Source organism: Bradyrhizobium sp. CCGB12, from assembly GCF_024199845.1.
Lineage (GTDB): Bacteria > Pseudomonadota > Alphaproteobacteria > Rhizobiales > Xanthobacteraceae > Bradyrhizobium.
Genome location: NZ_JANADO010000001.1, coordinates 3,449,890 through 3,504,329, shown reverse-complemented (window position 1 = coordinate 3,504,329; position 54,440 = coordinate 3,449,890). Strand labels below are relative to the sequence as shown.

The window sequence follows — 54,440 nt, the reverse complement described above, 5'->3', positions numbered from 1 at the left end:
ATCGCGAAGGCGATATCAAGGAAATCGAGGCTGTCGATGCCGAGATCGTCGATGGCATGGCTATCCGGCGTGATCGTGTCGCGCGGGATGTCGCAGGTTTCAGCGATGATCGTGGCGACCTGATCGAATGTGGAAGACATCACTAAGCCTTTGATATATTGCGGATATTTGTCAGATTTCCAGAGTGGCGCGGTGGGCGGGCATCGCGCCCCTGATGACGCCCTCAAACCCCCCTCTGGCCGGGTCGAAAGCCCGTATATCGGAGCGCCGCTCCGAGTTCAATGGAGCCGGGCAGGCCTTGAGAAAGGGCTGGGGACGCCTGTTGAAGGCCCTTACGGCGCAGGACCGGCGGCGGGCCGGCCTAGGTCTGCGGCGTCACGATCTTCACGCAGTCGCGCCGGCCCATCAGCACGCAATCCTGGGTCCGGCGCAGGTCGGCAATGCTCACCGCGAGCCAGATCCCGACCGCGGTCAGCGCGATGGTGAAGGCAAGCGCGGCGATGTTGGCGAGCATGCGGTGGCGAAAATGGTCCGGTTCGGTGCGGGGTTGCTCGTAGCGCGACAGGTCGAGCGGCTCGGGCGCGACGCGCAGCGGCTGCACGGTGCCGCCGCCCCGGTGAACCATCGGGGAAGACGCGTTGCGCGGCCTGAACTGGAGCACCCGGTGCTCGTCATCAGAGCTTATGGGCCGCTGGGTTTTCATGGGGCGGGGATCACTCCGAAGCAGCGATTTTTAGATAGCACACGTGATGAACGCGTTGCAGAAAATCTTCTCAACGCGCACGTGTATTGTCTGCTCGCACTATTTTGCATGGCGCACTGTCAATCGTCACGGAGCCGGCCGCGATGCGGTCAGGAATGCGCGGGGTGCGTTGCAATAACGGCCGGGGCCTCCGTTCCCCGTTCACATCGGCTTGTGATCTCCGCGGGCCGCCCAACGCATGTTGCCGGCCCAGGGGCCATGGCATAGTCCAGGGAACCCGATCCGCCAAATTCCAATCATTCAAGGGACCGTTCGACCATGACCAATACGCGCGAGCCGAGAGTGCATCCGGTCCCGATCCTGTCGCTTCGGCCGACGCAGATGACGGTCGGCATGCGCGAGGTCAAGGAGAAGCGCAAGCGCTGGCGCGAGCACGACAGGAAGAAGCAGGCCGACCTGCTCGGCAAGCACATGATCCCCGTCGTCTACGGGCCGGATGAGCGCTATTACGTGATCGACCATCATCATCTCGGCCGCGCATTGCACGACGAGGGCATCAAGGAGGTGCTGGTCACCATCGTCGGCGACCTCAGAATGGTCGAGCGCGAGGCCTTCTGGGGCGTCATGGACAACAAGCGCTGGGTCTATCCCTACGACGCCAAGGGCGAGAGGCGGCCGTTCCGCGACCTGCCGAAATCGGTCGTCGACCTCAAGGATGACCCTTTCCGCAGCCTTGCCGGCGAGCTCCGCCGCATCGGCGGCTTCGCCAAGGATACGACCCCGTTCTCCGAATTCCTGTGGGCCGACTATCTGCGCCGAAAGCTCTCGCGCAAGGCGGTCGATGCCGATTTCGGCAAGGCGCTCGAGAAGGCGATGGTCTCCGCTAGAAGCAAGGATGCGGTCTATCTGCCCGGCTGGTGCGGGCCGGCGGCGGACGATTAGGCGCGCAACGCTCGGATCAGTCGCGCTGGAAGATCTTGGCGCCGGGGTAGAGGCGCCGGGCATAAGTCACGACCAGGGCGCGGTCCTGGGTTTCCAGGAACGGCGTTCGGATCTGGCACGACCCGACGATGAGGTGCCACAGACCATTGAGCTTCCGGATGACGACGTTCATTTGAATAGTCCTCGATCACTCCGCATTTCAGCAGATGCTGCTTGTCGCGGTAATCTTGCGGCTGGCGATCATGGTCGCGCACAGAAAATTCCCGGCGGGACTCGCCACGGTCGCAAGACAACGACGACATTAGTTACGTGGCTATGATCCGCGGCCCCGATAAGCCGGACGTCATCACAGGGGCTTGAGCGAAATCATTTTCCGTGCCGACGAAACCGTCCTGAAACAGTGCCGTCCCACTGTTTAGAGTAGTCGAGCTCACACAGGAGGCCAGAATGCGCCGTCTGTTTTTCGTCATTGCCGCGCTCGCGGTCGCCTCGGCAGGAATTTCGGCATCGTTCGCCGCGGTTCACCATGCAAAGACGCTGACATTCTCCGAGCGCTTTGCTCCGGCGCTCGAGTTGATGGGCAAGCGCTAGCAGGATAGCGCCTCGCGGCTGCGAGCAACCAGATCACTTCGGGTGATGCGGGTCTGGTGAGGACAGCAAGCGCTCCATCTCCGCGGCGGCTTCGCCGTCACGTACCTTCTGCAACAGCGCGCGGCGCTCGGCGCCGGCTGGCAGGTTCTTGGCCGCGGCGCGGGCCTCTTGCGTGAACTTGTTCAGGCGTTGTTGGAGCGACAGGACTGGACGCGTGCGGTTGCGCTTCTTGGGCATGGTTTAGCCTTTCCACGCAAAGACAATCATGCACGAGCAGGGGCGTCCTTAACTTTTGTTGGAACCGGGCTAGCGGATCGGGGGTTTCATCTCCACGGCGCAGTCATGCGTATGAGTTGAACAAGCGGAGCCATTCAGGTGCCCAGCGATGCAATCCGCGCGGCGCTTGTGAGACGCCTGCGCATCTCCTCCGGAATCTCGGATGACGACGTCAAGGAGATCGAATCCCTTCCGATTTCGGTGCGGCAATTCCCCGCAGAAACACCCGTGGTGCGGGATGGAGAGCGGGCCACCGACTGCTGCCTGATCGTCGACGGCTTCAGCGTGCGCTCCAAGACGATCCCGAGCGGCAAGCGGCAGATCCTCTCCATCCATATCCCCGGCGAAATCCCGGACCTGATGAGCCTGTTCCTGCATGTGATGGATCACGACCTGACGACGCTGACGCCGTCGACACTCGGCTTCATCAGTCACGAGGCGCTGCGGGCACTGCACCGGCGCAGACCCAGCGTCGCCGAGATATTCTGGCGGGACACGCTGATCGACTCCGCGATGTTTCGCGAATGGATCGTCAATGTCGGCCAACGCTCCGCACCCGCGCGGCTCGCCCATGTCTTGATCGAATTGCGCGACCGCCTCAGGGTCATCGGCCGTGTCGACGGCGACAGCTTCGAGATGCCGCTGACGCAGGAGCAGATCGGCGAGGCTCTGGGCATTACCGCCGTGCACGCCAACCGTGTGATCAAGCAACTGCGTCAGGAAGGGATCGTCGAGTTCCATCGCGGCCGCGTTACGGTGCTCGACGAGCGAAAATTTCTGGAACTTGCGGATTTCGACGATCGTTATTTGCACCAATCGCCAACGCTTTGAGTCGCAGATGCCGCGATTCCATTTCGACATCCATGAGAACGGCCGCTTCATCCCGGACGAGGATGGATGCGACTTCGTGGACGAGGACGCGGCGCGCAAGGAGGCTCTGCTGACCGGCGCATCCATCGCCCGCGACGTCTTTATCATCGGTAGCGCAAATCACGTCGTGGTGGCCGTCCGCGAGGACGGCACTCCCTGCATGAGGATATCGTTCGCGCTCGAGGTCGACCGGGGTTAGGCGGCGAGCCGCATCCGCGGGTTCGGTCTCAATCCTGCGTCCGAATGGCGCGCGGTTCCTTGATGGTGGCGTCCGCCCCTTACCGCAACGGCTTCTTCAGCAGCGAGAAGCGGTCGGGATCGAGGCCCATCGAGGGTTGCAGCATCGGGGCCTCGACGCTCCCGAGCGTCTTGGCGGGCGGGGCCGAGAATACCGGATCGTTCGGCACGTCGCGCTGCGAGGTGGCGCCGCGCCATCGCTCCAGGACGGCGCCAACGAAATGCATGTCGTGACCGGAGGTGACCGAGGGCACGCTGCTGATGGTGGCTTCGCCGCGCGGCAGTTGATGCGGCGGCACCTCCTTGAAGCGCAGCCGCGTCGGCAGTGCGACGCCTTCGCCGAACGCCAGCACCTCGCGGGTGCCGAGCGACGGTACGAACGACAGGAGGTTCGCGGCCGCGTCCGACACCGCGGCGCGCAGCAGCGCCTGGTCGCGGTCGTTGGCAAGACGCATCGTGAACAGCGTGTTGCACTGGGAGATGATGGTGGCGTCGAGCTCGGCCGGACGCTGGGTGATGAGGCCGAGATAGACGCCGTATTTGCGGCCTTCCTTGGCGATGCGCGACACCGCCTTGCGGGTCGGGCCGAATCCGATGTTGCGATCGGCGGAGGCATAGCGGTGCGCTTCCTCGCAGACGAACAGCAGCGGCGATACGCCGTCGCTCCACAGGCCGAAATCGAAGGCCATGCGGCACAGCACAGAGACGACGGAATCGATGACTTCGGCCGGGAAGCCGGCGAGCTGCATCACCGTCATCGGCTTGCCGTTGGCCGGGAGGCGGAACAGATGGCTGATGACCTCGGCCATGGTGTCGCCGCCGACATTGGCGTTGTCGAACATGAAGGTGTAGCGCGGATCGTTGCGAACGGCCTCGATGCGCGAGATCAGCTTGTGATAGATGATGCGCGAGGAGCGGTTCTCGAGCTTGCCCATGCGCTCGTCGATCAGCGACATCAGGTCGACCAGGCGATAGGGCACCGGCGTGTCGACGGTGTAGCCGATCTGCTTGGGATCGATGCGCTTGAGACCGATGCGGTCGGCGTTCTGGTACTGGGTGTAGACGCCCTTGGCGAGCGGGATCACCTCGGCGAGGATGTCGAGCTCTTCGGGCACGCCGGCGCGGCCGCCGAAGAGCACGTCGACGATTTCCTCGAAGTTGAACAGCCAGAACGGCAGCTTCAGGTTCCGCGGATTGAGCACCAGCGCGCGGTCGCCGAAGCAGCGGCCATATTCGTTGTGCACGTCGAGCAGGAAGATGCGCAGGTTCGGCCGCGCCTTCAGGATCTCGTTGAGCAACAGCGAGACGCCGGTCGACTTGCCGACGCCGGTTGATCCCAGCACCGCGAAGTGCTTGGACAGCATTTCCTCGACATCGACATAGGCGACGACCGAGCGGTCCTGCTGGAGGAAGCCGACATTGATCTGGTCCGACCCGGTGGGCGCGTAGATCGTGCGCAGCTCCTGGCTCGTGATCAGGTCGACCGCATCGCCGATGGTCGGATAGTTGGTGACGCCGCGCTGGAATTTGGCCTTGTCGGCGGCGTTGAGGATTTCGCCGAGCAGGTCGACCGAGGCGATCGCGATGAAGTTGTCGCTGCCCGACAGGTTTTCGCAAGACACCTCGGTGATCATCGCGACGATGATCGAGCTTGCGCAGCGGATACTCACGAAGCGGCCGACGGTCGCCCGGACCTCCGAGACCGGCATCCGGCTTTCAGCCAGAAGCCCGACCCGGGCGAGCGAGCCGCGAACCGAAATCACGCGTCCAAAGGATGTCACGATAGCTGAACCTGAGAAGAGCAAGGATTGGTCCGAACTATGCGCGACCGTGGCTGGACAAACGGTTAAGCCGCAGGTGTAGCCGCTTCGTTAAATCCGCGGCAATTCCGCGGTAAGATTGGTTCCCAATACATACTTTTGGGCGGAGGTGGCGCGAAAAGCTGCATTTCCAAGCCCGGGCGGGCTGAGGCTATTAAGGAAGACTTTACCATTCGGGCAGTCGGGCCGGCCGGTCGGGGAACCATCGTCATCGTGAGCGGCGCATCGTGCCGATTCGGGGCAACGTTTGATTTCTTGACGAGACCTAATCATTTGTACATTGGTACAAATGATCCGGCGGCTTCGGTCCCGGGCCGGGCGTGAGCGCGTTGCAGTCCTGCGTCCGATTGCGTGGTCCCGCGGTTCGCAGCCACGCCTGGCAGCCACGTTTGGAGGAAAGCATGCAGCCGGAACCGATCCTCGATCTTGCTCATCTCGGCCACATGGAGCTCTTGACGCCCAAGCCTGACGAGAGCCTGAAATTCTTCGTCGACGTCATGGGCATGACCGTCAGCGGGCAGAAGGGCGAGTCGGTCTACCTGCGCGGCTGGGACGACTACGAGCGCTATTCGCTCAAGCTCACGGCCTCGAAGACGTCGGGCATGGAGCATATGGCGTTGCGCGCGCGCAGCCAGCAGGCACTGGAGCGCCGGGTCGCCGCGCTCAAGGGCTCCGGCTTCGACATCGGCTGGATCGACGGTGACATGGGGCAGGGGCCGACCTTCCGCTGCCGCGATCCTGATGGCCACATCGTCGAGCTTTACTACGAGACCGAATGGTATCAGGCTCCGCCGGAGTTGAAGCCCGCGCTGAAGAACCAGGCGCAGCGCTTTCCGGCGCGCGGCGTCAACGTCCGCCGCCTCGATCATCTCAACTGCCTCGCCGTCGACATCAGGGCCAATCGCGAGTTCTTCGAGAACTATCTCGGCTGCCGACTCACCGAGCAGATCGTGCTCAACGACGGCCGGGAAGCGGCGATGTGGCTGACGATGTCGAACAAGAGCTACGACTTCGCCTATTCGCTCGACCATTCCGGCACGCCCGGCCGCTTCCATCACGTGACCTATGCACTCGATAGCCGTGAGGAGATTTTGCGCGCTGCAGATATCTTCCTGGAGAACGGCGTGCACATCGAGACCGGCCCGCACAAGCACGCGATCCAGCAGACCTTCTTCCTCTACGTCTACGAGCCCGGCGGCAACCGCGTCGAGGTTGCCAATGCCGGCGCGCGCCTCATCCTCGCGCCCGACTGGAAGCCGATCGTGTGGACCGAGGAGGAGCGCAAGAAGGGCCAGGCCTGGGGATTGAAGACGATCGAGTCGTTCCACACGCATGGGACGCCGCCCGTGGAGGCGAAGAAGCACGGGTGAGTCAAAGTATGTTGGCTTGGCGGGGCTGAGCAAGCGCCTCGTCCTTCGAGACGACCGCTTCGCGGTCTCCTCAGGATGAGGCTAAGCGGCAGCTCTGCCTATAGAACTGCTGCCACGCACTCCGTCCTCATCCTGAGGGCCCGCCGCAGGCGGGCGTCTCGAAGGATGGCCGCAGGCGAGTCCCAGCCAAGCTTTCCTTGTTGCCTCAGTGCGCCGACGATCGCACACGCGCGATTGTCTCGCGGACGCCGGTCCAGGCCGGCTTGTTCGGCGCGAACTGTTTGCGAAGGAAGCTGACAAGCTCCTCGACCTGCGTGTCGCTCATGCTGTTCCTGAACGCCGGCATGTAGCCGAGGTCGCTCGATACCGGTTCTGCGATGCCGTGCAGGATCACCTGCACGAGATTGTCCGACGTGGCGCTGTGCAGATTGCTGTTGAGCGCGAGCGAGGGCCGGCTGCCGAACAGCGGCAGGCCGCCGACCTCGTGGCAGACGGCGCAGGCGCCCTGGTAGAGCCGCGCGCCGCTGGATGAGGCGACGGTAACCTGCGTTGCGCTCTCGAGGCTCATCGCAAGCGCATCCAGCTTTTGCCGGTCGCTCGCGATGTCATTGAACGAGTTGAGATAGACCGCCATCGCGCGGATGTCCTGGTCGGGGAGGGCCCTGAGGTCCCTGACGACAGGCGCCATCGGGCCGGCCGCGACGCCGTGATAGCGCGAATGACCGGTGCGCAAGTAAGCGAACAGTTCGTCCTCGTTCCACGGAATCGGCGCGCGCGAGAGCGACGTCAGCGCGGGCGCCTCCCAGCCCTCGGTAAAGCCGCCGGCGAGATAGGCCTCACGCTGCTCGGCGCCGAGCGCATTGCGTGGCGTATGGCAGCCGCTGCAATGGCCGAGGCCCTCGACGAGATAGGCACCGCGATTCCAGACCTCGGATTTGTCAGGATCGGGTTTGAACTCCTTGGTTCGATGGAACAGCGCATTCCAACCAGCGAGCAGCGGGCGGAGATTGAAAGGGAAGGCCAGCCTGTTCGCCGTTGCTGACGCGCGCACTGCAGGCTGGGCCATGAGGTAGGCGTAGAGGGCCTGAAGGTCGGCATCGCTGGTCTTTGAAAAGTGCGTGTAGGGGAAGGCGGGATAAAGCTGCCGTCCGTCGCGATGCAGCCCGTCGCGCATCGCGCGCTCGAAGGCGGGATAGGACCAGGCGCCGATGCCGGTTTCGACATCGGGCGTGATGTTGGTCGCGTAGATCGTGCCGAACGGTGTCTCCAGCGCACGCCCGCCGGCATTGATCGCACCGCCGGGGCTGGTGTGGCACTCGGCGCAATTGCCGAGCGCGGCGAGCTGCTGGCCGCGCGCTATCGTCGCGGCGGAATAGACCGACGCGTCGGGACGTGCGATCGGTGCGATGGTCCGCCCGGGCAGGAGAGCGGCGCCGATGCCGATCGCGGCGGTGCAGACGGCCGCAATCGTCGCGAAGATGCCGGCGCGTTTGGCGAAGGGATTCTCCCAGATGCGAGACGGCGGCGACGGGGCCGGCGCGGGCAGGGCCTGGGGCGTCGCCGGTGCATCGGCGTGCAGCCCTTGCAGGATCCGCTCGGGCGTGAATGGCGGCTCGCGAAAACGCACGCCGGTGGCATCGAAGATCGCGTTCGCGATCGCCGCGGCGCTCGGTACCGAAGCGGATTCGCCGACGCCGAGCGGCGGCTGGTCCTGACGCGGCAGCATCAGCACGTCGATCTTGGGCACATCGGGGAAAGGGATGATCGGGTAGGCGCCCCATTCGCGCGCCGCCACCGCGCCGCGCTCGAACGAGACCTCCTCCATCAGCGCGCGGCTGGCGGACTGGATGACGTTGCCGTGGATCTGGTGGCGCACGCCGTCCGGATTGATCATCAGGCCGGAATCCTGTCCCGCGACGACGCGCGTGACGCTGACGTCGCCGGTCGCCTTGTTCACGGCGACGTCGGTGACCCACGCCGACCACGCCGCGCCATAGCCCGGAAATTTGCTGTGGACATAAAGCGCATAGGCAAAGCCCCGCCCATGCACGACTTCGCCCTCCTTCTCCTCGCGCACCGGCCGAGGCGTCCAGCCGGCGCGTTCGGCGACCGCGTTGACGAGATCGACCGCGCGCTGGTCTTTGAGATAGCGCAGGCGATACTCGATGGGGTCGACACCAGCCTCGGTCGCGGCCTCGTCGATATAGGATTCGTGCGCAAAAGTGTTCGGCAGCGCCGAGACGCCGCGGAACCAGGAGGCGCGCACGATCGGCGGCATATCGTGGGCGACGACGCGCATGTTGTCGTAATCGTAGGGCGGGATCGCGGTGCGGTCGCCCATCTGGAGAACGGCGGGCTCGGGCGAGATCCGACCCGTCAGCAGCAGGGCCAGCGTCGGCGCGGCGTTCGAGGGATAGCGCGTGGCAAGATCGTAACCGGCGATGCTGCCGTCGGCGTCGAGGCCGCCATTGACGTCGATGAGCTGCGCGGTGCCCTTGGGCTCCCAGGCGTGCTCCTGCTCGCGCGTGAGCTGCACCCGCACGGGCCGGCCGACCGCGCGGGAGAGCAGTAGCGCGTCGGCGGTGACGTCGTCGGCGCAGTTGCGGCCGTAGCAGCCGGCCGCTTCCAGCCGGATGACCTCGATCTCGCTCTCGGGACGCTCGATCAGCAGCGCCAGATCGCTGCGCAGCAAATGCGGGTTCTGCGTGCCGGACCAGACGCGGATGTTGCCGTCCTGGAAGTCGGCGACGGCACAGGAGGGACCGATCGAGGCGTGCATCTGATAGGGCCAGACGTAAGTGCGCTGCATCGGCCTGGCTGCACCTGATATCGCAGCATCGACATCGCCCTTGTCGATCAGCGTGCGCGGTGTCGAGGGATTGGCGCGGAGTGCCGTCTCGACGTCGGCGAGGTTGGTGAGCTCAGGCGTTGGCTTCCAGCTCACCGCGAGTTGCTCCGCCGCGCGGATCGCGTTCTCCTCGCGCTCGGCGACTACGCCGACGAAATCGCCGAGGCGCACGACGGCTATGATGCCGGGGATATCGCGTACGGAGGACTCATCGACGGCGATCAGGCTGGTGCCGACGAACGGGCCGGCATCGACACCGGCATAGGGCGGACGTACCACGCGGCCGTGCAGCATGCCCGGTACGCGGATGTCGTGCACGAAGGTCAGCTCGCCCGTCGCCTTGGCCGGAAGATCGACACGCGGCATCGACTGGCCGACGATGGCGTACTCGCCGACGGGTTTCACGGCGACGTCGTCGGCGAGTTCGAGGCGAATGGTCTCGCCGCCGATCAGCTCGCCATAGCTGACGCTGCGGTTGTCGTGCCCGCGCACGAGGCCGTCCTCGATCCTGAGGTCGGTCTCCGGCAGCTCCAGCCGTTCCGCCGCTCGCGCGATCAGGAAGTGTCGCGCTTGCGCGGCGGCTTTGCGCAGGGGAACGGCGGTGATCTGGATGGTTTCGCTCGCGATGGTCGCGCCCTGGTTCGGCACCAATGCGGTATCGCCGAGCACGACGACGACGCGGGCAAAGGACACATCCAATTCTTCGGCGACGATCTGACCGAGCGCCGTGCGGATGCCGGTGCCGAGATCGACATGGCCGTTATAGGCCGTGACCGACCCATCCGCGGTGATGCGGACGAAGGTTTCGAATGTGACCTCGTCCACGCTACGGACGACGACGAGCGAGCCGGATGGCCCCGTAGTTCCGGTCGAAGCAGGGGAGGCCATCAATCAGCGGCCTCGGTGAGCTGCCCGGATGCGCGCATCACCGCGCGCAGGATCTCGACATGCGTGCCGCAGCGGCAGAGATTGTAGCGCAATGCCGCCAGTGCCTCCTGTTCGGTCGGTCGTGGATTGACTGCGAGAAGCGCCTTGGTGGTCATGATCATGCCGTTGAGGCAGTAGCCGCATTGCGCGGCCTGCTCGTCGATGAAGGCCTGTTGCACCACATCAGGCCTGTCGCGGGTGCCGAGACCTTCGAGCGTAACGATGTCGCGCCCGACGCAGCCGCTCACGGGAATCACGCAGGAGCGCGCTGCGGCCCCATCGATCAGGACAGTACAGGTGCCGCATTCACCGAGGCCGCAGCCATATTTCGGCCCGTTGAGCGCGAGGTCGTTGCGCAGCACATAGAGCAGCGGCGTCTGGCGCTCTGCAGTGACCTCGTGGATCCTGCCGTTCACGGTGAGGCGGATCGGTGTCTGCGTCATCCTCGTTCCCAAGCCCGCGGCCAAGTGCTGCAAAATCTATCTTGCGACGATACCGTTTGTACACAAACGTGCAAGCCGTGCATGCCGCACTGCAGCGCGACTGCCTCCTTTGTGGACAGAGCGGATGCGCAAATGAGGTTTTATGCGGCAGCCGCATCTTTTGCGCCGCACCGCCGCTTGACAGTCATCGGGACCGCGCGCAACATCGTTCGTATACGAATGATAACCGCGGTGTCCGCCGGCTCTGACATGGTGATGGAAACAACGAGCGCAGCCATCGACAAGATCCGTTGCGATGCCTGTCCGGTGATGTGCTACATCAAGCCGGGCGCGGCGGGCGCCTGCGACCGCTACGCCAATCACGACGGCAAGCTCGTTCGCGTCGATCCGCACGTGATCCTCGAGCGCACCGTCTCGCATGGCGGCAAGCTCGTTCCGTTCAGCCGCACGGAAGACTGGGACGGCAAGATCGTCCACGAGCCTTCGACCTTCGTCACCGCGATCGGCGCGGGCACGACCTATCCCGACTACAAGCCGGCGCCGTTCATCGTCTCCGCTGAAGTCGATGGCGTCGACATGGTGACTGTCGTCACCGAAGGCATCTTCTCCTATTGCGGCATCAAGGTGAAGATCGACACCGACCGCTATCTCGGTCCGGAGACCGCGACGGTTCGCGCGCAGGGCGAGGCGATCGGCCACGTCACCACCAGCGAGTATGGTTCGCAGATGCTATCGCTCGGCGGCGTGCATCATCTGACCGGCGGCTCCAAGAAGGAAGGCCGCGTCACCTGCGATACGCTGATGGACCTCGCCAATTGCAAGGCGGTCGAGCTCACCATCGACGGCGGCGCGAGCGTGGTGGTGCAGGCCGGCCAGCCGCCGATCGTCAACGGCGTCAGGGAAGAGCGCATGCGCGTAGGCTGCGGCTCGGCGACGATCGGCATGTTCGCCAAGCAATGGCACGGCAAGGTCGACGAGGTCGTCGTCGTCGACGATCACATCACCGGCGTGCTCAGCGAGCACCAAGCCGGCAAGCTGCTCGACATCGCCGACACCGGCATCAAGATGAAGGGCCGGCGCTCGACGCCCGGCCGCTATTTCCAGGTCGCCGATCCCGGCACCGGCTGGGGCGGCACCAACATCTCCGATCCGCTGGCGATCCTTGGGCCGTTCGATGCCAAGGAAGCAATGCCCGGTCTGACCATGCTGATGGTCTCAACCACCGGCGAGCATTCGTCCTATTACGTGCTCGATGAGGCCTTGAAGCCGGTCGAGACCGAGATGCCTGCCGACCTGAAATTCTCGGTCGAGCGCATCCAGGAGAATTGCGAACCGGCGCTGTGCACGGTGCTGTTCATGGCCGGCGCCGGCGGGTCCTTGCGCGCGGGCGTCACCGACAACCCGGTGAGGCTGACGCGTTCGGTGAAGGACGCGCTGACGCGCGTCACCAGCGGCGGCGCCCCGGTCTATGTCTGGCCCGGCGGCGGCATCACCTACATGGTGGACGTCACGCAGATGCCTTCAGGCGCGTTCGGCTATGTACCGACGCCGGCGCTGGTCGCGCCCATCGAGTTCACGATGAAGCTGTCCGACTATGCCGCGCTCGGCGGCCACATGGACTATGTGAAGCCACTCTCCGAAGTGCAGAACGGCGACGATGTTCGGCAGCTGCCTTGGCAGAACCCGATTCCGGGACGGCGGGCATGACAAGGCTCCCGCAAATCGCATTGCTGTCTGATGGCCGGCGGCTGCATTTGCAGGATGGTCCGATTGATCTGATCGTGGAGGCGAGGGGAGACGCGAGCGAGGTGCGCGCGGCCCATAAGGCTGCGGCGCGGCGGTTCACCGGGCTCCTCGACGAGCTCTGCGCGGAATTGCCGGAGCTGCGGACGGCCGCTGAGGTGCGGACTTCGCTGAAGGGCGTGGTCGCGCTGCGGATGCATACCGCGGTCGCGCCCTATGCCGCCGATTGCTTCGTCACGCCCATGGCCGCCGTCGCCGGCAGCGTTGCGGAGGAAATTCTCGGCGCGATGCTGGACGCCGCGGCGCTCGATCGGGCCTATGTCAACAATGGCGGCGACATCGCGCTTCATCTTGGCAGGGGTGAGCATTTTTCGGTCGGTCTGATGGACCGGCCCGATCGCGCCGGCGTCATGCGGACGATGACGGTCGATGCGGGTGATCCCGTTCGCGGCGTCGCGACGAGCGGGCGTCACGGTCGCAGTTTTTCCCTCGGCATCGCCGACGCGGTGACGGTGCTGGCGGCGACGGCATCGCAGGCCGATGCGGCGGCCACCATCATTGCCAACGCAGTCGATCTGCCCGGCCATCCCGCCATCATCCGGTGCGCTGCCGACGAGCTTCAGCCCGACAGTGATCTCGGTCCACGCCTCGTCACCCGTGATGTCGGCCAGCTGTCCCGCAACGAGATCGCAGCCGCCCTCGAATCTGGCGCGGAATGTGCACGGCAATTATTCGAGCGCGGATTGATCGAGGGGGCCGTGTTGCAGCTTTGTGGTGATATGCTTGTCATCGGACCAAAAGATATTGAACGGCAAGAAGCGCGCCCGCTTGTGCTGGAGAACGCGGTTCATGCCTGAACAGGGAAGAGTCCAGGGGAAGCAAACATGAGCGCGATCATCCGCAAGATCGTCACCGTCGTTGAAGAGACGCAGATGGAGATGGGCCGCCAGGTCTCGCCGCCGACCCGGCGCGCGGCGGCGATCGCCGTGATCGAAAATCCCTTTGCAGGGAAATATGTCGAGGACCTCTCGCCGCTCATCGCGATCGGCGAGGAACTTGGCGAACTGCTGTCGAAGCGCGCGGTCGCTGCGCTCGGCATCGATGGTTCCGAGGCCCAGAGCTACGGCAAGGCCGCAGCAGTCGGCGAGAACGGGGAGCTGGAACATGCTGCTGCGATCCTGCACCCCAAGATGGGTGCACCGGTGCGCAAGGTCCTGAGCAAGGGCGCAGCACTGATCCCGTCGTCGAAGAAGCGCAGCGGTCCGGGCACGACGCTGGACATCCCACTGGGGCACAAGGACGCAGCCTTCGTACGCAGCCATTTCGACGGCATGGAGGTACAGATCAACGACGCACCGCGTGCCAACGAGATCATGGTCGCGGTCGCCGTCACCGACAGCGGCCGTCCGCTGCCGCGCGTCGGTGGGCTCACGGTTGCGGAGATCAAGGGCGAGGACGGTTTGAGATAAGACGTGATCCGGAGAGCCGGGCACGGGTTCTCCGATCAAATCATGTGCGCAAGATATAGAAGTTCAAAACTGGAGGTTGGGATGCGAGCAAGAAACGTTTTTGTCGGCGCGGCCTTCGCGCTTCTGGCCGGCGGCATGGCTCATTCGGCCCTGGCGCAGGATATCAAGATTGGCGAGATCAACAGCTATTCGCTGCTGCCGGCCTTCACCGAGCCCTATCGCAAGGGATGGCAGCTCGCGGTTGAGGAGGTCAATGCGGCCGGCGGCATCAACGGCAAGAAGCTCGTCGTCATCTCCAAGGATGACGGCGGCAAGCCGGCGGATGCACAGACCGCGGCCAATGAGCTGGTGTCGAGCGAGGGCGTTGCGATGCTCGCGGGCACGTTCCTGTCGAACATCGGCCTTGCCGTCAGCGACTTCGCCAACCAGAAGAAAGTGTTCTTCCTTGCGGCCGAGCCGCTGACGGACGCCATCACCTGGTCCAAGGGCAACAAATACACCTTCCGCCTGCGTCCCTCCAACTACATGCAGGCGGCGATGCTGGTGGAAGCCGCCAGCAAGCTGCCCGCAAAACGCTGGGCGACGATCGCGCCGAACTACGAATACGGCCAGTCGGCCGTGTCGGTGTTCAAGAAGCTGATGTCGGAGAAGCGCCCTGATATCCAGTGGGTCGACGAGCAGTGGCCGCCGCAAGGCAAGATCGACGCGGGCCCGGTGGTGCAGGCGGTTGCCGCCGCCAATCCGGAAGCGATCCTCAACGTCACCTTCGGCGCCGATCTCGTCAAACTGGTGCGCGAAGGCAACACCCGCGGCCTTTTCAAGGGGCGCGAGGTTGTCTCGTTCCTGACCGGCGAGCCCGAATATCTCGACCCGCTCAAGGACGAGACGCCGGAGGGCTGGATCGTCACCGGCTATCCCTGGTACTCGATCAAGACGCCCGAGCATGATGCGTTCCTGAAGGCCTACCAGGCCAAGTACAACGACTATCCGCGCCTCGGCTCGATCGTCGGCTACCAGACCATCAAGTCGGCGGCCGCGATCCTGGCGAAGGCCGGCTCGACCGATCCGGAGAAGCTGATCACCGCGGCGGAGGGGCTCTCGTTGCCGTCGCCGTTTGGCGAGATCACCTTCCGCAAGATCGACCATCAGTCGACGCTGGGTGCCTATGTCGGCAAAACCGCGCTGAAGGACGGCAAGGGCGTGATGGTGGATTCGACCTACAAGAAAGGTTCGGACTATTTGCCGAGCGACGCCGAGGTCGAGAAGCTGCGTCCGAAGGACTGATGTCTTCCTTCTCCCTCGCCCCGCTTGCGGGGAGAGGGTTGGGGTGAGGGGGAGCCTCCGCGAGGGAGGTGACAGAGAGCCTCCGCGGAGACTCCCCCTCACCCGAATTGCGCGATGCGCAATTCGACCTCTCCCCGCAAGCGGGGAGAGGTGAACCGAGACCCAGCGTGCCAAGCCACGCAACACTAACCCGGACCGCCGATGGCCTTTTACGTCGTACAGTTTCTGACCGGTCTCGCCAGCGCAGCGTCGCTGTTTCTGGTGGCCTCGGGCCTGTCGATCATCTTCGGCGTGACGCGGATCGTGAATTTCGCGCACGGCGCCTTCTACATGATCGGCGCCTACATCGCCTTCACGCTCACGGAACGCTTTTCGGGGGCGTTCGGCTTCTGGGGCGGGATCGTGCTGGCCGCGCTGGTGGTGGCGCTGATCGGTGTGATCGTCGAGATGGTGCTGCTTCGGCGTATTTATCATGCGCCCGAATTGTTCCAGCTGCTCGCGACCTTCGGCCTGACCTTGATGGTCGAGGATCTCGTCGTGTTGATCTGGGGGCCCGATGATCTCGTCGGCCGGCGTGCGCCCGGCTTCAAGGGCGCGATCGATTTCTTCGGCCAGAACATCCCGAGCTACGACCTGTTCTTGATCGTGCTTGGCCCAGTCGTGCTCGGCATCCTCTGGCTGCTGTTCCAGCGCACGCGCTGGGGCGTGCTGGTTCGCGCGGCGACGCAGGACCGCGACATGGTCGCGGCGCTCGGCGTCAATCAAAAATGGCTGTTCACGAGCGTGTTTGCGGTTGGTGTCTTCCTCGCCGCCCTCGGCGGTGCGCTTCAGATTCCGCGCGATGCCGTGCACCACGCCATGGACTTGCGCATCATCGTGGAAGTTTTCGTCGTCGTCGTGATCGGTGGTCTCGGCAGCATCGTCGGTGCCTTCGTTGCGGCGGTGCTGGTCTCCGAGCTCAATGCCTTCGGCATTCTGATCTTCCCGAAGATTTCCATCATCCTGGTCTTCCTGGTGATGGCGGTGGTGCTGATCGTGCGACCCTGGGGCCTGTTCGGCAAGCCGGAGGCGGCCGCGCGCAAGACGCCGGGTCTCACCGTCAATCCCTGGCGGCCGCTGACGTCGAACGAACGGCTGGCCGCGCTTGCGGCGCTCGTCGTCGCAGCGACCCTGCCGCTGTTCGCCGGCAATTATCTGCTCACCGTCGGCTCGGAGATCGCGATCTTCGTGATCTTCGCCGTCAGCCTGCACTTCCTGATGTCGGTCGGCGGGCTCGCATCCTTCGGTCACGCCGCCTATTTCGGCCTCGGCGCGTACGGTGTGGCCTTCCTCGCCAAAATGGCGGGGCTGCCGATGATCGTGTGCCTGCTGCTCGGTCCGCTGCTCGGCTGCATGGGCGCGGCCGTGTTCGGCTTCTTCGCCGTGCAGCTCTCCGGCGTCTATTTTGCAATGCTGACGCTCGCCTTCGCGCAGATCGTGTGGTCGATCGCGTTCCAATGGGTAAGCGTCACCGGTGGCGACAACGGCATTTTGGGCGTCTGGCCGGAAAAATGGGCGGCGAGCCCGTCGAACTTCTACTGGCTTGCGCTCGGCGTCGCGGCACTGGTGACCATCGCGCTGCGAGCCATGGTGTTCTCGCCATTCGGCTACGCGCTCCGTGCCACGCGCGACTCGCTCCTGCGCAGCGAAGCGATCGGCATCGATGCCAAGCGCATCCAATGGACAGCCTTCGTGATCGCGGGCACGACTGCGGGCATCGGCGGGGCGCTGTTCGCCTACCTCAAGGGCAGCGTGTTCCCTGACAATCTCAGCATCTCGCTGTCGGTCGATGCGTTGGTCATGGTGCTGCTCGGCGGCGTCGAGACGGTGTCGGGCGCGGTGATCGGCGCCATCGTCTACAAGGCGCTGAACATCTGGCTGGTGAGCCAGACCGACCTGTCGAAGCTCGTGCTCGGCGGCTTCATCATGCTGATCGTCGTCGTCTTCCCCAAGGGCATCGTCGGCATGCTCGAGATGCTCGCGCAGCGCCGCAGGAAGTCATCGCCGCCGGGATCTCCTTTGCTTGCCAAGTCGATCGAGTCTGCCGAATGAGCGTCGCACCCGAACTTCTCGCGGTCGAAGGCTTGACCAAATCCTATGGCGGCATCCATGCCGTGCGCGGCGTCTCGTTCTCGCTGCGCGCCGGCGAGATCCTGGCGCTGATCGGCCCGAACGGTGCCGGCAAGAGCACCTGCTTCGACATGCTCAACGGCCAGAACAAGCCAGACTCCGGGCACGTCCGCCTGCTCGGCGAAGAGATCACAGGCAGGAAGCCGCGCGAGGTCTGGCGGCTCGGGGTCGGGCGTACGTTTCAGATCACTGCAACCTTCGCCACCATGACCGTGCGCGAGAACGTGCAGGTCGCGCTGATCTCGCACGGGAAGCAGCTGTTCAATCTGTTCGGCTCGGCGCCGAAGTTCGACCGCGGCGAGGCCGGTCGTCTGCTCGAACTGGTCGGCATGAGCGGTTACGCGGATCGGCCCTGCGGCGAGCTCGCCTATGGCGACCTCAAGCGGCTCGAGCTTGCGGTCGCGCTCGCCAACCAGCCCAAGCTGCTCTTGATGGACGAGCCGACTGCCGGAATGGCGCCGCGCGATCGCGTCGATCTGATGCGGCTGACCGCTCAAATCGCGCGGGAAAAGTCGATCGGCGTGCTCTTCACCGAGCACGACATGGATGTAGTGTTCGAACATGCCGACCGCATCATCGTGCTCAACCGCGGCACGCTGATCGCCGAGGGCTCGCCGGCCGAGGTGCGCGCCAATCCGCAAGTGCAGGCCGTCTATCTCGGCGAGGGCCTGCTATACGATGCCGAGCATCGCGAGGGAGCATCGGCATGAAGCTCACGGTGCAAGACCTCAACAGTCATTACGGCCCGGCGCACATCCTGTTCGACATCGGCTTCGAGGTCGCCGAGGGCGAGGTCGTCGCGCTTCTGGGCCGTAACGGCGCCGGCAAGTCGACGACGTTCCGGTCGATCGTCGGCCTCGTCGCGCAGCGAACCGGCCGTATCATGTTCGAGGGCAAGGATGTCTCGGCGCGCCCGACACATGAAATCGTGCGCGACGGGCTTGGCTATGTGCCGGAGGAGCGGCGCATCTTCACCGATCTGACCGTCGAGGAGAATCTCGAAGTCGGCCGTCAACCCAAGCGTCCCAACGCGCCGCATTGGACGCGCGAAAAGCTGTTCACGCTGTTTCCAAATCTGGGTGAGATGAAAAACCGTCCGGGCGGCCGCATGAGCGGCGGCGAGCAGCAGATGCTGACCATCGCGCGCACGCTGATGGGCAATCCGTCGCTGGTGCTGCTGGACGAGCCCTCGGAGGGCCTGTCGCCGAAGATCGTGGAGCAGATGGTCGACGCCATCCTGACCATGAAGAAGGAGGGCGTCAGCATCGTCGTCTCCGAGCAGAATTTGCACTTCGCGCGGCTGATCTCGGATCGCGCCTACATCATCGAGCGCGGCCGCATCTGCTTCGGCGGCACCATGGCCGAGCTCGACGCGCGTCCGGATATCCGCGACGCGCATCTGTCGTTGTGAGGCAAGGGGAAGGGCTGCGAACGGATGGCGAGAAGCGTCACGGCGAAGAAGAGCGTCAAACCGGCAAAACCGCCTTACGTGCTCGACGAGCAGGTCGGCTTCATCCTGCGCCAGGTCTGGCAGCGCCACAGCTCGATCTTCTCGCGCGACATCGGGACCAACCTCACGCCGACGCAATGGGCGGCGCTGTCGAAGCTCGCCGAGACCGGGCCGTGCTCGCAGAACCAGCTCGGGCGTCTCACCGCGATGGACGTTGCGACCATCAAGGGCGTGATCGACCGCCTGACGGCGCGTGGTCTGACGGAGACCAGCCAGGATCCCGAGGACGGGCGACGCTTGCTGGTCAGCCTGACGCGCGCCGGTCAGCAGCTTGCCGAGAAGCTGGCGCCAAACGCGCTTGCGATCACCCGCGAGACGCTGGCGCCGCTCGATGCGAAAGAGCGCGAACTGCTGATGGCGCTGTTGAACAAGCTGCGGTGACCGGCGACTAACCTCGATGAAGGCTTTGTCGAGGTCTACCGGCATGAGAGCTGCGACGCGATTTGTGGTGGCTTTGAGTTTTGGTGCGGCGCTCGCGGGCCAGTGTGCGCCTGCGTTGGCCGCGCAGCCCTATGAAGGCTTCTGGGCCGCGACCAGAAAGGATTGCCGCGATCAGGACAGCGCCAACCGCATGAGCATCGAGGGCGGCAATCGCCTTTATTGGTACGAGACGCGGTGCCGCGCCAGCGAGATCACCGCAGATGGGAAGCTGGGCTGGAAAATGCGGCTCGCCTGCGAAGGCGAAGGCGAGAAATTCGGCTCTCATCCCCGGGTATCCATCGCTGCGGACGGCAAGCTGGTGATGGATAACGGCCCGGTCGGGCGTGCCAAGCGCCAGACCTATGTGCGTTGTGAGATACCCAAGTCGCGCTGATCGCTCATGTCTTGCCCGGCCATTTGGCGCGGTAGCGGATTTCGCTGCCGTCAGCGAGCCGTCGCCACGTTCCGAACTCCGGCGTATGCGGCGCCCAGGCCGATAGTCCGATCGGGTAGATCCGGCTCGGCTGGCCCGGGATGGTGACGGCGAGCTGCCGGTGCGAGGTTCGAAACGCGAGCTCGACCTCGCCTGCGATGACAGGCTGGTCGCCGTCGCGATAGAAGGCGGCCGGGGTCACTTCGCCCGGCATGGTGTTGAGGTCGGTCTGCAATTCGATGGTGATGCCTTGGGCAGATGTCGGCACCGTTGCGCCCGCGGGAAAGCGAACCTCGAACACGAGCAGGGGATTGTTGCCGTTCCGGTTGAGCCAGGGCGTGGCGGTCGCATAGGCGTAGACAATGTAGGTGGCAACGGCGGCGACGCAGAGCAGGGCGAGCACGCCCAGCGACTTCAGGCTGGTGCGCGCGACGCTGCCATTGCCTGCATCCTTGCCTGAACGCGTCACCAGCCAACTGGCGAGCACCGCGCCGCCGATCGCGCCGATGGGGGAGTAGACGAAGAGTCCCAACAGACCCGATGTGATCGGGTCTGCCCGGTTTCCGAAATCGAGGAGGGAAAACAGCACAAAGATCGCGACATAGCCTGCCACCGCCCCGGCAACGCCGGCGGCTATTCGCGACGAGTTCTTCATGTCTTTCCCGATGGTCAAGCAGTGAACTGCGGCCGCCAAGGGCTGCCTGCGTTAGACGCAACAGGCCTGCGATTTGTTCAACGCCTTGGAGAGACGATGCGGAGCGGCGCGCCGCTCCGGCTGCGTCACTTCGCCACCACCTCCGGCACCTTGCCGGCAGGCGGCGTGTTGCGGCTACGCTGGGTGCGTACGATGCCGTCGATGATGGTCATGCCGATGCCGGGGAGGTCGCCGAGCTGCACGCTCTCCAGGATGTTTTTGCCCGGCGAATGCTGCGCCTTGTCCATGATGACGAAATCGGCGGAGCGGCCCACTTCAATGAGGCCGCAGTCGAGCTGCCGCATCCGTGCCGTGTTGCCGGTGGCCAGACAAAACGCGATCTCGGCCGGGAGTTCGCCGAGCGAGGACAGCATCGAAACCATGCGCAAAATGCCGAGCGGTTGCACGCCGGAGCCGGCCGGCGCGTCGGTGCCGAGGATGACCCGGTGCAGGTCGCCCATCTCGCGCGCGGTACGCAGTGTGAACAGCGCCGAGCGCTCATTGCCGTTGTGCACGAGCTCGAGGCCGCGCTTGCAGCCCTCGCAGATGCAGCGGATCTGATCGTCGGGCAGCGCCGTGTGGCCGCCGTTGATGTGGCCGACCACGTCGGTGTCGGCCTCCAGCACCACGTCCTTGTCGATCAGGCCGGAGCCGGGGATCGAGGGGCCGCCGGTGTGGATCGTGCTTTGGATGCCGTATTTGCGCGCCCAGCCGACCATCTTTCGCGCGGTGGGGCCGTCCTTGACACCGCCAAGGCCGACTTCGCCGAGCAGCTTGACGCCGGCCGCGGCCAACTCCTTGAAATCCTCCTCGACCATCTCGCATTCGATCACGGGCGCGCCGGCGTGAACCTTCACGCCGCCGGGCCGCAAATTCCAGAATGCGCGCTGCGCAAAGATCGCCATGGCCTTGAGCCCGACGACGTCGCGCGGACGGCCGGGCATGTGCACTTCGCCGGCGGAAATCATCGTGGTGACGCCGCCGTGGAGGTTGCTGTCGATCCAGCCGATCTGGTTCTGGCGCGGCGTCCAGTCGCCGGCGACGGGGTGGACGTGGCTGTCGATCAGGCCCGGCGCCACCGTGGTGCCGTTGGCCTCGACGATGGTGGTCGCGTCGTCCGTGTTGAGATCCTTGTAGCGGCCGATCGCGGTGATCTTGCCGTTCTCGGCGACGATGGTGTCGCCGTCCAGGATCGGCTTTTCCATCGCGCCGGACAGGATCAGGCCGATATTCCGGATCACGAGCTTCGAGGGTCCGGTGGCCTGGGGTGCGTCATGCGCCATGGAATGGCTCCTTATTCCTAACTGCAACGCTTCCGATCTTGGGCAGCCTTGACCGCGGGATCAAGCCGGATTATTCATTAGTATACGAATGATCGTGTACAAACGACGCATAGCTGACCGCCTCGGAACCGCATTGGAAGCGACAGGGAAGGTGTGATGAGCAATTTCAATCAGGAAAGCGTTTTGAGCGTCCACCACTGGACCGACACGCTGTTCTCCTTCAAGACCACCCGCAGCCCGACCTTCCGTTTCCGCAACGGCGAGTTCACCATGATCGGGCTCAAGGTCGGCGAGAAGCCGCTGCTGCGGGCCTACAGCGTCGCCAGTGCCAATTACGAGGACACGCTGGAATTCTTCTCGATCAAGGTGCCGGACGGTCCGCTGACCTCGCGCCTCCAGCATTTGAAGCAAGGCGACGAGATCATCGTCAGCCGCAAGGCCACCGGTACGCTCGTGATCGACAACCTGGACGAGGGGCGCAACCTCTACCTCATCGGCACCGGCACCGGCCTCGCTCCGTTCCTGAGCGTGATCAAGGACCCCGAGACCTATGAGCGGTTCGAGAAAGTGGTGCTGCTGCACGGCTGCCGGCACGTGAAGGAACTCGCCTATGGCGAGATGATCACCGAGACGCTGCCAAAGGACGAATTGATCGGTGAGTACATCCGGGACCAACTGATCTATTATCCGACCGTGACTCGCGATCCCTTCCGCAATCGCGGCCGCATCACCGACCTCATCACCTCAGGCAAGCTGTTCGCCGATATCGGCCTGCCGGCGCTGGAAGCCGCCCACGATCGCGTCATGATCTGCGGCAGCCCCGCCCTGGTCGCGGACACCCGCGTGCTGCTGGCCGAGCGCGGCCTCATTGAGGGCAATCACGGCGAGCCGGCCCAATTCGTGGTCGAAAAGGCGTTCGCCGAACGCTAAGTCCGCAATAAGACCGCATTTTTGCCCCCGGCTGGGCGTTGCGGCGCCGATTCGGCAATTGATAAACTGTGGGAGCGAATCAGCGGAGTTCCCACATGGTTGCGGACAGCGACAGCAACATCGCCTGGCACCGGGTCCAGTTGAAGAAGAACCGCGCCGAGTTGAAGGCGCTGGAGACCGCGCGCTTCACGATGGGCGAGATCGCCTCGTCGAAGCGGAACGGTCAAACCCAGAAGGCCATCGCGGAACTCAAGCGCAAGATCACGCAGTCCGAGCGCCTGATCGCCGATCACGACAAGCGCACGCGCCGACCGCTCGCGACCGACCTGCAAAGCCTCAGCAATGGCAGCTGGAGCCATTGGGACGCCTACACGCAGCAGCGCAAGACGGGGCAGCGTTCACCGGGGCGCGGATAGACGCATCCCGTTTGCAGCCGACGGGTAGGAGGTGCCTCTTGCACCGGCCGCGCCGCGCACCATCTGGGTGACACGCCAGCAATCAGTCCGGTGATGCCATGACAGTGCGCCTCGATTTCACCAGCGAGGCCTTCTTTCGCGATCCGCCCAAGGCGATTGCGACGCTGCGCGTGTCCGGCCCCGTTGTCGCGACGCGATTTCCTCTCGTCGGCGACGTCTGGATCACCACGACCCATGACGCCACCGCGCAGGTCCTGAAGGACGGCGCGACCTTCACGCTGCGAAAGGAGGATGGCGACGTCGCCGGTCTGCGCTGGTGGATGCCGAGATACGTCAGGACCATCGCCAACAACATGCTGACGATGGACGAGCCGGATCACACCAGGCTGCGCAGCATCGTGGACGAGGCATTTCGTCGTCGCGCCATCGTCGCGATGGAGCCGCGCATCCGCGCCATCGCCGACGGTCTCGCCGACGAGCTCTTTGCGAGCGGAAACCCGGCCGATCTCGTCCAGCGCTACGCGCGTATCCTGCCGCTCGCGGTGATCTCCGAGCTCCTGGGCCTGCCGCCGGCCGACCGTCCGAAGTTCATTGCCTGGGCTAACTCGATGTCGTCGCTGACCAATGTCGTCAGCTTCTTCCGCCTGCTGTTCGCGTTCCGCAAGATGCGTGCCTACCTCGAAGGGCAGCTGCAGATCGCGCGCGAACGGGGCGGCGAGGGCCTGATTGCGGAGCTGGTCCAGGTCGAGCGCGAGGGCGGTCAGATCACGCCCGACGAAATGGTCTCGATGGTCTTTCTGCTGCTCGCGGCTGGATCGGAGACCACCACTCACCTCATCAGCGGTTCGGCTTACGAACTGCTCAGGAATCCTGGGTTGCGCGATTGGCTCGAAGAGGACTGGAGCCGCGTCGGCCTCGCCGTCGAGGAGTTCCTGCGCTTCGTCTCGCCCGTGCAGTTCTCCAAGCCGCGCTATGTGCGGCGGGACGTCGAGGTCGAGGGTATCCGCCTGAAGAAGGGCGATCGCGTGATGGTGATGCTCGCCGCGGCGAACATGGATCCCTCGGTGCACGATCGTCCCGAGACTCTCGGTCTCGAACGCAAACCTAACCGACACGTTTCCTTCGGAACGGGAATTCACTTCTGCCTCGGCCATCAACTGGCGCGCATCGAGGCGGCCTGCGCGCTGGAAGCGCTGTTCGTGCGATGGCCGAAACTCGGTCTGGCCGTGGACGCGTCCCGAATTCACTGGCGCAAGCGGCCTGGGCTGCGCGCCATCGCGGAGCTTCCCGTTATGGCGGACCGCCGCGGAACACAGGCAACGGCGTCCAGCGGATCGGTGATGGATCGTCCCCAGGCAGCGGCGAGCTGAGACGGACGCTCTTTCGAAACATCTTCGCTGAATGTGATCAGTCAGGAACGGCGTGCCGCTGCTGTTGTTGTCATCAGGACATCGGAAACGGCGGTGAGTTCCCGCCTCCATGTCTGAGATCGATACCTTGACAGGAGACAGCATCATGACCGGCAAGATGCCGCCTGTTCCGGCCGAGAACCAGAGCAAGAAAGGAACCGGCGACCGCAAACAAGTGCCCGCGGACGACGCTCCGCACGGCCAGCAACGTGCGCAAAATCCGGACCAGCAGGGACAGCAGGGCAACATCAAGCAGAACACGACCAATCAAGGTCATCAGCAGGATCGCTGAGGAGGGTAGAGCGGCCACAAGCGGCCGAAACCGACACCGGCGCAATAGACGCACGAAGTCTTCAAAAGCTTACTGCAAGAGGAGAAACCGATGCCAGCTGGGCGCGGCAGCAAGACGCATTTCAGATCGGGCATGCACGGCAAGGGCGATGGCACCGGCGCCATGGCCGACATCCCCAAGGACAAGATTGGAGACAACATGGTGCTCTCCAACCGCGACAAGAAGCAGCATTCGGACATTCGCGGCATGGATGGCAAGTCCATCCAGACAGAACAATATCAGGATCATGCGGCCAACCGGCTCGACGAGAAGCCGGAGGCCGACGAGACCTGAGAGAGTTCCTCCCGACTACCTCGCGGACCGGAGTTCAGCCGGTCCGCTTTTTCGTCGGCGCGAGGTCGCGCTCCCAGCCGAACACGGAGCGGCCGTCGAGATCGGGCGAGGCGGCGCGCTCGCCGGCGACGTAGGCCTCCACCGAGGGCCCTCGCGCAGTCCGCTCCAGCCGCCGCGCCTGATCGTCCAGCCGTTTGATCGCCAGCATCTCTTCTTCGCGCCCGAGCTTTGCGTTCTGAATCGCGCCCTTGAGCACGCGGATGGTCTCGTCATAGACCTTGATCGGAACGGGGTAGGGGTGCCGGTCCTTGCCGCCATGTGCGAGCGAGAAGCGTGCGGGATCGTTGAAGCGATAGGGCGCGCCATGCACGACCTCGGCGACCATCGCCAGCGAGCGCACGGTGCGCGCGCCGACACCGGGCGTCAGCAGCAGTTCCGGGAAATCGACCGGACCCCGCTCGGCTGCGGCAGCCAGCGTGCCGTGCAGGCGCCGTGCGAACACGTCCTTCGGACGTACGTCATGATGAGCGGGCATGATCAGATGCGGCAGCATCGCCTGCGCCGGCTCGGTCCCGGTGAGACGCTCGAACTCGGAGACGATGCGATCGGGGCCGAGATCGGTGAGGAGCTCGAGCTGCGCGGTGCGCGAGACATCGGCGCGATGGTCGGTGAGGTTGACGATCTCGCCCTGCTGCGGCCCGTCGATCGCACTGTGCGGCGTATCGACAAAGCTCTTCAGCGCTTCGGAATGCCAGTGATAGCGGCGGGCCTGCCGCTTGTCGCCGTTCATGCCCTGCTGCACCACCGTCCATTTGCCGTCGGCGGTGACGAAGAAGCCGTGGAGATAGAGGTCGAAGCCGTCTTGGACCGCCGCGCTGTCGACCTTTGCCACCAGACGGCTGGCGCGCGTCAGTCTTGCGCCGTCGAAGCCGACGCGGTCACCGAGCTGGAGCAGCTCGTCCGGCGTCTTGCGCGAATGCTGGCCGCGCCCGCCGCAGACATAGATGCCGAGCTCGTCCTGGAGCGGTCCGAGCCCACGCTTCAGCGCGCCGATCACCGAGGTGGTGATTCCCGAGGAGTGCCAGTCCATTCCCATCACGGCGCCGAACGACTGGAACCAGAACGGATGCGACAGTCGCTGCAGAAACGCATCGCGGCCGTAATGATGCACGATTGCCTGCGTGACGATCGCGCCAAGCGAGGCCATGCGGCTCGCCAGCCATGGCGGAACCCGCCCGGTGTGGAGAGGAAGATCGGCGCTGCCGGTACGACGAGTCATGAGTGCCTCAAACTAGCGCAGTTCGACGACGGTTGCATCAGGGGAATGCTGCATTGCACAGGACGTGGGAGCGAAGCTGACGCGAACGCGTTGAGCGAGGACGTGAATGGAAATGCGGGGACTTCAATGAATTGGCAGGCCGTCATGGCCGACATCGACAGGATGTTCGGATGGATACCGTCATGGTTCATCGGTCTCGCCCTGGTCGTGGGGGCGATCCTGCTCGCGCTCTCGTTCTATCGGCTCGCGGTCTGGTTGCTCAACCGCGCCTTCGGAACCCGGCTTCCGCTCCTAAGCGTCTTTATCGAACGCACGTCCGGCCCGGCGCAGCTCGCACTATGTCTCGCCGCCGTCGCGCTGGTGCTGCCGCTGGCGCCGCTAAGCGACGCGTTCCGCACGCCGTTGACCAGCCTCTTCGTCGTCGCCTTCATCGCGCTGATCGGCTGGATCTCGATCCGGATCGTCGACATGAGCGCGGCGCGCTACCTCCAGAACTTTCGCGACGTCACCGAGAACTTCGTCGCGCGCAAGCACGTCACCCAAGTCCGCGTGTTCAAGCGCGTGACCGACATCATCATCGTGATCATCACGGTCTCGACCGCGCTGATGACATTCGACTCGGTCCGGCAATACGGCGTCAGCCTGTTCGCCTCCGCCGGCGCCGCCGGTATCATCGTCGGTCTCGCCGCGCGGCCGCTGCTGAGCAACCTGATCGCCGGCTTGCAGATCGCCATCACCCAGCCGATCCGGATCGAGGATGCCGTCATCATCGAGAACGAATGGGGCTGGGTTGAGGACATCGCCGCGACCTACGTCGTGATCCGGCTGTGGGACTGGCGCCGCATGGTGGTGCCGCTTTCCTACTTCATCGAAAAGCCGTTCCAGAACTGGACGCGCGACACCGCATCACTCATCGGCGTGATCGCGCTGCATGTCGACTACCGCGCCGACGTGCCGCGCATCCGGCGCTGGCTGGAGGGTGCGGTGAAGGAATCCAAGCTTTGGGACGGTGCGGTGGTCAATCTCCAGGTGATCGATGCGGATTCGCGCACCATCGAACTTCGTGCGCTGGTCAGCGCGCGGAATGCGCCGCAATCCTGGGACCTGCGCTGCGAGATGCGAGAGAAGCTGATTGCCTTCATCCGCGACGAGATGCCGGAAGCCCTGCCGCGCGAGCGCGCGATTTTGATCCCCCAGGGCGGGGGCGACGACACCGAATTCCTGCATTCGACCGCACCGGAGAAGGTGCGGGCGAGCGCCCGCAATTGATGCGGCGAATGGTTTTGGCGCTCACGGCATCGTTAGCGGCAGACGGCTTGTTCCGCAGCGACCCGCGCTCTATGGGACGGGATGAGTTTTAGCGCCTGAAGAGCATCATCATGAATCATTCAGTGGCAGAGATCACCACCGAGCGGGCGAGCATCTACTTGCAGCAGCTCTGCAAGCATTTCGCTCACAAGCTCGCGGTGGAGTTTACGCCGGAGCAAGGCATGATACCGTTTTCGATGGGGACGTGCCGGCTGGAAGCCGTGGGCGACAAGATCACCCTGAAGGCGGAGGCCGAGAACGCGGACCTGCTGGTGCAGGTCGAAGGCGTCGTCGAACGGCATCTCGTTCGATTTGCCTTCCGCGATCCGCCAAAAATCGTCTGGCGGACAGCGGAGCAGGCGGCCAATTGAGACCTACTCGCGGCTGGCCTTGGTCGCACCGCGCAGGCCCGCCTGTTGCTGGATCGTGTCGAGCGCGCCGGACGACTGCTCCTCCGTCACGAACCGGTTGAGCAGGGCGAGCGCATCCTCGCGCCCTCTGGGGATCGCAATTGCCATGTGCTCGAGCCCCCAATTGCCATCGAGAATTCTGGCGCCCGGCATCTGGTCTGACATCTCGAACAAGGTTGGCTTGTTGGTGGCGTAGAGGTCGATCTCGCCACGTCCGAACATGGCGACGGCCACCTTGACGCTTTCGGCGGGAACAATGGTCGCGTTCTTGAACTTCGCTGGAAGCGTACGCTCGGAGGTCGAGCCCTTGGTGACGCCGATCTTCACGCCTGATTTGTCGATGTCCTCCACCTTGCCGATCGGCGAGTTCGCGGCAACGAGATAGCCGAGTTCGATCGCCAGCACCGGCTGGCTGAAGCTGACTTCGCTGGCGCGGGCCGGCGTCGCATTGGTGACGGTGAAATCGACTTGGCCGTTGTGGATTGCCGTGACGATGTCGGCGACGCGCTGGAACCTGACATAGTCGACACCGACGCCTAGCCGCTTTGCCAGTTCGCCGCCGAGATCGTAGGCGAGGCCGTGCGGCTTGCCGGCGGCATCAGTCACCATCGAGGTGGGGCTGCCCGGATAGATGCCGACGCGCAATGCGCCGCTCGGCGCCAGGAGCTTTGCTTCGCCGTCGGCACGCGCGGGCGCGTCAAGCGAAGCGACGACTGCAAATGCGAGCAGGGCGGAGCGCGCAAGGCGCCTTGAAAAGGTGCTCACGAGGCGAGCCTCACTGCGCGCGGATGTTGGCGGCCTTCAGCACCGGCTCCCATTTGGCCGCTTCGGCGCGCATATAGGCGTCAAAGCCCTTGGCGGAGGAGCCGACCGGGGTGGCGCCGATCTTGCCGAGCGTCGATAGCACGTTCGAGTCTTGCAGTGCGGCCTTCAGATCGGTCTCGAGCTTGGCCACGATCTCCGGCGGCATTTTGGCCGGGCCGAGCACGCCCCACCATACCGAGACGTCGTAGCCTGATACGCCTGACTCGGCGACGGTCGGGACGTCAGGCAGGGCGTTTGAGCGCTCGGCCGAGGTCACCGCAAGCGCGCGCACCGGGCCGCCCTCAAGCTGGCCGATCGCCTCAGCAAGCGGATTGATGCTGAGCGGGATCTCGCCTGCGATCACGGCCGTCAGCGCTGGCGCACCGCCCTTGTAGGGGATTGCCACGATCTTGGTGCCGGACATGTATTTGAGCAGCTCGCCGGCCAGATGCGCCGAGGTGCCGTTGCCGGACATGCCGTAGGAGAGCTTGTCCGGCTCCTTCTTGGCGGCGGCGAGGAGATCGCCAAGGGTCTTATAGGGACTGTCCTTGGCCACGACGATCGCGAGCGGCGAGGAGGCGACCTCGGTGATGGCGGTGAAATCCTTGAAGGTGTCGTAGGGCACGCTAGGATAGATGAACTGGTTGAGCGGATGGCCGCTCGCGACCAGGATCAGCGTGTAGCCGTCGGGCGCGGCCTGTGTCAGCGCCTGCGAGGCGACGATGCCGCCGGCGCCGGGGCGGTTGTCGACCACCGGCTGCTGGCCCCAGGTCTTCGCCAGAGCTTGGCCGAGCGTGCGCGCGAGTACGTCGACCGCACCGCCGGCGGCATAGGGCACCAGAATGTGGACCGGCTTGCTCGGATAAGTGTCGGCAGCCCGCGCGGCACCAGCCGCCAGCAGCAGACCGGCACCCAACATCAAGCTGCCGATCTTTTTGTTCAAACCCAGCATTTCCCAGCACTCCTTGAAGGCGTTTGCGCGCGTACGGCGGTCTCGAAGCCATCAGGGGCGCCGCCCATGGTTTTTGTTGACGAGACCTGATCTTTTGTACGATAGTACAAATCACATGGTACGCAAGTCCACCAGCAAGGAATCGGCCCGCAAGCCGAACATGCGCGAGGCGATCCTCGCCGCGGCCGAGGAGCTGTTCGCCACCAACGGCTTCAATGCCGTCTCGGTGCGCGACATCGCACAAGCCGCCGGCGCCAATCCCGGCAGTGTGACCTATCATTTCAAGACCAAGGACGGCTTGCTGCTGGAGATTTACCGGCGCCATTGCGGGCCGATGAATTTGCGTCGCTCCGAACTGCTCGCCGCCGCCAGGCGCGTGCGCGATCTCCAGGACCGGCTGGAGGCAGTGGTGCGGGCCTATGTGGTGCCGGCCTTCACCTCGGGCAGCGATCTCGCCGGCGGCGGGGCGCGCTTCACGCGGCTGCGCGCCGTGATGTCGGCTGAAGGCAACGAGGTCGCGCGAAAAATCATCGCGCAGACCTTTGACGACACCAGCCATGCCTTCATCGACGCGATCCATGAGAGCCTGCCGCACATCCCGCGCACCGACATCGTCTGGCGCAGTCACTTCCTGCTCGGCGCGCTCTATTATTCGCTGGTGACGCCGGAGCGCGTGTCGCGGCTGTCGCGCGGTGAGGCCGATGGCGGCGACGCCGCCAATGCCATCGAGCAACTGGTGCAGGCCACGGTCGCCGCGTTCCAGGCGCCCGCGCTGGATCAAGCCGCGCCGGCGCGGCGGCGGCCGATCGTCAGCAGCAAGACTTGAAAGAAGCCGCCCGAGTTGGAGGCGCGGTACCGCGCTTCGGCTCGCAAACGGACCATGTGACGGGGTGTTGAGGACATGAACAGGCGGCAGTGCTTGCATCTCTTGACCGGACTAGCCGGCGTTACGCTTGCAAGCGAAGCATGCGCGCAAGGTGCTGAGCCGAAGGCGATCTCCACGATCGCCCCGCCGGATCCGAGTCCCAAGACGCCGTCATTCAAGCTGCCGGCGAAATCCTGCGACAGTCATACCCACATCTTCGGGCCGGCGTCCCGTTACCCCTTTGCGGAAAAGCGGCCCTACAACACGGCTGATGCTCCGCTGGAGGCGTTCCGCAGCGTCCATGAAAAGATCGGCGTCGAGCGCTGCGTCATCGTCAACGCCACCGTTCACGGCAACGACAATCGCGTCGTCACCGACGCCATCGCCCAGAGCGAAGGCGCCTACAAGGGCATCGCCAACGTCAGTGACGAGATGAGCGAGAAGGAGCTGGCGGCGCTCGACAAGGCCGGCATCTGCGGCTGCCGTTTCGCCTTCCTCAAGCGCCTCGGCGGCGTCGGCGACATGGGGAAATTCCAGCGCGTCGTACATCGCGTCGCCGAGCTCGGCTGGCATATCGACGTCTATTTCGAGCCTGGCACGATTGCCGAGTTTGCGCCCATCCTCTCCGCGCTGCCGACGCCTTACGTGATCGATCACATGGGCACGGTGCAGGCCGGCAAAGGCCTCGACGATCCCGGCTTCACCGCGCTGCTCGACCTCCAGAAGAAGGACGAGAAATGTTGGGTCAAGATCACCGGCCTCGAGCGCGCGTCCGGCGCCGGCAAGCCGTTCCACGACGCGGCGCCGTTCGCCAGGGCGCTGATCAAAAACGCACCGGATCGCGTGCTGTGGGGCACCGACTGGCCACATCCCAACGTCAAGATCATGCCGAATGACGGCGAGATCGTTGACCTGATACCCCTCTATGCGCCTGATGAGAAGGCCCGGCAAAAGCTGCTGGTCGACAATCCGGCACGACTGTTCAAGTTCACCTGATGAATATGATGTACACGCCGACCATCCCGCCGCCCGATCCGAACACGCGCACGCCGAAATTCAAGCTGCCGAAGCTGTCGTGTGACGCGCACTGCCACATCTTTGGGCCCGGCGCGAAATACCCTTACGCGCCGGACCGCTCCTACACACCGCCGGATGCGCCGCTGGAGGATTTCCGTAAGCTTCATGCCAAGCTTGGCGTGGAGCGGGCCGTCATCGTCAATGCCAGCGTGCACGGCACCGACAATACGGTGGCACTGGATGCCATCGCGCAGAGCAATGGCGCCTACCGCGCGGTCGCCAATATCGCCGACACCATCAGCGAACGCGGCCTTCGCTCGCTGCACGAGGGCGGTTTCCGCGGCTGCCGCTTCAACTTCGTCCGCCATCTCGGCGGTGTCCCTGACAAGGGCGTGTTCGATCGCGTCATTGCCATGGTCGCGCCGCTCGGCTGGCACATCGATTTGCATTTCGATGCGATCGACCTGCCTGAATATGCCGATATGCTGGCGAAGCTGCCGCTGAGCTACACCATCGACCATATGGGGCGGGTGAAGGCGTCCGAGGGGCTCGACCAGCTTCCGTTCAGGATTTTGATCGAGCTGATGCAGCGCGACGAGAAATGCTGGGTCAAGATCTGCGGCTCGGAGCGCGTCTCATCCGCTGGGCCGCCGTTCACCGACGCAGTGCCGTTCGCGCGAAAGATCTTGGAGACCGCGCCCGACCGCGTCATCTGGGGCACGGACTGGCCGCATCCTAACGTCAAGGTGATGCCGAACGATGGCGATCTCGTCGATCTGATCTCGCTGTTTGCGCCGGAGCCGGAGCTTCAGCAGAAGATCCTCGTCGACAATCCCGCGCGCCTGTTCGAGTTCGACCAATGACGTCGCTCGCGATCGACAAGCCGCGCGGCCGCACCTGGTGGAAGGAGCTCTGGATCCAGGTGCTCATCGCCATGGCGGCCGGCATCGCGCTTGGGATCGTCAACCCTGAGGCGGGCGCCAAGATGCAGCCGCTGGGCGATGCCTTCATCAAGGCGATCCGGATGCTGATCGCGCCGATCATCTTCTGTACCGTCGTGCATGGCATTGCGCATATGGCCGACATGGCACGCGTCGGGCGCGTCGCTGTGAAGGCGATCGTCTATTTCGAGATCATGACCACGATCGCGCTGATCATCGGTCTCATCGCGGTCAACCTGCTCAGGCCCGGCGTCGGCATGAACATTGATCCCGCCAGCATCAATGCCAGTGCGATCGAGCCTTACGTCAAGCAGACCGGTGCGATCGGCTTCGTGCCGTTTCTCCTCAATATCGTGCCCGCGACCTTCATCGGCGCCTTTGCCGAAGGCAATATCCTCCAGGTGCTGTTCATTTCAGTGCTGTGCGGCTTCGCGCTGGTGCAGCTCGGCGAACGGGCGGCTCCCCTGGTCCATCTGATCGATATCGCCGCAAAAATGGTGTTCGCCGTCGTCGGTTTCGTGATGTGGGCGGCGCCGATCGGTGCGTTCGGGGCCATCGCGTTCACGGTCGGCAAGTTCGGCGTCGGCTCGCTGGCCTCACTCGGCAAGCTGCTCGGCGGCTTCTACCTGACCTGCGTCGTCTTCATCATCGTCGCACTCGGCCCCGTCGCGCGGCTCTGCGGCTTCTCGCTGGTGAAACTGATCCGCTACATCTGGGAAGAGCTGCTGATCTGCATCGCCACGACATCGTCGGAGACCGTGCTGCCGCGGATGCTGACCAAGCTGGAGAAGGCCGGCTGCGAGAAGAGCGTGGTTGGCCTCGTGATTCCGACCGGCTACTCCTTCAATCTCGACGGCACATGTCTGTATCTCGCCGCCGCCTCGGTGTTCCTCGCGCAGGCGACCAACACGCCGTTCGGGCTTGCCGAGCAGATCGAATTGCTCCTGATTCTGCTTGTGACGTCCAAGGGTGCGGCGGGAATTGCGGGCGCGGCTTTCGTCGTGCTGGCGGCGACGTTGTCGGCCACCGGTACCATTCCGGTGACGAGCGTTGCGCTGGTGCTCGGCATCCATCGCCTGATGTCGCAGGGGCTGACGCCGACCAATCTGATCGGGAACGCGGTTGCGACGATCGCGATTGCCAAATGGGAAGGCGCGCTCGACGATGAGCGCTTGCGGCGCGTGCTGGATGGCAAGGACCCCGTGACCAGTGCGGCCTGACGAATTGGCGGCCTGCATGAGGCAGGCGGCCTATGATGCTTACGAACGAAAGAGGGGAGTTTGTCCCATGAAAACAGGTCTCGTGATCACCGCCCATCCCGGCGATTTCGTCTGGCGCGCCGGCGGCGCCATCGCGCTGCATGCGAAGAAGGGCTATCGCATGAAGATCGTCTGCATGTCCTTCGGCGAGCGCGGCGAGAGCCAGTTCGCCTGGAAGGAGAAGGGCGCGACGTTGGAATCGGTCAAGGCCGGCCGCAAGGACGAGGCGGAGCGGGCGGCAAAGCTGCTCGGTGCGGAGATCGAGTTCTTCGACTGTGGCGACTATCCGCTGAAACTCACCGAGGCGCATTTCGACCGCATGGTCGACATCTACCGCGAGCTCAATCCGAGCTTCGTGCTGACGCATGCGCTGGAAGACCCCTATAATTTCGACCATCCGAACGCGGCGCATTTCGCGCAGGAGACGCGCGTGGTCGCGCAGGCGATGGGTCACAAACCTGGTGCACAGTACAAGTACTCCGCGCCACCGGTGTTTCTGTTCGAGCCGCACCAGCCCGAGCAGTGCAATTACAAGCCGGATCTTCTGCTCAAGATCGACGAGGTCTGGAAGGAGAAGTACGAGGCGTTCCAGATCCTCGCTGCGCAGAAGCATCTGTGGGGCTATTACGAGCGCGTCGCGCTCAACCGCGGCATCCAGGGCAGCCGCAACACCGGCGTGCCCATGACCTACGGCGAGGCTTATCAGCGCCTGTTTCCGACGGTTGCGGAGGAGCTCGCATGAAGCCGGTCGTCGTTCGCAACATCAAGCGTGCCGATCCCGCTGGCATGGCGGACTACGGCGTCTCGACCGTTCACGAGGCCTATGGCCGTATCGGCCTGATGAAGCCGTATTTGCGGCCGGTGTGGGCGGGTGCGTCGATCGCCGGTCCCGCCGTCACGGTGCTGGCGCAGCCCGGCGACAACTGGATGATCCATGTCGCGGTCGAGCAGTGCAAGAAGGGTGATACCCTCGTCGTCGGCTGCACCACCGACAATACCGACGGCATGTTCGGCGAGCTGCTCGCGACCTCGCTGCAGGCACGTGGCGTGCAGGGGCTGATCATCGATGCCGGCTGCCGCGACGTCAAAGCGCTGCACGAGATGAACTTTCCGGTGTGGTCGCGCGCGGTCTCGGCCAAGGGCACGGTCAAGGCGACGCTCGGCTCGGTCAACATTCCCGTGGTCTGTGCCGGCGTCAACGTCGATCCCGGTGATATCATCGTCGCGGATGACGACGGGGTCGTGGTGGTGTCGAAGCGCCATGCGGCCGAGGTCGCCGAGAAGGCGAAGAAGCGCAATGCGGATGAAGGCGGCAAGCGCAAGCGTCTGGCCTCGGGCGAGCTTGGCCTCGACATGTACAACATGCGTGAGGCACTGGCGAAGGCCGGACTCGTCTATGTCGACAATCCCGAGGACGTCTGAAGCGAAGAGTGGAGCGGGCGGATGGATCGTCTCAAGCTGAAGGCCGTGCTCGGCAGTCACTCCCATGTCCAGGCGGTAAAGAGCGGCGAGCTCCGCTCCGACCTTTTCGATCTTGACTTCATCGAGTACACGCCAACCAACACGGCGTTCAAGCCGATGGTGCGCGAGCAGGCCTTTGACGTCTGCGAGATGGCGATCGTCACTTACTTGATGGCGAAGGCGCACGGCAAGCCGCTGGTGCTGCTGCCGGCGACCATGATGGGCCGCTTCCAGCATTCTTATGCGATGTACAATCCCGCGAAGGGGACGCTCGGGCCGTCCGATCTCGAAGGCAAACGCGTCGGCATCCGCTCCTTCACCACGACGACCGGCGCCTGGATCGGGGGCATCCTCGCCAACGACTATGGCGTGAACCTCGACAAGATCCGCTGGGTAACGTTCGAAGACCCGCACGTCGCCGAATATGTCGACACCACTGAGCGGGCGCAGAAGGACAAGAAGGTCCTGCAAATGCTGCTCGACGGCGAACTCGACGCCGTCCTTGGCGAGGCCTCTGATAACCCCAAGCTGAAGCCGTTGTTCCCCGATCCGGCCGCGGAAGCTGCGAAGTGGTACGCCCGACGCGGCGTCGTGCCGGTCAATCATCTCGTGGTCGTGACCGAGCAGCTCGCGAAATCGCGCCCCGACGTGGTCGCAGGCATCTATGATTTGCTCAAGCGGAACAAAGAGCAGGTGGGGCCTGCGGCCTCGCCGGATCTCGTTCCTTTCGGAGTAGAGGCAAACAGGAAGCCGCTGGAGTTGATCGTCGACTACGCGTTCCAGCAGGCGCTGATCCCGCGCCGCTATGCGGTCGAGGAGTTGTTCGACGAGACGACACGAGGATTGAACTGATGGCGGATCCGAAGCGATGGCAGATCGGGCTGATTGGCTATGGCGAGGTCGGCCGGATCCTTGCTGAGGATCTGCGCCAGCAGGACATCAAGGTCGCCGCTTACGACATCAAGCTCGGCGGCGAGCAGGGCGGTTCGCTGAGGGAGCATGCGGCCAAATTTGGTGTCGCGCTCGCGGCGTCTCACGCTGAGCTGACCGGGAAATCCGATTTCATCATATCCGCGGTCACGGCGAGCCAGGCCGTTCCGGTCGCAAGGGCCTGTGCCGCTGCGATCAACCAGGGCACCTGGTTCCTGGATTTCAATTCGGCCTCACCAGGTGCCAAGCAGCGCGCCGCCGCGCTGATCGACGGCGCTGCCGGGCGCTACGTCGAAGGCGCGGTGATGACCTCGGTGCCGCCTTATCGTATCAAGGTGCCGCTGCTGCTCGGCGGTCCCGGCGCCAGAGAGCTCGAGCCGCTTTTGAACGCGATCGGCTTTGCGGCGAGGGTTGCCAGCGACAAGCTCGGTGTGTCCTCCGCGGTGAAAATGTGCCGCAGCATCATGATCAAGGGCCTGGAGGCCATGGTCATCGAGAGTTTTACGACCGCGCGTGCTTATGGAGTTGAGGATGCAGTGCTGGCCTCGCTCGCCGAAACCTTTCCTGGCATCAATTGGGAGAAGCAGGGCGCCTATTTCTTCCAGCGCGTGATCGAGCACGGCCGCCGCCGCGCCGAGGAGGTGCGGGAGGTCGCCGAGACCGTACGCGAGGCGGGGCTAACGCCGTGGTCAGCGCAGGGCACGGCCGAGCGGCAGGCCTGGGTGGCGGATCTCGCCGATGAAGGACTGTTCGGCACCAGGGGCACCAAGGAGTTCGCCCGCAGCGCTGACTGGCGCGCCGAGGCGGACCGGATCCTCGCGAAGATCAATCGCGAGAAGTAGGGCTTCGGCTCAGCACTATGCTGCCCGGCAGCCCGTAAGCTCGTCGCGAGCGCGTTCGATCAGCTCCATCAGGTTCTCGGCCTTGCGCACCAGTCGATCGCTCGCGACTTCGGTACGGAATTCTGCGCGGATCGCACGAATACACTTGTCGGCGGTATCGAGTGTCAGAAGCGTGCGCGTCAGGTCATCCTGCGTCCGGACGCCCGTGAGGTCGAGGCCCGACAGGACATGCCCGATGCCGTCGAGCCGCTTCATGGCAGCTTCGCTCGGCGTTCTCGCTCGAATGGAATGATAGTCGATGCTGCTGAATGCGCTGAACATATCAATGCTTCCCCGTTGACTGCAGACTTCAGTGCAGGCCTCTCATGACCGGCACCGCGGGACTTGCAATGCGCTTAAATAGCGGGAATTCGAGCGAATCCACTATCCGGTAATCTACCGGATTCGGAATTTTAGAACATTTGGCGGTAATATGGAACGGATGCCGCGCTGCAATCAGCCCCTCTTCCCCATGATCCTACCGCTCGATGCGACAGGCTTGCCTCCCTTGTAGACCGATCGTCCCTGCGGCACCCCGACCACAGCCTCCGGAACATGCTCCGCATGCAGGGTCACGAAGTCGGCTTTGGCGCCGACCCGCAGGCCGTAGCCTTCCAGCCGCAAGGCCGTGGCGCCTGATACGGTGACGACGTCGAAGGCGACGCGCAGCTCTTCGTCGACGTTGAAGCCTGAGCGATAGCCGAGCGTCATCGCCCGGCGCAGCATGTCGCCATCGCCATAGGGCCACCAGGAGTCGCGAATGTTGTCGTTGCCGCTGAAGACAGTGACCCCGGCGTTGCGCAGGGCAAGGATCGGCGGAAACGGCCGCGCACCCGGCGCGTTGGTCATGATCGCGACGCCGGAACGGGCGAGAATTTCAGCGATCTTCTTGAGTTGGTCGGTCGTGATGTCGCCGAGCCCGTAAGCGTGGCTGATCGCGACACGCCCTTCCATGCCGAGCGCACGCGTGCGCGCCGCGATCTGCTCGATCTCGAAGGTGCCCAGCGTGCCCATGTCGTGCAGATGAATGTCGACATCGACGCCATGCTTGTTGGCGACGCCGAACACGACGTCGAGATGTTTCTCAACATCGCGATCGAAGCTGGCGGGATCGAGCCCGCCGACGAGGTCAGCGCCGAGCCCGATGGCTTCGTCGAGCAATTGCGGTGTGCCCGGGCTTGCCAATATGCCGCTCTGGGGAAAGGCGACGAGCTGGATGTCGATCAGGCCCCGGTATTCCTCGCGCACGCGCAAAATCGTCTCGAGCGATTTCAGTCCAACCGAGCCGTCCACCATGACATGGCTGCGCATCTGCGTGGTGCCGTGTCCGATGCAGAGGTCGAGCTGGTTGCGCGCCCGCACGTCCATCGGCGCGGCCTCAGCCATGTTCTGCGCCTGGAAGGCGACGCGCTCATGTACGTCGAAGCCGTCCGTGCAGGGCTTGTGCGGACGCCAGGCATCGCCATAGAAGCTGGTGTCGAGATGGATGTGGCCTTCCACGAAGCCGGGGACGACGAGGGCATTGCCGAGGTCGATCGTCTCGATGCCGGTAGGCGGTTGGTCCGCAGGCATGATCGCAGCAATGCGGCCGTCCTTGACCGCGATGTGATGACGGGACCCGCCGTCGAAACGCGCGTTCAAGAAAATTGTGTCGAAGGCCATTTTGGTTCCTCCGTTGGTCGATCTGCGATGATAGTCGCGCAAGCTGCTTGCAGGAAGCGATATGGGAGGCGAGGGCCGCTCAGCTCCGGGGACGAAACAGATTCGGCTGCGGCCGCTCAAAAGTTTGTCGGCCAGCCTTGAAGCCCATCACGACATCAGGCAGCTCCGCGATGGCGAAGCGGCTGTCTTGGGTGTCGAGCACAACGAGATCGGCGGGGTTGCCGACCTTGATGCCATAGTCATCAAGGTTCATCAGCCGTGCCGGCAGCTCGGTCACGAGATCGAGACAGGCCTCGAAATCGCTGACCGAGGCGTGCGCGACATTGGCGTAGAAGTTTGCCATCCGCAGCAGCGAAGCGTCACCGAACGGCGTGAACGGATTGAGCACGTTGTTGGTGGCGACCGAACACACCACGCCGTCGCCCGCGAGCTTGTGGGCGAGCGTCAGCCCGCGCGGCGCGTTGTGGGTGGCCTCGCGCCCCATCAGATAGAGATCGGTTGCGGGCAGCACGGTAACGGCAACGCCTGATCTTGCCAGTTGCGCGGTGGCGGCCTTCATCCGTTCGGGCGGCAAGGCCGAGAGCTTGGTGGCGTGGCCGATCGCCACGCGTCCCCCATAGTTGCGCCGTTCGGTCTGCCGGCAGACTTCGTCAAGGTGCCACCAGGAGGGGTCGAGATCGAAATCGAGATGGAGGTCGACATCGACGTCGAATTCCTGCGCAAGATCGAAGATGCGCTCGAGATGGGCGGTCGGGTCGGTGTCCGTATAGGGACAGCCGCCGATCACCTCGCCGCCATTGCGCAGCGCTTTGATCAGCAGGTCTTCGCTGCCGGGATCGTTGGTCAGGCCCTCCTGCGGAAAGACGCAGAGCGACAGGTCGATCGCCCAAGCATAGTCGCGCTTCAGCGCCCTGACCGCCTCGAAGCCGCGCAAGGCGATGCGCGGGTCGATCTCGACATGGGTGCGCATGCGCGTCGTGCCGTGCACGATCGCACGTTCGAGCACCCGGGCGCCCCTGGCATAGACGTCCTCGACGGTGAAATCGCGCTTCATCCCGGCAACGGCGCGGATGGCGTCCGAGACGCTGCCGTGGTCATGCCCGCAGCGGCCGAGCAGGCAGGCCTTGTCGAGATGGATGTGGGTATCGACGAAGCCGGGCAAAGCGAGGCGGCCGCCGAGATCGACCTCGATGGCCTCGCAAGCGAGCCGCGGTTCGATCGCGGCAATGCGGCCCGCCTTTACGCCGATATCGACAGGGGCGGCGGATGATCGCAACAGTGCGTTACGGAAGATCAGGTCGAAGGCGGTCTGCGTGCTCATGGTAACGACTTTTGCGGCGGGAAAATGCCGCAGTCAATCGCGGCACGGGGCCCGGATCGCTCCACGGCAGCAGGGCAGATGTTCATAATATATGCATGCATTCCGACGGGCCGGCGATAGTATTTGGCAAATTCAGGAGAGCGCGCCATGTCCGCAACCGCCGAAGCCGAGACCGGATCATTGTCGGACGCGGAGATCGTGAAAGCCTATCTGACAGCATCGATGATTCCCGATCCCGACGCCGCGGCAGCCTATGTCGCGCCGGGCACGATCATTACGTTCACCGGCGGCCGCGAGTTCGACCATCCCCGGGGGCCGACCGCCTTCAACGCCAAACGCTACCGCTGGGTCAAGAAGAAGATGGACCGGTTCGACGTCTGTCCGGGTAACGGCGAAACCATCGTTTACAGCGTCGGAACGCTGTATGGCGAATGGAAGGATGGGACCGCCTTCGAGGGCAACCGCTACGTCGACCGCTTCGTGGTGCGGAACGGCAAGATCGCGAAGATGGATGTCTGGAATGACAGTGCCGAACGCATCCTGGTCCAGCGCGGCATAGACGCTTAAGGACCATCGCGCCGCCGAGGCGAAGCCGCTTCGGTGGCGACAAACTGTCACTCATCATATCGAAAGCCGCGATAGCTGATAGTCGCAAGCCCGTCTGGCGGCTGGCGCGTACCTGCGCTATCAACTTCCGTGATTGCGCCCGGCGTGGAGGCGCAAGCACCCTCAGGAGCCTAGGAGTCCCCGATGCGCCTACCCACCGTTATCCTGGCCCTGACATGTCTTGCGGGGGCCGCTTCAGCCGAAGACCTGTCGGGCACGCTCCAGAAGGTCAAGGAGACCAAGAAGATCACGCTGGGCTATCAGGAGGCCTCGGTCCCGTTCAGTTACCTCGACGGCAACCAGAAGCCGGTCGGCTTTGCCATGGACATCTGTCTCGGGATCGTGGACGCCGTGAAGAAGCAGCTCGGCATGTCCGACATCGCCGTCGACTACGTCGCGGTGACGTCGTCGAACCGGATTCCGCTGATGGTCAACGGCACGCTCGATCTGCATTGCTCAGCGACCACCAACAACGCCGATCGCCAGAAGCAGGTCGCCTTCACCAACACGCACTTCCTCAGCGCGACGCGATTCGCGGCCAAGAAGGCTGCCAAGATCAACACCATTGATGACCTCAAGGGCAAGGCGGTCACCGCGGTGGCCGGCTCGGTCAACCTGAACCAGCTCGCCAAGGTCAATACCGAGCGCAATCTCGGTATCAAGATCATGCCGGCCGTGGATCAGGCCGAGGCGTTCCTGTTGCTGGAGACCGACCGCGCCCAGGCCTATGCGCTCGACGACGTCCAGCTCGCGGTTGCGATCGCGCGCTCCAAGGAGCCGCAGGCCTTCATGATCAGCGAGGAGACTTTCTCGAAACCGGAGCCCTACGGGATCATGTTGCGGCGGGAGGATGCCCCGTTCAAGGCGCTCGCCGACCGCGCCACGGCGGATCTCTACGCAAGCCCGGAGATCGAGGTGCTCTACAAGAAGTGGCTGCAATCGCCGACGCCGCCGAACGGCCTCAACTACAACGTCCCGATGTCGGCAGCCTTGCGTCAGGCCTTCAAGACGCCGAGCTCAAGCGCCGATCCGGACGTCTATCTGGTGAAGTGAGGTGAGGGCGCGCGCGTCCGTGGCGTATCGAGTAACTGGCCGGCAAGCGCGGCGCCGATGACCGCGACTGCAGCCATTACCAGCGCCCACGGGACGAACAGCCGATGGCCGATCAGCGCACCGCTCACCAGCGGGGCGCTGATGTTCGCACCCGACATCAGCGACTGATTGAGGCCCATGATCATGCCCTGGCGGTTGATGGCGGTGCTGTGCGACAGCTCCGCCGTCAGCGTGCTCCGTGCGAACATGGTGCCGACGATGATCAGCGTGAGATTGATCGCGAGCAGGCTGATATTGTTGCCCGTGGCAAGGCCAGCAAACCCAAGACCCATACAGGCGAATGCCGCTACCACGATGCTGCGGTCGGAGGCGATCAGGTTCGCGCGCGTGATGAGCAGCCCTTGGACTATCATGTTGATGAAGCCGGTATAGGCGAACGTCCAGCCGAGCTCGCGCGCGCCGAAGGAATGTCCGTCCCAGGAGAACCGCGCGGACAGGAACAGGCCGATCTGCGACAGGAACATCGAGTTGACGAAGAAGAACACGATGAGCAGGCCGAGCAGGCGCCAAGCGCAACGCATGCCGAGCAGGCTGCGGGTCAGCGTCGGCTCGGGCACGCGATGGTGGTAGAGCGGCTCGGACGCGGAGTGATCCGGCGGGAGCAGGGCGATCGTTGCGAAGATGCTGATCAAGGAGAGTGCGGCCGCAGCCCACACCGGTGCGGTCTGGCCATAGTGCACGAGGAAGCTCGAGAGAGCAGGGCCGAGCAGCAGCCCGGTCCCGATTGCGCCGCTGGTCATGCCGAGCGCTTGCTTGCGGGTTGCCGGCCCGCTGTGCTCGGCGGCATAGGCGTGCGCGACCGAGATGTTGCCCGATGTCAGGCCGTCGACGATGCGCGCCAGAAACACCAGCGTGAGGTTGCCCGCGAGTGCGAGCAGGACGAAGCCGATCAGCGTTCCGATCTGGCTCACGATCAGAATCTTCCGCCGGCCGTAGCGGTCCGAGAGCATGCCGACCACAGGGCCCGCGATGAGCTGGCAGACGGCATAGACCGAGATCAGGGCGCCGATCAGGAACGGCGAAGCGCCTAGGCGCTGCGAATAAAACGGCAGGAGCGGCAGGATGATGCCCATACCGGTGGCATCGACTGCCACGACGACGAAGGTCGGGACCAGCGTCAGCGCGCTGTCGCCCATCGCCTCCGGTGCCTCGGTCGCGGAATCCGATCCCACCTGCGTTGTCCTCTTCGCTTCTCCGTGATCAATCGGGCTATCCTCAATTATATAGTTGCAGGCTAATAGTTTGCGTCCTATCTAATTTGCATGGCTCCCTCGCAGGCTCACATCCACGCCGAAATCGGCCGGCTCGTCACGCGCCTCGGCCGAATCTGGCGCCGCGAGTCGGACCAGGCGCTGTCCGATCATGGCCTGTCCTATGCGACCGCGATTCCGCTTCTGGTGCTGTCTCGCCAGGGTGAGAACGTCCGCCAGGGTGTGCTTGCTGACGAGCTTGGCATCGAGGGTCCGTCGCTGGTCCGGCTGATCGACCTGCTGCAGGCCGAAGGATTGGTGGAGCGCCGCGAAGACCCAACCGACCGCCGTGCCAAAACGCTACATCTGACCAAAGCGGGTGAGGCCAAGGTCGAGGAAACCAACCGGGTACTGCGCAGGGTGCGGGCAAGCCTGCTGAGGGATATCGGCACCGAGGAACTTGCGATAACCTTCGAGACGCTCCAGCGCATCGAGCAGCGGGCCAATCGCCTGCAAGACGTCAAGGCCGGCCCCGAGGCGAAATAGTCATGCGCGCAGATGAGCCGTTCCTGGTCCGCCACGCGGACCTCATCTTCGCTTTGAAGACGTTCGCCGCGTCGATGCTGGCGCTCGTCATCGCGCTGGCGATGGATCTGCCGAGGCCCTATTGGGCCATGGCGACCGTCTACATCACCTCGCAGCCGCTGGCGGGTGCGACGAGCTCGAAGGCCTTCTTCCGCGTGATGGGGACGCTGGTCGGCGCGACCATGACGGTGGCGCTGGTGCCAAACCTGATCAATGCGCCGGAACTGCTTTGCCTCGCCATCGCGCTCTGGGTCGGACTCTGTCTCTACCTTTCGCTGCTCGACGGTACGCCGCGCAGTTACGTCTTCATGCTCGCCGGCTACACGGTTGCGTTGATCGGCTTTCCCTCGGTGTCCGAGCCCGGCGCCATCTTCGATACCGCCGTTGCCCGGGTGGAGGAGATTTCCCTCGGCATCATCTGTGCGAGCCTGGTCTCGACCATCGTGTTTCCCCGCAGCGTCGCGCCCGCGGTCGCGGGCCGGGTCGATACCTGGCTGGCGGATGCGCGCCGCCTCAGCCAGATCGTGCTGCTGCGCGAGGGCACCAGCGAAACCCGCCGCGCCAGGCGCATCAAGCTCGCGGTCGACATCGTCGAGATCGACACGCTTTCCACCCATCTTGCCTATGACCGGCTGACGGATCGCAACGCCGTGAGCGGCCTCAGCGAGATCCGGCTGCGCATGCTGATGATGTTGCCGGTGATCGCCTCTCTGGAGGATCGGCTGGCCGCGTTAGGGGAGGAAACGCTGCGCCGGCAGGGCGAGCTGAAGCGGCTGCTGGAGGATCTCGCGCAATGGATTGTCAGCGACGTCAGCGCACGCCAGCCGGCGGAACGGATCCGCGCCGCGATCGCAGAGCGACAGGCGGTGCTCGACGACAGCGCCTCCTGGGAGCGGATCATCACCACGAGCCTGTTGTCGCGGCTGCGCGAGCTTGTCGACCTCTCGCGTGATTGCCGTGTCCTCACAGAGGCGATCGCCGAGAACCGCGGCGTCTCAACCGCCGATCTGGCGTTTCATTCCGAGGCGGGTGCTGCGCCCGTGCGCCACAGGGATCGCGGCCTTGCCCTGTGGTCGGCGGCTGGTGCGGCCACGGCTATCCTGATCTGCTGCGCATTCTGGATCGGCGCCGGCTGGCCGGACGGTGCCTCGGCACCGATGATGGCGGCGATTGCCTGCTCGTTCTTCGCGGCGCAGGACGAGCCCGCGCGCTTCATCCGCAGCTTCGGTCTGTGGTCGCTGGTCGCCATCGTGGTCGTTGCGGTCTATCTGTTCGCGCTGGTCCCCGCGATCTCACACCTCGAGGTTTTGGTCCTCGCGCTGGCGCCGACCTTCCTGCTCTATGGCTTCCTCATCGCGCGGCCGGCAACGGCTGGCACCGGCCTGGCACTCGCGGCCAATACGGCGACTTTGCTCGCGCTGCAATCGACTTACAGTGCGGACTTCGCGTCCTATGCCAATTCCGCCGTCGCCTTCTTCGTTGGGGTCGTCATCGCCGAACTCGTGACGCGCATCGCGCGCGGGGTGGGCGCCGAATGGGTCGCCAATCGCCTCGTGCTGTCGAGCTGGAAGACGCTCGCGGTCGCCGCCGAACGTCGTGGCAAGCATGATCGGGCCGAGTTCGCCGGCCTGATGCTGCATCGGCTGACGCTGCTGGTGCAGCGCATCGCCTTCGTTTCGGAGAGCGACCGCCGTGATGCCGACAGCCTGGCGCAGGTTCGCATCGGAATCAACATCATCGACCTCAGGCGCGCCCGCTACGGGCTCGCCGCACCTACGCTCTTCGTGCTCGACGACATGCTCGACCAGCTCGCCGTCGCGTTCCGCCGCCATACCGGGGGAGGAATGCCGGCTGAATTGCTCGCACGCATCGATGCTGCATTGGCGGCGGCCGTGAAAGATCCCAACCCGCAGGCGCGGGAGGATGCCCTGATCGGATTGGTCGGCATCCGCCGCGGGCTGTTCCCGCAGGCGCCCGCCTATCGGGCGCGCCTGGAGAAGGGGATTGCGGCATGAGATATGTGGTCGACATCTACGGCGTGCTCGTGCCGGCGCTGCTCCTGTGGATCATCGTCGCCTATGTCCTGAGTGCGCTTCTGCGCCGGCTCATGCAGCGCTTCGACCTCTACCGGCTGGTCTGGCATCGCGCACTGTTCGATTTCGCGATTTTCGTCTGCCTTCTCGGCGGCGTCGTCTATCTCTCGGAGTATCTCTCATGAAGGGAAATTTCGCCTGGCTCGGTCGCCTCGCGCTGACAGTCCTTGCCGTCGTCGCCGCGCTCGCGGTCGGACGCGAGCTCTGGGTCTACTATATGGAGTCGCCCTGGACCCGCGATGGCCGTGTCCGAGCCGACGTCGTGCAGGTCGCGCCCGACGTGTCCGGCTTCGTTACAGAGGTGCTGGTCAAGGACAACCAGAAGGTCCATCGCGGCGACGTTCTGTTCAGGATCGACCGCGAGCGTTTTGCGCTGGCGCTGCGGCAGGCTGATGCCTCTGTCGCCGGCCATCAGGCCACGCTCGATCAGGCCAATTCCGATTTGAAACGGTATAGCGCGCTGACGACCGATGCGGTCTCGCAGCAAAAGCAGGAGCAGGTTCTGTCCACCCAGCTGCAGGCCAAGGCGGCCTTCGACGCCGCCGTTGCGGACCGTGCGGTCGCCCAGCTCAATCTTGATCGCAGCGAGGTCCACGCCTCCGTGAACGGCGTGATCACCAACATGGATCTGCGTCCCGGCGCCTACGTCACGGCCGGGAAGGGCGTGATGGCGCTGGTCGACACCGACACACTGCATGTCGAAGGCTATTTCGAGGAGACAAAACTCGCGCGCATCCGCATTGGCGACAAGGTGCAGGTCCGCCTGATGGGCGAGAAGCTGAAGCTGTCAGGCCATGTCGAGAGCATCGCCGCCGGTATCGAGGACCGCGATCGCGCGGAAGGCGCCAGCATGCTCGCCAACGTCAACCCGACCTTCAGCTGGGTGCGGCTCGCCCAGCGTGTCCCCGTGCGCATCGCGCTGGACCATGTTCCCGACGCCATGTCGCTGGTCGCCGGCCGCTCCGTGACGGTGGAGGTATTGGACTAACGCTGCGCGGAGATGGATCACGCTTGGCTTGGGGAAAACCGGCAACAAGCGTTTCAATGCCAAATCGCAGGGCTAATCCTGATCGGCGTATGTGAGTCGGGGAACCTGTATGGGCGATTGGTTTTTAGTCCTAGCAGCCTGCGTCGTCGGCACGTTGCTCCTTTTGGCGTTCTGCCGATAGGGCCGACAGCGGATGCACTTGTTGCTGCGAAGCATCAGCGAACCGCTGAATAGCAGTTCCAGGCCGATGGTTTTTGACTGTGCATGGATGAGCGCGTTCACTTCCGGGATTGGAGGCGGACGTGAGCTGGTTGTTTGTATTTCTCATTGCCGCGAGCGCAGTCGTTCTGATCGCTCATGCGATTGACGCGATGCGTTCCTGATACTCGCCGCGACTCGTTTTTGTCGGTAGCTCTCGACGAGAATGTTCCGACGCGGGCGGGTGTCAATTCGAGGAACCTGGCCTGAAGGCCAAGGTTGTCACAGCAGGAGGACTACGATCATGCTTGCGCTTTATCTGCCGGTCATCATTTTCGGAGCAATACTCGAAGGAATTTGGAAGCAGAGTTCGTCTGCATCCACCCAGGATCCGCCAAGCATCGATTAGACTCCCATCCCGATGCTGATTCTCCAGGGAGCGATGAGCTAACGGCTCCTCAGGTATTGGAGTATTTCTTCAGCTCGAACCGCGCGATCTGATTGCGATGGACCTCATCCGGTCCGTCGGCGAGGCGCAGCAGACGGGCGGTCGCATAGGCTTGCGTCAGCCCGAAATCGTTCGAGGTCCCACCGCCACCATGGGCCTGGATCGCCCAGTCGATGATCTGGCAGGCCATGTTGGGCACGGCGACCTTGATCATCGCGATCTCGGCCTTCGCCACCTTGTTGCCGACCGTATCCATTGCGAAGGCGGCATTGAGCGTCAGCAGCCGGGCCTGCTCGATCATGATGCGGGCCTCAGCGATTCGCTCCTGCGTCACCGTCTGTTCCGAGACCGGCTTGCCGAAAGCAACGCGGCTGCGTACGCGGCGGCACATCTTTTCCAGGGTCCGTTCGGCGAGCCCGATCAGCCGCATGCAGTGATGGATGCGTCCGGGACCGAGACGGCCCTGTGCGATCTCGAAGCCGCGGCCTTCGCCGAGCAGCATGTTCTCCTTGGGCACCCGCACGTCGGTGAAGACCACTTCGGAGGCGCGGTCGGGCACGCCGTAGAAGCCGAATACGGGCAGGGGACGTTTTACGTCGACGCCCGGCGTGTCCATCGGCACCAGGATCATGGATTGCTGCTTGTGCCGGTCCGGATTGTCAGGATCGGTCTTGCCCATGAAGATGCAGATCTTGCAGCGCGGGTCGGTCGCGTTGGTCGTGTACCATTTGCGCCCGTTGATGACGTAGTGGTCGCCGTCGCGCACGATCGAGCTCTCGATGTTGGTCGCGTCCGACGAGGCGACCGCCGGCTCGGTCATGGCGAAGCACGAGCGGATTTCGCCCGCGAGCAGCGGCTTCAGCCAGCGCTCCTTGTCCTTCTCCGAGCCGTAGCGTTCGAGCACCTCCATGTTGCCGGTGTCGGGAGCCGAGCAATTGAACACTTCGGGCGCGAGGTGCGAGCGGCCCGTGACCTCGCAAAGCGGGGCATATTCGAGATTGGTGAGACCCGCGCCGTGATTGCTCTCGGGGAGAAACAGATTCCAGAGCCCCTCGGCGCGCGCCAGCGGCTTCAGCTCCTCGACGACGGGATAGACCTTCCACGGTCCGAGCTCTTCGGCCTCGCGATAGAACCGCTCCTCGTTCGGATAGATGTGCCGGTCCATGAAGCTCTCGAGCTTGCGCTTGAGCTCGGCGACTTTGGGCGACATCGGATAAAGCATCTTTCGTCTCCTTGATCGATGGACGTCGGCTGGATCAGCCGATTTCGAGATAATCGGGCCCGGGAAGCTTCGGGAAAGGGGCGGTCGGCAGCGTCTGGTACCAGAACGCGACCGAGGCGATATCGTCCTGCAACGGAAGGTATTTTGCTTCCTTGACGCCCGGCAGCCATCCCAACGCCTGGATGGTCACACGCAGATCGGAGCGGAAGCGCACGGGATCGGGGATGTGCCAACGGTACATGCCGAAACGCTGTTGCGACCTGTAGACGCCGTCAGGGCGGATCACCTGCGGCAAGCCGGCGTAGGGCGTGGTGAATTCCTGGTAGCGTGATTGCTGCGCCGGCCCCTGGCCGGAATGCGCGACATAGGGATCGAAATTGTAGGCACCACAGAAATAGTCCTCGGTGCCGGTCCCGCAGATCGTCGGGAATGCGCCGTCGCCGTCGATGTAGAACTTGATCTCGCCTTCGCCCCACCAGCCGTTGTTGTTGACGCCCCAGGCCATGTAGGTGCCGACGTAATGGCCGGCGCCGCTGATACCCTCAAGGATGGTATAGACCTCCTTGTACGGCAGCGGATTGGTGCGCCTGAACTGCGCATGGAAATAGGCGCAATCTTCCGGCACGTCGGTCAGGGTGTAGTTGATCTGGTAGTAGACCGTGAGCTGCTCCTCGCTGCGGTTCTCCAGCGTGAAGCGGGCGCGCTTGCGGAACGGCATCTCCCAGTAACAGTTGAAGGCGCGGCCGGGATTGACGCAGACCGCGAGCGATGAGACCTGCGCGAATTCTTCCCAGCCGCAGGCGAAGAAATCGCCGGCCGGGCATTCGACACTGGGCTGCTCTTGGTCGTCCCAGTAGACGCGCAGGATCGAATGACGCAGACGCCCGCGCGCCAGCGTCATCCAGATCTGCTGGATCGCGCCCTGACCTTCGATGTCGGCGAGCGTGAATGTCGCGCCCGGTTCGATGACGACATAGGGCGAGACCTTCCAGCCCTGGCCGAGATCGCGGGCCTGGCGTGCAGCGGAGCCGTCGACGGACATGCCGCCTTTGCTCTTCTCGCCGGTAAAGTTCTCGGGGCTGATCGAGCGCGTCTGCGCATGCGACAGAAGCGAGAGGTTGCCGAGATGCAGGCCCAATCCGGAAAACGCCATGGAATCCTCGATAAGGGATTAGCGACATCCCGATATATCGCCCGCGAATTGACCAAAAGGTGAAGACCGCACACGGAATTGACCCAAACGCGATGCGCTATCGGTTCAAGCGACGCGGTATTCCCTGAACTTCTCGCGCAGCGCCGATTTCAACACCTTGCCGGTGCCCGTCATCGGGAATTCGTCCAGGAATTCGACGGCGTCGGGCATCCACCAGCTCGCGATCTTCGGGCGCATGTGCTCGAGCAGCGTTTTGCCATCGACGGTCGCGCCCTTCTTGCGCACGACGAGGAGCAGGGGGCGCTCCTGCCATTTCTCGTGGGAAATCGCGACCACGGCGGCCTGAAGCACATCGGGATGGGACAAGGCGACGTCTTCTAGCTGGATCGAGGAGATCCATTCGCCACCGGACTTGATCACGTCCTTCGAGCGGTCGGTCAGGGTGACGTGGCCTTGGCTGTCGATCACCGCCATGTCGCCGGTGATCAGCCAGCCGTCGCGGTCGAGGCCCTCCTCTAACTTCATGTAGCCGGAGGCGACCCAGGGGCCGCGAGCGCGCAGATGGCCGACGGTCTTGCCGTCGCGCGGCAGCTCGTTGCCGGCGTCGTCGACGATGCGCAAGGCCGTGCCGAAACAGGCGCGGCCGGAGACCTGGCGCCGGTCGAACTTCTCCTTGTCGCCGAGATGCTCCGAGCCCGGCCGCAGGCCCGGCATCGAGCAGCCCAACGCCTCGGTCATGCCCCAGGCCTGGATGTAGTCGATATTGTAGTCGCGCTTGAGCTTCTCGACCATCGCGCGCGGCGGCGCCGAGCCCGACGACAGCGTCGCGCGCAGCGTCGTGAATTTGTTGCCGGTGCGACCGAGCCAGTCGAGCAGGATCAGCCAGAAGCTCGGCACGCCCGCCGACAGCGTCACTCTCTCGCCTTCGAGCAATTCATGGAGCTTGTCGGGTTCGTAGTTGCGGCCGGGCAGCACCAGCTTCGAGCCGGTATAGGGCGCGGTGAATGGCATATTCCAGCCATTGCCGTGGAACAGCGGCGCCATCGGCATCATCGCCTCGCGCACGCCTTCGACATGGCCCGGCAGGAAGTCGAAATTGCAGCAGGTCATGGTCTGCAGGATCGCGGCGCGGTGCGAATAGATCACGCCCTTGGGATTGCCCGTCGTGCCCGAGGTGTAGCAGATGGTAGAGGCGGATTTCTCGTCGAACTCGGGCCAGGCGAAGCCGGCGTCGTTCTCCTTTTCCAGCAGTTCCTCATAGCAATGGACGTTTGCCAGTTCCGTCTCCGGCATCCGCTCGCGCGAGGACATCACCACATAGGCCGCGATCGTCGTCAATTGCGGCGCGATCGCCTCGACGATGGGTAGCGTGGCGCGGTCGATGAACAGCAGGCGGTCTTCCGCGTGGTTGATGATGTAGACGAGCTGCTCGGGAAACAGCCGGGGGTTGACGGTATGCAGCACATAGCCCATGCCCGGTGCGGCATAGAACATCTCGAAATGGCGATGGGTATTCCAGGCCAGCGTGCCGACGCGGTCGCCTTGCGTCATGCCGAGCCGCTTCAGGGCCAGCGCTATGCGCTTGATGCGCGGATGAGCGTCGGCATAGGTGTAGCGGTGGATGTCGCCCTCGATCTCGCGCGCGACGATCTCCGCTTCGCCGTGATAGTCGGCGGCGTACTGGATCAGGCCGCTGATCAGCAGCGGCATGTCCATCATCAATCCCTGCATGGTCTCCTCCACAGCCACGTCGTTGCGCGGCGTACGCTCGTGATTTGCGTTTGAGGTTAGCGGAACGTCACGCGGCGTTCACGCAAAAAGCGAGCGACGTGATTGCGTGCGGCACTTTTTCAGGGCTAACTTCATGCGAACTGCCGGCGAAGCGGTGTCTGCCGCGGAGGAGACGAATGTCAGCGGAAAAACACAAGACCGGCGCAGCTGGCGAACCTACGGTCGATATCTCCGCCCTTCGTGCGCGCTATCGCGACGAGCGCGACCGCCGTTTGCGCAGCGAAGGCAAAGCGCAGTATGTCGAGGCGACCGGCGAATTCGGCCGCTACCTCGACGATCCCTGGGCCGATCCCGGATTTGCGCGCGCATCCGTCAGCGAACAGACCGAAGTGCTCATCGTTGGTGGCGGCTTCGGTGGTTTGCTCTGTGGTGCACGGCTGCGCGAAGCCGGCATCGATGATTTTCGTATCGTGGAAAAGGCGGCCGACTTCGGCGGCACCTGGTACTGGAATCGCTACCCGGGCGCTGCCTGCGATACCGAGAGCTACATCTACCTGCCGCTCCTGGAAGAGACCGGCTACATGCCGGTGCGCAAATATGCGCGTGCGCCCGAGATCTACGAGCATTCCCGCCGCATCGGCCGGCACTTCGGTCTCTACGAGCGTGCGCTGTTTCAGACCGTGATCTCGCGCATGACGTGGCAGGACGAGGAGGGGTGCTGGCTGGTCGAGACCGATCGCGGTGACCGTATCCAGGCGCGCTTCGTCATCCTCGCCGGCGGACCGCTGAGCCGCCCAAAGCTGCCAGGCATTCCCGGCATCGAGACATTTAAGGGCCACAGCTTTCACACCAGCCGCTGGGACTATGGCTACACCAGCGGCACGGCGGAGGGCGGTCTCACTGGCCTTGCCGACAAGCGCGTCGGCATCATCGGCACGGGCGCCACGGCCGTTCAATGCGTGCCGCATCTCGGCCGTTCCGCGAAAGAGCTCTATGTCTTCCAGCGCACGCCATCGGCGATCGGCGTGCGCGACGACCGGGCGACCGATCCAGCCTGGGCGCAAAGCCTCAAGTCCGGCTGGCAGCGCGAGCGCATGGACAATTTCACGGCCGTGATCTCGGGCGAGCCGTTCGAGCAGGATCTGGTGCAGGACGGCTGGACTGGCCTGCTCGGTGAGATCCTGCTGGCGCCGCGCCGCCAACCGCAGCCGGTGACCTCGATGCAAGAGGCGCTGAAGGTGATCGAGCAGGCCGACTATCGCAAGATGGAGGAGATCCGCGCCCGCGTCGACGCGGTTGTGAAGGATGAAGCTGCCGCCGCAGCGCTCAAGCCCTGGTACAAGGCGTTCTGCAAGCGGCCGTGCTTCCACGACGAATATCTCGACACCTTCAATCGCCCGAACGTGCATCTCGTCGATACCATGGGGCGGGGCGTCGAGCACATCACCGAGAATGCGGTCGTGGTCGACGGCAAAGCCTATGAGCTCGATTGCCTGATCTATGCCAGCGGCTTCGAGGTCGGCACCGATTACGCCCGCCGCATGGGATTTGAGGTGTACGGCCGCGACGGCATCAGCCTGTCCGAACGCTGGCGCGACGGCGTCAAGACGCTGCACGGCTTCTACAGCCGCGGTTTTCCGAACTGCTTCCTGATCGTCACGGTGCAGGCCGGCCAGAGCGCCAATTTCCCGCACATCATCGACGAGCAGTCGCAGCACATCGCCTACGTCATCGCCGAGGCGCGCAAGCGCAAAGCGCGAACCCTGGAGCCGACGCTCGCGGCCGAGAGGGCTTGGGTCGATGAGGTCGTCAGGGCCGCGCTTGGCCGCCAGACTTATCTCGCCGAATGCACGCCCGGTTATTACAACAATGAAGGCGTGCTCGATCCGATCGCGGCAAGAAACAGCCAATATTGGCGCGGGCCGGTGGCGTTCCTGCGGCTGCTCGACAAGTGGCGCAGGGAGGGCAACCTGGATGGTCTGGAAATGACCTATGGGACCGCGGTGGAGGCGGGCGGCTCCCCGATGTCGGCTTGAGCGGCGTGATCCCGCCACCTACCGGCGCCACGCGGCTGTACGTTATCATAGGCGATTCGATGTCATCAGCCTCCCACCGTCAGCCTATTGCGGCTGCGTCATCACCAAGCCCGAAATCTCGCCTTTCATCGCAGCGGCCCGAAAGGCCGGCTGCGTGACGGGGACCGGCACGGACATGTACGAACAGCACCAGGGCATCATGGTGGAATTCCTGCTCGGCCGCGCCGGCGAAGGGTAGGGATCGTTCCGGTGTCAAGGTGCCCGTTGCGTCAAGCGGGGCTTGAGCGATCAGAGCCGGCGTAGGATCATGCGTCCGCGCGAGCCGGTCGCGCGTCCCAGGAGAGAGGAACGAGGAATGACCAAGAGCAGGACCGTTGTGACGGCCATGATCGGCGCCACTGCGCTGCTTCTCTCTCTGGCGCCCACCGCCGAGGCCGCGCAATGCGGTAGCTCGCCGGCCGGGTTCGAGGCCTGGAAGCGCGAGTTCAGCGCGGAGGCGCAGGGCAAGGGCGTCGGCCCCACCGCGCTCTCGGCCCTGATGCAGACCAATTACGCCAGTGCGACCATCGCGGCCG

Annotated in this window: 56 protein-coding genes and 1 pseudogene (2 of these 57 only partly in view); 38 read left to right on the top strand and 19 right to left on the bottom strand. The window is 64.2% G+C overall.

From position 1 onward, the window contains the following. Positions 1-140 carry the 5' portion of an acyl carrier protein gene (locus NLM27_RS16885; RefSeq protein ID WP_007592476.1) on the bottom strand. It extends 148 nt beyond the left edge of the window, so the window shows 140 of its 288 coding nt (coding positions 1-140); it begins with the start codon at positions 138-140; its stop codon lies off the left edge, out of view. A gap of 221 nt (positions 141-361) precedes the next feature. Further along, positions 362-703 (bottom strand): hypothetical protein, encoded by a 342-nt coding sequence (locus NLM27_RS16880; RefSeq protein ID WP_254144376.1) that lies wholly within the window; start codon positions 701-703, stop codon positions 362-364. Between the two features lie 318 nt (positions 704-1,021). Here NLM27_RS16880 and NLM27_RS16875 point away from each other — a divergent pair, with 318 nt between their 5' ends. Beyond that, positions 1,022-1,645, top strand: coding sequence for a ParB-like protein (locus NLM27_RS16875; RefSeq protein ID WP_254144375.1), 624 nt, complete (start codon positions 1,022-1,024; stop codon positions 1,643-1,645). Positions 1,646-1,661: 16 nt separating this feature from the next. On the opposite strand, the gene NLM27_RS16870 is transcribed toward NLM27_RS16875, so the two are convergent. Next, positions 1,662-1,817 carry a hypothetical protein gene (locus NLM27_RS16870; protein ID WP_254144374.1) on the bottom strand — a complete coding sequence of 52 codons (156 nt, stop codon included), beginning with the start codon at positions 1,815-1,817 and terminating at the stop codon, positions 1,662-1,664. 275 nt (positions 1,818-2,092) lie between these two features. Here NLM27_RS16870 and NLM27_RS16865 point away from each other — a divergent pair, with 275 nt between their 5' ends. Further along, complete coding sequence (locus NLM27_RS16865; protein WP_254144373.1) at positions 2,093-2,236, top strand: hypothetical protein; 144 nt, start codon at positions 2,093-2,095, stop codon at positions 2,234-2,236. Between the two features lie 33 nt (positions 2,237-2,269). Here the strand turns inward: NLM27_RS16865 and NLM27_RS16860 are convergent, their stop codons facing one another. Further along, positions 2,270-2,473: a hypothetical protein gene (locus tag NLM27_RS16860; protein ID WP_254144372.1), complete on the bottom strand. Its 204-nt coding sequence runs from the start codon at positions 2,471-2,473 to the stop codon at positions 2,270-2,272. Positions 2,474-2,611: 138 nt separating this feature from the next. On the opposite strand from NLM27_RS16860, the gene NLM27_RS16855 reads away from it, so the two are divergent. Further along, positions 2,612-3,343, top strand: a complete 732-nt coding sequence (locus NLM27_RS16855) for a Crp/Fnr family transcriptional regulator (protein ID WP_254144371.1) — start codon at positions 2,612-2,614, stop codon at positions 3,341-3,343. Between the two features lie 7 nt (positions 3,344-3,350). Further along, entirely contained in the window at positions 3,351-3,581 is a 231-nt protein-coding gene (locus tag NLM27_RS16850; protein WP_254144370.1) for a DUF6894 family protein, read from the top strand. A 79-nt stretch (positions 3,582-3,660) separates the two neighbouring features. Here NLM27_RS16850 and NLM27_RS16845 read toward each other — a convergent pair whose 3' ends face one another. Then, a complete protein-coding gene (locus tag NLM27_RS16845) occupies positions 3,661-5,400 on the bottom strand; it encodes an ATP-binding protein (RefSeq protein WP_254144369.1) in 1,740 nt (579 codons plus the stop codon). Positions 5,401-5,840: 440 nt separating this feature from the next. On the opposite strand from NLM27_RS16845, the gene NLM27_RS16840 reads away from it, so the two are divergent. Further along, entirely contained in the window at positions 5,841-6,809 is a 969-nt protein-coding gene (locus tag NLM27_RS16840) for a catechol 2,3-dioxygenase (protein ID WP_254144368.1), read from the top strand. A gap of 205 nt (positions 6,810-7,014) precedes the next feature. Here NLM27_RS16840 and NLM27_RS16835 read toward each other — a convergent pair whose 3' ends face one another. Both NLM27_RS16835 and NLM27_RS16830 read right to left on the bottom strand, forming a co-directional pair. Continuing rightward, positions 7,015-10,545 carry a molybdopterin cofactor-binding domain-containing protein gene (locus tag NLM27_RS16835; RefSeq protein WP_254144367.1) on the bottom strand — a complete coding sequence of 1,177 codons (3,531 nt, stop codon included), beginning with the start codon at positions 10,543-10,545 and terminating at the stop codon, positions 7,015-7,017. Beyond that, positions 10,545-11,027, bottom strand: coding sequence for a (2Fe-2S)-binding protein (locus tag NLM27_RS16830; RefSeq protein ID WP_254144366.1), 483 nt, complete (start codon positions 11,025-11,027; stop codon positions 10,545-10,547). Before NLM27_RS16830 ends, NLM27_RS16835 begins: the two co-directional genes overlap by 1 nt. Positions 11,028-11,276: 249 nt before the next feature. Between NLM27_RS16830 and NLM27_RS16825 the strand changes: the two genes are divergently transcribed. The 9 genes from NLM27_RS16825 (at position 11,277) to NLM27_RS16785 (ending at position 20,016) form a co-directional block, all read left to right on the top strand. Beyond that, positions 11,277-12,734, top strand: coding sequence for a 6-hydroxynicotinate reductase (locus NLM27_RS16825; RefSeq protein WP_254148846.1), 1,458 nt, complete (start codon positions 11,277-11,279; stop codon positions 12,732-12,734). Then, positions 12,731-13,627: a UPF0280 family protein gene (locus NLM27_RS16820; RefSeq protein WP_254144365.1), complete on the top strand. Its 897-nt coding sequence runs from the start codon at positions 12,731-12,733 to the stop codon at positions 13,625-13,627. Before NLM27_RS16825 ends, NLM27_RS16820 begins: the two co-directional genes overlap by 4 nt. Positions 13,628-13,654: 27 nt before the next feature. Next, positions 13,655-14,239: an amino acid synthesis family protein gene (locus tag NLM27_RS16815; RefSeq protein ID WP_254144364.1), complete on the top strand. Its 585-nt coding sequence runs from the start codon at positions 13,655-13,657 to the stop codon at positions 14,237-14,239. 81 nt (positions 14,240-14,320) lie between these two features. Beyond that, entirely contained in the window at positions 14,321-15,523 is a 1,203-nt protein-coding gene (locus NLM27_RS16810; protein ID WP_254144363.1) for an ABC transporter substrate-binding protein, read from the top strand. Between the two features lie 201 nt (positions 15,524-15,724). Further along, complete coding sequence (locus tag NLM27_RS16805; protein ID WP_254144362.1) at positions 15,725-17,614, top strand: ABC transporter permease; 1,890 nt, start codon at positions 15,725-15,727, stop codon at positions 17,612-17,614. Beyond that, on the top strand, positions 17,611-18,402 hold the full coding sequence (locus tag NLM27_RS16800; protein ID WP_254144361.1) for an ABC transporter ATP-binding protein: 792 nt from the start codon (positions 17,611-17,613) through the stop codon (positions 18,400-18,402). Before NLM27_RS16805 ends, NLM27_RS16800 begins: the two co-directional genes overlap by 4 nt. Next, positions 18,399-19,103 (top strand): ABC transporter ATP-binding protein, encoded by a 705-nt coding sequence (locus NLM27_RS16795; protein ID WP_254144360.1) that lies wholly within the window; start codon positions 18,399-18,401, stop codon positions 19,101-19,103. Before NLM27_RS16800 ends, NLM27_RS16795 begins: the two co-directional genes overlap by 4 nt. Before the next feature lie 24 nt (positions 19,104-19,127). After that, complete coding sequence (locus NLM27_RS16790; protein WP_254144359.1) at positions 19,128-19,583, top strand: MarR family winged helix-turn-helix transcriptional regulator; 456 nt, start codon at positions 19,128-19,130, stop codon at positions 19,581-19,583. Positions 19,584-19,626: 43 nt separating this feature from the next. Continuing rightward, positions 19,627-20,016, top strand: a complete 390-nt coding sequence (locus NLM27_RS16785; protein WP_254144358.1) for a hypothetical protein — start codon at positions 19,627-19,629, stop codon at positions 20,014-20,016. A 4-nt stretch (positions 20,017-20,020) separates the two neighbouring features. Here NLM27_RS16785 and NLM27_RS16780 read toward each other — a convergent pair whose 3' ends face one another. Both NLM27_RS16780 and NLM27_RS16775 read right to left on the bottom strand, forming a co-directional pair. After that, on the bottom strand, positions 20,021-20,710 hold the full coding sequence (locus tag NLM27_RS16780; protein ID WP_254144357.1) for a hypothetical protein: 690 nt from the start codon (positions 20,708-20,710) through the stop codon (positions 20,021-20,023). A 125-nt stretch (positions 20,711-20,835) separates the two neighbouring features. Next, the gene (locus NLM27_RS16775) at positions 20,836-22,032 is read right to left on the bottom strand and encodes an amidohydrolase family protein (RefSeq protein WP_254144356.1); all 1,197 of its coding nucleotides are present in this window, start codon (positions 22,030-22,032) and stop codon (positions 20,836-20,838) included. Between the two features lie 156 nt (positions 22,033-22,188). On the opposite strand from NLM27_RS16775, the gene NLM27_RS16770 reads away from it, so the two are divergent. From NLM27_RS16770 to NLM27_RS16750, 5 genes are all read left to right on the top strand, one after another. Continuing rightward, positions 22,189-22,962 carry a ferredoxin--NADP reductase gene (locus NLM27_RS16770; RefSeq protein WP_254144355.1) on the top strand — a complete coding sequence of 258 codons (774 nt, stop codon included), beginning with the start codon at positions 22,189-22,191 and terminating at the stop codon, positions 22,960-22,962. 95 nt (positions 22,963-23,057) lie between these two features. Further along, positions 23,058-23,378, top strand: a complete 321-nt coding sequence (locus NLM27_RS16765) for a hypothetical protein (protein ID WP_254144354.1) — start codon at positions 23,058-23,060, stop codon at positions 23,376-23,378. 98 nt (positions 23,379-23,476) lie between these two features. Beyond that, the gene (locus NLM27_RS16760) at positions 23,477-24,748 is read left to right on the top strand and encodes a cytochrome P450 (protein ID WP_254144353.1); all 1,272 of its coding nucleotides are present in this window, start codon (positions 23,477-23,479) and stop codon (positions 24,746-24,748) included. A gap of 145 nt (positions 24,749-24,893) precedes the next feature. Beyond that, the gene (locus NLM27_RS16755) at positions 24,894-25,079 is read left to right on the top strand and encodes a hypothetical protein (protein ID WP_254144352.1); all 186 of its coding nucleotides are present in this window, start codon (positions 24,894-24,896) and stop codon (positions 25,077-25,079) included. Between the two features lie 90 nt (positions 25,080-25,169). After that, entirely contained in the window at positions 25,170-25,412 is a 243-nt protein-coding gene (locus NLM27_RS16750) for a hypothetical protein (RefSeq protein WP_254144351.1), read from the top strand. A gap of 34 nt (positions 25,413-25,446) precedes the next feature. Here NLM27_RS16750 and NLM27_RS16745 read toward each other — a convergent pair whose 3' ends face one another. After that, positions 25,447-26,691 (bottom strand): DUF763 domain-containing protein, encoded by a 1,245-nt coding sequence (locus NLM27_RS16745; RefSeq protein WP_254144350.1) that lies wholly within the window; start codon positions 26,689-26,691, stop codon positions 25,447-25,449. 126 nt (positions 26,692-26,817) lie between these two features. On the opposite strand from NLM27_RS16745, the gene NLM27_RS16740 reads away from it, so the two are divergent. Together NLM27_RS16740 and NLM27_RS16735 are read left to right on the top strand one after the other, a co-directional pair. Then, complete coding sequence (locus tag NLM27_RS16740; protein ID WP_254144349.1) at positions 26,818-27,960, top strand: mechanosensitive ion channel family protein; 1,143 nt, start codon at positions 26,818-26,820, stop codon at positions 27,958-27,960. Between the two features lie 110 nt (positions 27,961-28,070). Then, positions 28,071-28,370 (top strand): DUF2218 domain-containing protein, encoded by a 300-nt coding sequence (locus tag NLM27_RS16735; protein WP_254144348.1) that lies wholly within the window; start codon positions 28,071-28,073, stop codon positions 28,368-28,370. Positions 28,371-28,373: 3 nt separating this feature from the next. Here the strand turns inward: NLM27_RS16735 and NLM27_RS16730 are convergent, their stop codons facing one another. Both NLM27_RS16730 and NLM27_RS16725 read right to left on the bottom strand, forming a co-directional pair. Next, positions 28,374-29,174, bottom strand: coding sequence for an ABC transporter substrate-binding protein (locus NLM27_RS16730; protein WP_254144347.1), 801 nt, complete (start codon positions 29,172-29,174; stop codon positions 28,374-28,376). A gap of 10 nt (positions 29,175-29,184) precedes the next feature. Then, the gene (locus NLM27_RS16725; protein ID WP_254144346.1) at positions 29,185-30,165 is read right to left on the bottom strand and encodes a tripartite tricarboxylate transporter substrate binding protein; all 981 of its coding nucleotides are present in this window, start codon (positions 30,163-30,165) and stop codon (positions 29,185-29,187) included. A 115-nt stretch (positions 30,166-30,280) separates the two neighbouring features. Here NLM27_RS16725 and NLM27_RS16720 point away from each other — a divergent pair, with 115 nt between their 5' ends. The 8 genes from NLM27_RS16720 to NLM27_RS16685 all read left to right on the top strand — a co-directional run bounded on the left by NLM27_RS16720 (position 30,281) and on the right by NLM27_RS16685 (position 37,480). Further along, on the top strand, positions 30,281-30,991 hold the full coding sequence (locus NLM27_RS16720) for a TetR/AcrR family transcriptional regulator (protein ID WP_254144345.1): 711 nt from the start codon (positions 30,281-30,283) through the stop codon (positions 30,989-30,991). Between the two features lie 75 nt (positions 30,992-31,066). Continuing rightward, positions 31,067-32,026 carry an amidohydrolase gene (locus NLM27_RS16715; RefSeq protein WP_254144344.1) on the top strand — a complete coding sequence of 320 codons (960 nt, stop codon included), beginning with the start codon at positions 31,067-31,069 and terminating at the stop codon, positions 32,024-32,026. Next, positions 32,026-32,910 carry an amidohydrolase gene (locus NLM27_RS16710; protein WP_254144343.1) on the top strand — a complete coding sequence of 295 codons (885 nt, stop codon included), beginning with the start codon at positions 32,026-32,028 and terminating at the stop codon, positions 32,908-32,910. Before NLM27_RS16715 ends, NLM27_RS16710 begins: the two co-directional genes overlap by 1 nt. Further along, entirely contained in the window at positions 32,907-34,208 is a 1,302-nt protein-coding gene (gene dctA / locus NLM27_RS16705; protein WP_254144342.1) for a C4-dicarboxylate transporter DctA, read from the top strand. The genes NLM27_RS16710 and dctA overlap by 4 nt, the downstream gene beginning before the upstream one ends. 67 nt (positions 34,209-34,275) lie before the next feature. Then, positions 34,276-34,989, top strand: a complete 714-nt coding sequence (locus NLM27_RS16700; protein WP_027517331.1) for a PIG-L deacetylase family protein — start codon at positions 34,276-34,278, stop codon at positions 34,987-34,989. Then, entirely contained in the window at positions 34,986-35,669 is a 684-nt protein-coding gene (locus NLM27_RS16695) for a 4-carboxy-4-hydroxy-2-oxoadipate aldolase/oxaloacetate decarboxylase (RefSeq protein WP_254144341.1), read from the top strand. Before NLM27_RS16700 ends, NLM27_RS16695 begins: the two co-directional genes overlap by 4 nt. 21 nt (positions 35,670-35,690) lie before the next feature. Continuing rightward, complete coding sequence (locus tag NLM27_RS16690; RefSeq protein ID WP_254144340.1) at positions 35,691-36,560, top strand: ABC transporter substrate-binding protein; 870 nt, start codon at positions 35,691-35,693, stop codon at positions 36,558-36,560. Next, positions 36,560-37,480 carry a DUF1932 domain-containing protein gene (locus tag NLM27_RS16685; RefSeq protein WP_375142253.1) on the top strand — a complete coding sequence of 307 codons (921 nt, stop codon included), beginning with the start codon at positions 36,560-36,562 and terminating at the stop codon, positions 37,478-37,480. The genes NLM27_RS16690 and NLM27_RS16685 overlap by 1 nt, the downstream gene beginning before the upstream one ends. A 15-nt stretch (positions 37,481-37,495) precedes the next feature. Here the strand turns inward: NLM27_RS16685 and NLM27_RS16680 are convergent, their stop codons facing one another. The 3 genes from NLM27_RS16680 to NLM27_RS16670 all read right to left on the bottom strand — a co-directional run bounded on the left by NLM27_RS16680 (position 37,496) and on the right by NLM27_RS16670 (position 40,502). Next, complete coding sequence (locus NLM27_RS16680; protein WP_254144339.1) at positions 37,496-37,801, bottom strand: hypothetical protein; 306 nt, start codon at positions 37,799-37,801, stop codon at positions 37,496-37,498. A gap of 174 nt (positions 37,802-37,975) precedes the next feature. Then, entirely contained in the window at positions 37,976-39,181 is a 1,206-nt protein-coding gene (locus NLM27_RS16675) for an amidohydrolase family protein (protein ID WP_254144338.1), read from the bottom strand. Positions 39,182-39,260: 79 nt separating this feature from the next. After that, positions 39,261-40,502 carry an amidohydrolase family protein gene (locus tag NLM27_RS16670; protein ID WP_254144337.1) on the bottom strand — a complete coding sequence of 414 codons (1,242 nt, stop codon included), beginning with the start codon at positions 40,500-40,502 and terminating at the stop codon, positions 39,261-39,263. A gap of 147 nt (positions 40,503-40,649) precedes the next feature. On the opposite strand from NLM27_RS16670, the gene NLM27_RS16665 reads away from it, so the two are divergent. Together NLM27_RS16665 and NLM27_RS16660 are read left to right on the top strand one after the other, a co-directional pair. Continuing rightward, entirely contained in the window at positions 40,650-41,069 is a 420-nt protein-coding gene (locus NLM27_RS16665; protein ID WP_254144336.1) for a nuclear transport factor 2 family protein, read from the top strand. 183 nt (positions 41,070-41,252) lie between these two features. Continuing rightward, the gene (locus NLM27_RS16660; RefSeq protein ID WP_254144335.1) at positions 41,253-42,161 is read left to right on the top strand and encodes an amino acid ABC transporter substrate-binding protein; all 909 of its coding nucleotides are present in this window, start codon (positions 41,253-41,255) and stop codon (positions 42,159-42,161) included. On the opposite strand, the gene NLM27_RS16655 is transcribed toward NLM27_RS16660, so the two are convergent. Then, on the bottom strand, positions 42,146-43,393 hold the full coding sequence (locus tag NLM27_RS16655) for an MFS transporter (RefSeq protein WP_254144334.1): 1,248 nt from the start codon (positions 43,391-43,393) through the stop codon (positions 42,146-42,148). The two genes, NLM27_RS16660 and NLM27_RS16655, sit on opposite strands and share 16 nt — an antisense overlap. 90 nt (positions 43,394-43,483) lie before the next feature. Here NLM27_RS16655 and NLM27_RS16650 point away from each other — a divergent pair, with 90 nt between their 5' ends. From NLM27_RS16650 to NLM27_RS16635, 4 genes are read left to right on the top strand one after another with little or no spacing between them, the layout of a single operon-like run. After that, positions 43,484-43,957 carry a MarR family winged helix-turn-helix transcriptional regulator gene (locus tag NLM27_RS16650; RefSeq protein ID WP_254144333.1) on the top strand — a complete coding sequence of 158 codons (474 nt, stop codon included), beginning with the start codon at positions 43,484-43,486 and terminating at the stop codon, positions 43,955-43,957. A 2-nt stretch (positions 43,958-43,959) separates the two neighbouring features. Further along, positions 43,960-46,011, top strand: a complete 2,052-nt coding sequence (locus tag NLM27_RS16645; protein ID WP_254144332.1) for an FUSC family protein — start codon at positions 43,960-43,962, stop codon at positions 46,009-46,011. Next, positions 46,008-46,214 (top strand): DUF1656 domain-containing protein, encoded by a 207-nt coding sequence (locus NLM27_RS16640; RefSeq protein ID WP_254144331.1) that lies wholly within the window; start codon positions 46,008-46,010, stop codon positions 46,212-46,214. The genes NLM27_RS16645 and NLM27_RS16640 overlap by 4 nt, the downstream gene beginning before the upstream one ends. Further along, positions 46,211-47,077, top strand: coding sequence for an HlyD family secretion protein (locus NLM27_RS16635; RefSeq protein ID WP_254144330.1), 867 nt, complete (start codon positions 46,211-46,213; stop codon positions 47,075-47,077). The genes NLM27_RS16640 and NLM27_RS16635 overlap by 4 nt, the downstream gene beginning before the upstream one ends. Positions 47,078-47,733: 656 nt before the next feature. Here the strand turns inward: NLM27_RS16635 and NLM27_RS16630 are convergent. From NLM27_RS16630 to NLM27_RS16620, 3 genes are all read right to left on the bottom strand, one after another. Continuing rightward, the gene (locus NLM27_RS16630; RefSeq protein ID WP_254144329.1) at positions 47,734-48,945 is read right to left on the bottom strand and encodes an acyl-CoA dehydrogenase family protein; all 1,212 of its coding nucleotides are present in this window, start codon (positions 48,943-48,945) and stop codon (positions 47,734-47,736) included. 34 nt (positions 48,946-48,979) lie between these two features. Next, positions 48,980-50,098 (bottom strand): glycoside hydrolase family 172 protein, encoded by a 1,119-nt coding sequence (locus tag NLM27_RS16625; RefSeq protein ID WP_254144328.1) that lies wholly within the window; start codon positions 50,096-50,098, stop codon positions 48,980-48,982. Between the two features lie 105 nt (positions 50,099-50,203). After that, positions 50,204-51,829 carry a long-chain fatty acid--CoA ligase gene (locus NLM27_RS16620; protein ID WP_254144327.1) on the bottom strand — a complete coding sequence of 542 codons (1,626 nt, stop codon included), beginning with the start codon at positions 51,827-51,829 and terminating at the stop codon, positions 50,204-50,206. Between the two features lie 176 nt (positions 51,830-52,005). Between NLM27_RS16620 and NLM27_RS16615 the strand changes: the two genes are divergently transcribed. From NLM27_RS16615 to NLM27_RS16605, 3 genes and pseudogenes are all read left to right on the top strand, one after another. Then, positions 52,006-53,865, top strand: coding sequence for an NAD(P)/FAD-dependent oxidoreductase (locus tag NLM27_RS16615; RefSeq protein ID WP_254144326.1), 1,860 nt, complete (start codon positions 52,006-52,008; stop codon positions 53,863-53,865). A 58-nt stretch (positions 53,866-53,923) separates the two neighbouring features. Then, positions 53,924-54,103, top strand: a pseudogene (locus NLM27_RS16610) (shikimate dehydrogenase); the annotation flags it as partial. 117 nt (positions 54,104-54,220) lie between these two features. Then, on the top strand, positions 54,221-54,440 hold the 5' portion of the coding sequence (locus tag NLM27_RS16605; RefSeq protein ID WP_254144325.1) for a lytic transglycosylase domain-containing protein. The gene runs 599 nt beyond the window's last position; 220 of the gene's 819 nt are visible here — the first part of the coding sequence; the start codon lies at positions 54,221-54,223; the stop codon falls past the right edge of the window.

What these genes read in the sequence shown, in the direction of transcription:
- NLM27_RS16880 (WP_254144376.1), bottom strand. Translation starts at nt 703, where the DNA reads ATGAAAACCCAGCGGCCCATAAGCTCTGATGACGAGCACCGGGTGCTC.
- NLM27_RS16875 (WP_254144375.1), top strand. Translation starts at nt 1,022, where the DNA reads ATGACCAATACGCGCGAGCCGAGAGTGCATCCGGTCCCGATCCTGTCG.
- NLM27_RS16870 (WP_254144374.1), bottom strand. Translation starts at nt 1,817, where the DNA reads ATGAACGTCGTCATCCGGAAGCTCAATGGTCTGTGGCACCTCATCGTC.
- NLM27_RS16865 (WP_254144373.1), top strand. Translation starts at nt 2,093, where the DNA reads ATGCGCCGTCTGTTTTTCGTCATTGCCGCGCTCGCGGTCGCCTCGGCA.
- NLM27_RS16860 (WP_254144372.1), bottom strand. Translation starts at nt 2,473, where the DNA reads ATGCCCAAGAAGCGCAACCGCACGCGTCCAGTCCTGTCGCTCCAACAA.
- NLM27_RS16850 (WP_254144370.1), top strand. Translation starts at nt 3,351, where the DNA reads ATGCCGCGATTCCATTTCGACATCCATGAGAACGGCCGCTTCATCCCG.
- NLM27_RS16840 (WP_254144368.1), top strand. Translation starts at nt 5,841, where the DNA reads ATGCAGCCGGAACCGATCCTCGATCTTGCTCATCTCGGCCACATGGAG.
- NLM27_RS16835 (WP_254144367.1), bottom strand. Translation starts at nt 10,545, where the DNA reads ATGGCCTCCCCTGCTTCGACCGGAACTACGGGGCCATCCGGCTCGCTC.
- NLM27_RS16830 (WP_254144366.1), bottom strand. Translation starts at nt 11,027, where the DNA reads ATGACGCAGACACCGATCCGCCTCACCGTGAACGGCAGGATCCACGAG.
- NLM27_RS16825 (WP_254148846.1), top strand. Translation starts at nt 11,277, where the DNA reads ATGGTGATGGAAACAACGAGCGCAGCCATCGACAAGATCCGTTGCGAT.
- NLM27_RS16820 (WP_254144365.1), top strand. Translation starts at nt 12,731, where the DNA reads ATGACAAGGCTCCCGCAAATCGCATTGCTGTCTGATGGCCGGCGGCTG.
- NLM27_RS16815 (WP_254144364.1), top strand. Translation starts at nt 13,655, where the DNA reads ATGAGCGCGATCATCCGCAAGATCGTCACCGTCGTTGAAGAGACGCAG.
- NLM27_RS16810 (WP_254144363.1), top strand. Translation starts at nt 14,321, where the DNA reads ATGCGAGCAAGAAACGTTTTTGTCGGCGCGGCCTTCGCGCTTCTGGCC.
- NLM27_RS16805 (WP_254144362.1), top strand. Translation starts at nt 15,725, where the DNA reads ATGGCCTTTTACGTCGTACAGTTTCTGACCGGTCTCGCCAGCGCAGCG.
- NLM27_RS16800 (WP_254144361.1), top strand. Translation starts at nt 17,611, where the DNA reads ATGAGCGTCGCACCCGAACTTCTCGCGGTCGAAGGCTTGACCAAATCC.
- NLM27_RS16795 (WP_254144360.1), top strand. Translation starts at nt 18,399, where the DNA reads ATGAAGCTCACGGTGCAAGACCTCAACAGTCATTACGGCCCGGCGCAC.
- NLM27_RS16790 (WP_254144359.1), top strand. Translation starts at nt 19,128, where the DNA reads ATGGCGAGAAGCGTCACGGCGAAGAAGAGCGTCAAACCGGCAAAACCG.
- NLM27_RS16785 (WP_254144358.1), top strand. Translation starts at nt 19,627, where the DNA reads ATGAGAGCTGCGACGCGATTTGTGGTGGCTTTGAGTTTTGGTGCGGCG.
- NLM27_RS16780 (WP_254144357.1), bottom strand. Translation starts at nt 20,710, where the DNA reads ATGAAGAACTCGTCGCGAATAGCCGCCGGCGTTGCCGGGGCGGTGGCA.
- NLM27_RS16775 (WP_254144356.1), bottom strand. Translation starts at nt 22,032, where the DNA reads ATGGCGCATGACGCACCCCAGGCCACCGGACCCTCGAAGCTCGTGATC.
- NLM27_RS16770 (WP_254144355.1), top strand. Translation starts at nt 22,189, where the DNA reads ATGAGCAATTTCAATCAGGAAAGCGTTTTGAGCGTCCACCACTGGACC.
- NLM27_RS16765 (WP_254144354.1), top strand. Translation starts at nt 23,058, where the DNA reads ATGGTTGCGGACAGCGACAGCAACATCGCCTGGCACCGGGTCCAGTTG.
- NLM27_RS16760 (WP_254144353.1), top strand. Translation starts at nt 23,477, where the DNA reads ATGACAGTGCGCCTCGATTTCACCAGCGAGGCCTTCTTTCGCGATCCG.
- NLM27_RS16755 (WP_254144352.1), top strand. Translation starts at nt 24,894, where the DNA reads ATGACCGGCAAGATGCCGCCTGTTCCGGCCGAGAACCAGAGCAAGAAA.
- NLM27_RS16750 (WP_254144351.1), top strand. Translation starts at nt 25,170, where the DNA reads ATGCCAGCTGGGCGCGGCAGCAAGACGCATTTCAGATCGGGCATGCAC.
- NLM27_RS16745 (WP_254144350.1), bottom strand. Translation starts at nt 26,691, where the DNA reads ATGACTCGTCGTACCGGCAGCGCCGATCTTCCTCTCCACACCGGGCGG.
- NLM27_RS16740 (WP_254144349.1), top strand. Translation starts at nt 26,818, where the DNA reads ATGAATTGGCAGGCCGTCATGGCCGACATCGACAGGATGTTCGGATGG.
- NLM27_RS16735 (WP_254144348.1), top strand. Translation starts at nt 28,071, where the DNA reads ATGAATCATTCAGTGGCAGAGATCACCACCGAGCGGGCGAGCATCTAC.
- NLM27_RS16725 (WP_254144346.1), bottom strand. Translation starts at nt 30,165, where the DNA reads ATGCTGGGTTTGAACAAAAAGATCGGCAGCTTGATGTTGGGTGCCGGT.
- NLM27_RS16720 (WP_254144345.1), top strand. Translation starts at nt 30,281, where the DNA reads ATGGTACGCAAGTCCACCAGCAAGGAATCGGCCCGCAAGCCGAACATG.
- NLM27_RS16715 (WP_254144344.1), top strand. Translation starts at nt 31,067, where the DNA reads ATGAACAGGCGGCAGTGCTTGCATCTCTTGACCGGACTAGCCGGCGTT.
- NLM27_RS16710 (WP_254144343.1), top strand. Translation starts at nt 32,026, where the DNA reads ATGAATATGATGTACACGCCGACCATCCCGCCGCCCGATCCGAACACG.
- dctA (WP_254144342.1), top strand. Translation starts at nt 32,907, where the DNA reads ATGACGTCGCTCGCGATCGACAAGCCGCGCGGCCGCACCTGGTGGAAG.
- NLM27_RS16700 (WP_027517331.1), top strand. Translation starts at nt 34,276, where the DNA reads ATGAAAACAGGTCTCGTGATCACCGCCCATCCCGGCGATTTCGTCTGG.
- NLM27_RS16695 (WP_254144341.1), top strand. Translation starts at nt 34,986, where the DNA reads ATGAAGCCGGTCGTCGTTCGCAACATCAAGCGTGCCGATCCCGCTGGC.
- NLM27_RS16690 (WP_254144340.1), top strand. Translation starts at nt 35,691, where the DNA reads ATGGATCGTCTCAAGCTGAAGGCCGTGCTCGGCAGTCACTCCCATGTC.
- NLM27_RS16685 (WP_375142253.1), top strand. Translation starts at nt 36,560, where the DNA reads ATGGCGGATCCGAAGCGATGGCAGATCGGGCTGATTGGCTATGGCGAG.
- NLM27_RS16680 (WP_254144339.1), bottom strand. Translation starts at nt 37,801, where the DNA reads ATGTTCAGCGCATTCAGCAGCATCGACTATCATTCCATTCGAGCGAGA.
- NLM27_RS16675 (WP_254144338.1), bottom strand. Translation starts at nt 39,181, where the DNA reads ATGGCCTTCGACACAATTTTCTTGAACGCGCGTTTCGACGGCGGGTCC.
- NLM27_RS16670 (WP_254144337.1), bottom strand. Translation starts at nt 40,502, where the DNA reads ATGAGCACGCAGACCGCCTTCGACCTGATCTTCCGTAACGCACTGTTG.
- NLM27_RS16665 (WP_254144336.1), top strand. Translation starts at nt 40,650, where the DNA reads ATGTCCGCAACCGCCGAAGCCGAGACCGGATCATTGTCGGACGCGGAG.
- NLM27_RS16660 (WP_254144335.1), top strand. Translation starts at nt 41,253, where the DNA reads ATGCGCCTACCCACCGTTATCCTGGCCCTGACATGTCTTGCGGGGGCC.
- NLM27_RS16650 (WP_254144333.1), top strand. Translation starts at nt 43,484, where the DNA reads ATGGCTCCCTCGCAGGCTCACATCCACGCCGAAATCGGCCGGCTCGTC.
- NLM27_RS16645 (WP_254144332.1), top strand. Translation starts at nt 43,960, where the DNA reads ATGCGCGCAGATGAGCCGTTCCTGGTCCGCCACGCGGACCTCATCTTC.
- NLM27_RS16640 (WP_254144331.1), top strand. Translation starts at nt 46,008, where the DNA reads ATGAGATATGTGGTCGACATCTACGGCGTGCTCGTGCCGGCGCTGCTC.
- NLM27_RS16635 (WP_254144330.1), top strand. Translation starts at nt 46,211, where the DNA reads ATGAAGGGAAATTTCGCCTGGCTCGGTCGCCTCGCGCTGACAGTCCTT.
- NLM27_RS16630 (WP_254144329.1), bottom strand. Translation starts at nt 48,945, where the DNA reads ATGCTTTATCCGATGTCGCCCAAAGTCGCCGAGCTCAAGCGCAAGCTC.
- NLM27_RS16625 (WP_254144328.1), bottom strand. Translation starts at nt 50,098, where the DNA reads ATGGCGTTTTCCGGATTGGGCCTGCATCTCGGCAACCTCTCGCTTCTG.
- NLM27_RS16620 (WP_254144327.1), bottom strand. Translation starts at nt 51,829, where the DNA reads ATGCAGGGATTGATGATGGACATGCCGCTGCTGATCAGCGGCCTGATC.
- NLM27_RS16615 (WP_254144326.1), top strand. Translation starts at nt 52,006, where the DNA reads ATGTCAGCGGAAAAACACAAGACCGGCGCAGCTGGCGAACCTACGGTC.